Source organism: Sphingomonas parva (ex Maeng et al. 2020) (assembly GCF_004564275.1).
In the GTDB taxonomy this organism is placed as follows: domain Bacteria; phylum Pseudomonadota; class Alphaproteobacteria; order Sphingomonadales; family Sphingomonadaceae; genus Allosphingosinicella; species Allosphingosinicella parva.
The window spans coordinates 1-56,739 of the sequence record NZ_SPDV01000002.1 but is presented as its reverse complement, the minus strand read 5'-3'; the positions used below and the strand labels follow the sequence as shown (position 1 = coordinate 56,739).

The window sequence follows — 56,739 nt, the reverse complement described above, 5'->3', positions numbered from 1 at the left end:
CGTCTCAATAGGTGTCGAACAAGGCGGCAAGCTGCTCGACCATGGTCCCGCCGAGCTGCTCCGCGTCCATGATGGTGACCGCGCGCTGATAATAACGCGTCACATCGTGGCCGATGCCAATCGCGATCAGCTCCACCGGCGACCGCTCCTCGATCCAGCCTATCATCTGCCGCAGATGCCGTTCCAGATAGGTGCCGGTGTTCACCGAAAGCGTCGAATCGTCGACCGGCGCTCCGTCCGAGATCACCATCAGGATCTTGCGCTCCTCGGGCCGCCCGATCAGCCGGTTGTGCGCCCAGAGCAGGGCCTCGCCGTCGATATTCTCCTTGAGCAGCCCCTCGCGCATCATCAGGCCGAGGTTCCTGCGCGCCCGTCGCCAGGGCTCGTCCGCTTGCTTGTAGACGATGTGCCGGAGGTCGTTGAGTCGGCCCGGCGACGCCGGACGGCCGGCGGCGAGCCACTGCTCGCGCGCCTGCCCACCCTTCCAGGCGCGGGTGGTGAACCCCAGGATCTCCACCTTCACGCCGCAGCGCTCCAGTGTCCGCGCCATGATGTCCGCGGAGATCGCGGCAATGGAGATCGGCCGGCCGCGCATCGAGCCGCTGTTGTCGATCAGCAGGGTGACGACGGTGTCCCGGAAATCCGTGTCCCGCTCGATCTTGTAGGAAAGGGAGTGGGCGGGATTGACGATGACCCGCGCCAGCCGCGCCGCATCGAGCAGGCCCTCTTCCTGATCGAAATCCCAGCTTCGCGACTGCTGCGCCATGAGGCGGCGCTGCAGGCGGTTGGCGAGTTTCGTGACCGCTCCCTGGAGATGGGTGAGCTGCTGATCGAGATAGGCGCGAAGCCGCGTCAGCTCCGCCTCGTCGCAAAGCTCTCCCGCCTCGACCACCTCGTCATATTTGGTGGTGAACACCCGATAATCGAACTGCGGCGGGAGATCGGACAACGGACGGTTCGGGCGGACCGGCAGCATGCCCTCCTCGCCCTCGTCCCCGAGCCCCTCCTCCCCCTCGGCCATCTCCTCCTCGCGGAAGTCGCTCTCGCTCTCCTCGCTTTCGGATTCGCCCTGCTCGATGCGGATATCGGCCTCGCCTTCGCCGCCGCCGGATTCGTCCTCATTCTCCTCGTCGGACTCCTCGCCCTCGTCCGGCTGCTCGCCCTCGCTCTCGGCCTCGCCTTCGGGGTCCTTCTCGGCCTCGACGTCCTTCTCGACCAGCTCGAGGTCCTGCAGAACGCGCGTCGCAAGAGCGGCGAACGCCGCTTGATCGTCGAGCACGAGGGGCAGCGCGTCGAGATCGGCCCCCGCCTTCTCCTCGATCCAGCCGGAAACGAGCTCGAGCCCCGCCCGCGCGGCCTCCGGCGCCTCCTCCCCGGTCAGGCGCTGGCGGACGATGAGCCCCAGCGCCGTGCCGAGCGGCACTTCGGCGCGATTGCGTGCCCGAGTAATCGGATCGGTTCGCATCCGCATCTCGGCCATCGAGGAAAGGTTCGCGCGGATTCCTTCCATGCCGCGCGCTCCGAGCGCTTCGACCCGTGCCTGCTCCGCCGCGTCGAACACCGCGCGCGCAACATCGTCGGGAGGCGCCCGGCGTGCGTGGAGGGCAGAATCGTGGTGGCGAAGCTTCAGCGCCGCGGAGTCGGCATAGCCGCGCGCCTCGGCAACCTCCCGCGCCGGGAGCGTTCGGCCCGGCATCGGCACCTTGACCGCCTTGCCCGACGCCCCGGGCTGGTCCGCGCTGTATCCGAGCTCGAGCTCCGGCTCCCGCGCGATCGCCCGGGCGGCGCCGGTCAGCGCCTGGCGGAAGGCTTCGAGAGGGTTTTCATCCTGTCGCAATCAGGCCGCCCCGACGACGCTCTCCGGCAGGTCCTTCCCGAAGACGCGCTGATAATATTCGGCGATCATCGGCCGCTCGGCCTCGTCGCACTTGTTGAGGAAGGTGACGCGGAAGGCGAACCCGATGTCGTTGAAGATCAGCGCGTTTTGCGCCCAGCTGATCACCGAGCGCGGGCTCATCACGGTGGAGATGTCCCCGTTCATGAAGCCGCTGCGGGTGAGCTCCGCAACCTTGATCATCCGCTCCACCTCCTGGCGGCCGCCCTCGTGATCGTATTCGCCCGATTTGGCGAGCACGATGCGGGCCTCGATCTCGGCCGGGAGGTAGTTCAGGGTCACGACGATGTTCCAGCGGTCCATCTGGCCCTGATTGATCTGCTGGGTGCCGTGATAGAGGCCCGTCGTGTCGCCGAGGCCGACCGTGTTGGTGGTGGCGAACAGACGGAAATAGGGGTGGGGGCGGATCACGCGGTTCTGATCGAGCAGCGTCAGCTTGCCCTCGGTCTCGAGGACGCGCTGAATGACGAACATCACGTCCGGGCGTCCGGCATCATATTCGTCGAACACGAGCGCGGTCGGCGTCTGCAGCGCCCAGGGCAGCAGCCCTTCACGGAATTCCGTGACCTGCTGGCCCTCCCGCAGCACGATGGCGTCACGGCCGATAAGATCGATGCGACTGATGTGCGCGTCGAGGTTGATCCGGATCAGCGGCCAGTTGAGACGCGCCGCCACCTGCTCGATGTGGGTCGACTTGCCGGTCCCGTGATAACCCTGGACCATCACGCGGCGATTCTTGCCGAAGCCGGCGCAAATCGCCAGCGTCGTGTCCGCGTCGAAGACATAGGCCGGATCGAGATCGGGCACGCGCTCGTCGGCTTCGGAGAAGGCGGGCACCTCCATGTCGCTGTCGACGCCGAAGACGTCGCGCACCTTCACCATCTTGTCGGGCGCGTCCATCACCGTGGCGCCGCGGCTGGCGGGGTTCGAATTGGCGAGGTCGGCCATAGTCTCTCTTCCGAATGGGATCAGGCGAAGGCGGGGCGGGATTTGAGCTGCGTATAGGCCTCGATCACGGCCTGCAACGCTTTCTCATGGCTGCGGTCTCCACCGTTGCGATCGGGGTGATAGCGGCGCACGAGCTCGGCGTAGCGCTCACGCAGCGCGCGGCGGTCGACGTCGACGCCGAGGCCGAGAATCTTCAGCGACTTGCGGTCCTGGGCGCTCAGCTCGCGGCCGTCGGCGCGAGGTTTCTCCGATCCTGGAGCACGCTGGAAGCGAGCCCCGATAGCGTCGAGCGGGTCGGAGAAATCGGCCCATTTGGGCGGCCTGTCTCCACCGGCGGTGGCGAAGGCACGGGTCTCGCGGTCCCACCCGCCGTAGGGACGCTGCGCCGCCTCGATTTCGTCGGCATCCATGCCTTCGAAATAATTGTAGCCGGAATTGAATTCGCGGACATGGTCGAGGCAGAGCCAGCGCCAGTCGCCGGGCCCGTCGAAGCTGGAGCCACGGCCGGAGGGCGCGCGAAACTCGCCGGGCGCGTCGCACCCCGGATGGGCGCAATGCCCCTGCCCCTCCACTCGGCCGTGAAACCGGGTCTGCCGCTTGCCCGCCGTCGCCACGCAATACCTTTCGTCGTCGAAAGCCGTATATAGGCGCCATGGCAGAGCATTTAACCGGCCCCGTCGCCCAGGAAATCGCCCAACGCTTGCACGCCGCGCTCGCTCCCGAGAGCCTGCGCGTGATCGACGACAGCGAGCAGCATCGCGGTCACGCCGGACACGATTCGCGCGGGGAGAGCCACTTCACCGTCGAGATCGTCGCCGGTCGCTTTCACGGCATGAATAGGGTGGCGCGGCAGCGCGCGGTCAACGCGGCGCTCGCGGACCTTCTCAAGGACCGGATTCACGCGCTGGCAATCAAGGCGAGGGCGCCGGGCGAGTGAGCGACGCGGCTGCCGGAGCGGAGCGCGCGCGGCAGCGGCTGATCGATTGGCTGGCGGACGTCGGACCCCGCTGGGGGGTGCCCGCCGAGGCGTGTCGCGTTCATGGCTGCCTCTATCTCGACGGCCGTTTCGCCACTGCGGAGCAGCTTGGGGCGGCGACCGGGCTGGCGGCCGAAGACGTCGATCGGGCACTGGGCTGGCTGGAGGCGCACCGGCTGGCGTGGCGCGACGGGAGCAGCGGCTGGGCCACGGGCGCAGATCCCTGGGATCTGGTGGTTCGCGCGCTCGAAGTCCGCCGCGCCCGCGAACTCGGGCCAGCGCTCGAAACGATCAGGTCCGCCGCGGCAGAGGCGCCTGCCGGAACGGTCCTGGCCGCCCGGACCCGCGACCTGCTGGGGCTGGTGGAAGACATCGCCGCGATCGACGCCCAGGCGCACCGTCTCTCTCCCGCCGTCCTGAGGCGGTTGATCGGCGCCGGCGGGCGGGCGGCACGGCTGATCGACCGAGCATTCGGGAGGGCAAAGAGATGAGTGTGGCAGGGGGCGCTGCAGCCGGCGCGTTCAAGGTCAACTCCCTGACCGGTCTGGAGCAGGCCAGCCCCGTTGCAGGACGCGTGCGTTGGGATCCGCCACGGTCGCTGTGGAACGGCGGGATGCTCGCAGCCGCCCTCGTCCTTGCGCCGCTCACCTTCAGCTGGGGAGCTTTTCTGATCTTCCTTGCCACGGCGGGAGTCACGCTCTGCGCGGGCCATTCGGTCGGCTTTCACCGCAGGCTCATCCATCGCAGCTTCGAAGCGCCGAAATGGGTCGATCGGGTGCTGATGTGGCTGGGGACGGCAGTCGGTATCGGCGGACCGATCTGGACGATCCGTCTCCACGACAGCCGCGACTGGGCCCAGCGGCAGCCGGACTGCCACTGGTTCCTGCGCCACGGCAAGCCGTGGCTGATCGACGGCTTCTATTATCTGCATTTCCGGCTGGAGCTCGCCCGCCCGCCGGCATTCGCGCCGGGGCCGGTTGCCGACGATCCCTTCTACCGGTTCCTCGATCGCACCTGGATGCAGCAGCAATTGCCGATCGCGGCGCTTCTGTGGCTCGGCGGCGGGCTGCCGTGGCTGGTCTGGGGCGTGTTCGTGCGAGTTTCGGCCTGCACGACGATGCACTGGTGCATCTCCTATTTCGCGCACACCGGGGCCCCTGACGACTGGAGCGTGGACGGCGCGGTGATCCAGGCGTCGAACGTGGCGCTGCTCGCGATCCCGACGATGGGCGAAAGCTGGCACGGCAATCACCACGCCTTCCCGAGCTCGGCACGTCACGGCCTCTATCCGGGCCAGATCGATCTCGGCTATCGTTTCGTCCAGCTGCTCGAAAGGCTGGGGCTGGCGTGGGACGTGAAGCTGCCGACGAACCTACCGCCGCGGCGCGGTCTGACACCGCTGACGTCGCGCGCGCTGAGCGCCGTGTCTCCCGAGCAGGCGGAACTGACCGCGGCAAGGACCGTCGCCTGAGCCGCGACGAGGCGCTGCGATGCCTCCGGGCCGGAGAAGCGCCCGCTGCCGACGAGGCGAGCTGGACCTGCCCGGTCGGGCCGTTCGTCCTTCGCTTCCCGAACTTTCGCTGGCGGCGGTCGGCGATCGCGGCGCACGACCTGCACCATCTGATGGCCGGATATCCGATGACGATGCGCGGCGAATTCCAGATGGCCATCTGGGAGCTCGGGGCCGGCCGTTATCGGAACTGGGGCGCGACGTTGTTCTGCGCACCCCTGGTTGCATTCGGATTTTTCTGGTCGCCGAGACGAATGGTTGCGGCCTACAGAGCAGGCCGGGCGACCGAGAGCCTGTACAGCGAGCTGGAGGAGACATTCTGACGTGACCGAAGACGATCTGATTCTCCAGACGCTGCTCCCGACGACTCACGACCTTGGCGGCTTCAAGGTGCACCGCACACTGCCGCACCGGGAGAGGACGACGGTCGGCCCCTTCATCTTCTTCGACCAGATGGGCCCCGCACACCTGCCGGAAGGCGGCGGCATCGACGTGCGGCCGCACCCGCACATCAATCTCGCCACCGTCACCTATCTGTTCGCCGGCGCGATCGACCACCGCGATTCGCTCGGCACGTTCCGGACGATCGAGCCGGGCGCCGTGAACCTGATGACGGCGGGGCGCGGGATCAGCCATTCGGAGCGCTCGCCCGCGTCCCTGCGGCCGGCGGGGCCGGAGCTCAGCGGCATCCAGACCTGGCTCGCGCTGCCCAGCGCCAAGGAGGAGATCGATCCGGCTTTCGAGCATGTTCCCAGGGATGCGCTGCCGGTGGTTCAGGGCAGCGAGGGGCAGGCGCGGGTGGTGATGGGTACTCTGTGGGGCGCCACGTCCCCGGTCACCTGCCACAGCGAGACGATCTACGCCGACATCCACCTGCGCGACGGCGGCGCTATGCCGATCGATCCCGAAGCAGACGAGCGCGCCGTCTACCTCGCGGAAGGCGAAGCGATGCTGGACGGCCTTCGGCTGGAGAGAGGCACGCTCTACGTCCTTCGACCGGGGACGCGCGCCACGCTGCGCTCGGATACCGGCGCGCATGTCATGCTGTGCGGTGGCGCACCGCTCGACGGACCGCGGCACGTCTGGTGGAATTTCGTCTCGTCGCGCCGGGACCGGATCCGCCAGGCCCGTCACGACTGGAAGGAAGGCCGCTTCGATCTGCCGCCCGATGATCATGACGAGTTCATCCCGCTGCCCGAAGTGCCGAAGACGGTAAGCTATCCCTGATCAGGCAGGGGAGGAGCTGAGGATGGAAGTCCAGCGTATCGAGCTTTCGACCGGCGTCGGGTTGAACGTCGCTTTGGCCGGTCCGCGGGACGCACCGGCGATCCTCCTCCTCCACGGCTTTCCCGAATCGCATCGAACCTGGCGCAACCAGTTCGCCGAACTCTCGCAGGATCATTTCGTGGTCGTGCCAGACCAGCGGGGATTCGCCGGGTCCGACCGGCCCGAGGGAGTCGAGAGCTACCAGACGGACAAGATCGTCGCCGACGCGCTGGCGCTGATGGATGCGCTCGAGGTCAAACATTTCACGCTCGCCGGCCACGATTGGGGCGGGGCGATCGCCTGGACGGCGGCCCTGCTTCACCCCCTCCGCGTGAAGCGCCTCGTCATCGTCAACGCGCCGCACCCCTACGTCTTCCAAAGCAGTCTGATCGAGGACGAAGCCCAGCGCGAGGCCTCGCAATACATCCGCTTCTTCCGGAGCCCGACCGCCGAGGCGGCGATTACAGCAATGGGGTTCGAAACCTTCCTCGAGCGCGTGCTGCTCAGCCATTCCGATCCGACCAAGCTCCCGGTGGAGGAGCGGCAGGCCTATCTCGACGAGTGGAAGCAGCCAGGCGCGCTCACCGCGATGCTCAACTGGTATCGCGCCTCGACTCTGGAGGTACCCGCCTCGGGCGAACAGGCCTCGCTGCCGCTGTGGACCCGCGCCCCGTTCCCGAAGCTGCGCATGCCGACGCTCGTGGTCTGGGGCCTGAAGGACCCGGCCCTGCTGCCGATCCAGCTCGAAGGGCTCGACTCGGTGGTGAAGGACCTTAGGATCGTCACCTCGCCGAGCGCCGGCCACTTCATCACCTGGGAAGAGCCGGGCACCGTCACCGCCGCGATCCGCGACTTCCTGGCGGACACCCGCGACTAGGCCAACCTTTCCGCTTGGCCGCACCCCCGTGCTGCCGCTATGGGCCGCGTCCCATGGCAAAGACCTCCGCTCGCTCCAAGTCCCGCTCCGCCGCCCGGCTCGCCGCCGTCCAGGCGCTCTACCAGCACGAGATGGAGCAGACCCCGATTCCGACCTTGCTCCACGAATTTCACCATCACCGCCTCGGCGCGACGATCGAGGGTGTGGAATATGAGGATGCGGAGATCGACTTCTTCGACGATCTCGTCGCGGGCGTGCACGCGCGCTCAGGCGAGCTGGACGATCTCGTCGCCTCCAAGCTGGCGAGCGGCTGGTCGCTGCACCGGCTTGATCGTCCGATGCGGCAGATCCTTCGCGCCGGCGCCTACGAGCTGGTGGCGCGGATCGACGTGCCCACCGGCACGATCATCTCCGAATATGTCGATGTGGCGAAGGCCTTTTACGACAAGAAGGAAGCGGCATTCGTCAACGGTCTGCTCGACGCCGTGGCCAAGGCGGTAAGGTCGTAAACGGCGGCCGTTCCCATCGCCGGCGCCGCAGCGGTATAGCCCGCTGGTGAGTTCCGAGACGGCCTTCATCTCCGCCCTTCGCCGGCTGGCCACCGATCCTGCTGCGCGAGGCCTTGCCGACGACGCCGCAGTGCTCGAGCTCGGCGGCACGAGGCTGGTCCTGACGCACGACATGGTCGTCGAGGGCGTGCACTTCCTGGCGGACGATCCGCCGGGCGACGTCGCCTGGAAGCTGCTGGCCGTGAACCTCTCGGACCTCGCCGCCAAGGGCGCGCGACCGTTGGGAGCCTTGATGGGCTACAGCCTGCGCGGCGACGCCGGCTGGGATCGTGCGTTCCTCGCAGGCCTCGAAGAGGCGCTCGCGGCCTTCTCCCTGCCGCTGCTCGGCGGCGACACCGTCTCGGTGCCCGCAACAGCGCCACGCGCTCTGGGTCTCACCGCGATCGGCACTTCGGCGGGGCGGGTGCCGAGCCGCTCGGGCGCCAAGGCAGGGCAGACGCTCTGGGTCAGCGGTACGATCGGCGATGCGGGCGCCGGCCTCAGGATCCTGAGGGACGGCCAGCCCGGAGCAGAGGCGCTGGTACGGCGCTACCGCCGCCCGTCGCCCCGTCTGTCCGCCGGCGGCCGGCTGGCGCCGCTGGTCGGCGCGATGATGGACGTGTCCGACGGCCTGCTGATCGATGCGGGCCGCATGGCCGACGCAAGCGGCGTGGCCATTCTGATCGATCTCGCCCGCATGCCGCTTTCGTCTGAGCTGGTCGAATATGGCGGGTCTGGCCGTGCGGCGCGCCTGGTGGCGGCGACAGCCGGGGACGATTACGAGCTTCTGTTCTCTGCGCCCTTTGCTGCAGCGCAAGAAATCTTCGCACTTGCAAAAGAATTAGGTCTTTCCTTGCTACCGATCGGACGTGTCGAGGACGGGTCGGGCCTCAGTCTGCGCGACGGCGAGGACTTGGTACCACGTCCCGAGAGCCTTGGCTGGGAGCATCGCTGAGGCGGGCCGGACTCGATCAACTCGCGCGTGCCAAGTCGATGCGATCAGTTCAGTTGCATTCTGACTGTTCCAGCCCCTAGAACCTTGCCACGCCCGGGCGGGAACGCCTCCGGGGGCACGGCCCGACCCGGCGCAATAAGGGGAAGGAAGCCAATGACAGTCGTGTTGATTGCCATAATTTGCGGCATCGCCGCTGTGGTCTACGGCATCGTCACCAGTCGCCAGGTGCTCGTCCAGTCGGCGGGCAACGAGCGGATGGTCCAGATCGCCGGCGCGATCCAGGAAGGCGCCAAGGCCTATCTCGGCCGGCAGTACACCACCATCGCCATCGTCGGCGTCATCGTCGCCATCCTCGTTGGCGTGCTCCTCGGGCCGGTTGAAGCCGCGGGCTTCGTCCTCGGCGCCGTCCTCTCGGGCGCCGCCGGCTATATCGGCATGAACATCTCGGTACGCGCTAACGTCCGCACCGCCGAGGCGTCACGGCTGTCTCTGCAGCGGGGGCTCACCACTGCCTTCCGCTCCGGCGCGGTCACCGGCATGCTCGTTGCCGGCCTCGCACTCCTCGCCATATCCGGCTTCTTCTACTTCCTCGTCGAGGTTCAGGGCGAGGCGCCCAATGCGCGCGTCGTCGTCGATTCGCTCGTCTCCCTCGCCTTCGGCGCCTCGCTGATCTCGATCTTCGCGCGGCTCGGCGGCGGCATCTTCACCAAGGCCGCCGACGTCGGCGCCGATCTGGTCGGCAAGGTCGAGGCGGGAATTCCCGAGGACGACCCCCGCAACCCCGCCGTGATCGCCGACAATGTCGGCGACAATGTCGGCGACTGTGCCGGCATGGCCGCCGATCTGTTCGAAACCTATGTCGTCACCGTCGGCGCGACCATGGTGCTGATCGCCCTCCTCGTCTCCGGCAGCACCGAGCAGCTCACCCAGCTGATGAGCCTGCCGCTGATCATCGGCGGCGTCTGCATCCTCACCTCGATCATCGGCACCTACATGGTGCGCCTGGGCGGCAAGCAGTCGATCATGGGGGCCCTCTACAAGGGCTTCTGGACCACCGCTCTGCTCTCGATACCGGCGCTGTTCTACGTCACCTGGCGCACGCTCGAGGGCAATATGAATACGCCGCTCGGCAGCGCCCGCGAGGCGGCCGGGCCCGAGGTCGATCCCGGCGTCGCGGCCGACGCCCTCGCCGGCGGCTTCACCGGCATGGACCTGTTCTACTGCATGCTCGTCGGATTGGGCGTCACCGCCCTGCTCGTCTGGATCACCGAATATTATACCGGCACCAACTACCGGCCGGTCCGCTCGATCGCGAAGGCCTCCGTCACTGGTCACGGAACCAACGTGATCCAGGGCCTGGCGATCAGCCTCGAATCCACCGCCCTGCCGACGCTGGTGATCTGCGTCGGCATGATCGTCTCCTACCAGCTTGCCGGCCTGATCGGCATCGCCTTCGCCGCCACCTCGATGCTGGCACTCGCCGGCATGGTGGTCGCGCTCGACGCGTACGGGCCAGTCACCGACAATGCCGGCGGCATTGCCGAGATGGCGGGGCTCGAGGACGAGGTCCGCGGCCGCACCGACGCGCTGGACGCGGTCGGCAACACCACCAAGGCGGTCACCAAGGGCTATGCGATCGGCTCGGCCGGTCTCGCCGCCCTGGTGCTGTTCGGCGCCTATACGACCGACCTCAGGGAGTTCGCGGGCGAGCTCGGCATCGGCGCCGGCGGCGTCGATTTCTCGCTGTCCAATCCCTATGTCGTCGTCGGTCTGCTGCTCGGCGCGCTGCTCCCCTATCTGTTCGGGGCGATGGGGATGACCGCGGTCGGCCGCGCCGCCGGCGAGGTGGTGCTCGACGTCCGTGAGCAATTCCGTAGCAACAGCGGCATCATGGAGGGCACCAGCCGCCCGAACTATGCCCGCACCGTCGATCTCGTCACCAAGGCGGCGATCCGCGAGATGATCGTGCCGTCGCTGCTGCCGGTGCTGGCGCCGATCGCGGTGTTCTTCGGCATTTCGCTGATCGCCGGACGCGAGCAGGGCTTCGCCGCCCTCGGCGCCCTGCTGCTCGGGGTGATCGTCTCGGGCCTGTTCGTCGCCATTTCCATGACTTCGGGCGGCGGCGCCTGGGACAATGCCAAGAAGTTCATTGAAGACGGCAATCACGGCGGGAAGGGCTCCGAGGCCCACAAGGCCGCGGTGACCGGCGACACTGTCGGCGATCCGTACAAGGACACGGCCGGCCCGGCGGTGAACCCGATGATCAAGATCACCAACATCGTCGCTCTGCTGCTGCTTGCCGCGCTGGCCGGCGGCACCGGCGGCTGATCGCGATCACTTTCTTTTATGAATGGGGGTCCGTCCGGGAGACCGGGCGGGCCCTTTTCTTTGGCGAAGTGGCGGTGCAACCACCCACGCCGCTCCCGCCGGCCTGCGCCAGCTTCCCTTTTTCGGATCTAGCCGCTATGGGCAGCGCGGTTTTCAAGGATTGAGGCAGGTTTTGGCCAAGGAAGAACTTCTCGAAATGCGGGGGCAGGTGGTGGAGCTGCTGCCCAACGCCATGTTCCGCGTCCGGCTCGAGAACAATCACGAAATCCTCGGTCATACCGCGGGCAAGATGCGCAAGAACCGCATCCGCGTCCTCGTCGGCGACGAAGTCCTGGTCGAGCTGACCCCGTACGATTTGACCAAGGGTCGGATCACCTATCGCTTCAAGTAAGCCGGGCCCGGTGCGGCTCGTCCTTGCTTCGTCCAGCCCCCGGCGGCTCGAGCTGCTCGGACGGATCGGCGTGGTTCCCGATGCCGTGATTCCCGCCGATATCGACGAGACGCCGCGCCCGGGTGAGCGTCCTCCCATCTATGCTGCGCGCGTTGCGGCGGAGAAAGCGGCGGCGGTGCCCGCAGCCGGTGCGCTGGTTCTCGCCGCCGATACCGTCGTCGCTGCGGGCCGCCGCATCCTCCCGAAGACCGACGACGAGACGGAGGCGCGACGAACTCTCGAGCTCCTCTCCGGCCGACGCCACCGCGTCCTGTCCGCCATCACCCTGATCGACGCGGAAGGCAGGGCACACCATCGGCTCTCGACCAGCATCGTCACCTTCAAGCGCTTCGGCGCCGACGAGCTCGACTCCTATCTCGCCAGCGGGGAGTGGCGCGGCAAAGCTGGCGCCTATGCTATTCAGGGACGCGCCGAGGCGTTGATCCGCACCATCTCCGGCAGCTTTTCCGGCATCATGGGACTGCCCTTGTACGAGACGCGGACCCTGTTGCGCGCCGCCGGATACGACCTTGGCTGAGTGGATCTACGAGGAGGGCATCGGTGAGAACCGGGCGATCCTCGTCGAAGACGGCCGCATCGTCGAAGCGGCGATCGAGCTTCCCGGGGGATCAAGGCTGGGCGCGGTGCTGCCGGCGCGACTGGCCGAAATCCATGTGCCGGGCCGCCGTGGCCTTGCGCGATTCGAGGGCGGCGAGGCGCTGATCGAGCCGCTGCCCGCACATCTCACCCAAGGGCAGGCGATCCGGATCGAGATCACACGCGAGCCGATCCCGGAACGAGGCCGTCCGAAGCTTGCCCGCGCCCGCACGACCGAGGCGCCGCCGCGCGACGCCCCCCCGCTGGCGGAACGCGTCGGCGCGGCGGCGGCGCCGCCGCCGGGCCATGATCCCTTCGAAGAAGCGGGCTGGTCGGAGCTTCTCGAGGAAGCTCTGTCGGGGGAAATTGCTTTCCGGGGCGGCGCGCTGCGGATGAGTCTCACGCCGGCGATGACCTTGTTCGACGTCGACGGCGCCCTGCCACCGGCCGCACTCGCCGCCGCCGGAGCAGAGGCGGCCGGTCGGACGATCCGGCGAATGGACATCGGAGGATCGATCGGCATCGATCTTCCCACACTGACCGGGAAGGCCGAGCGGCAGGCGGCCGCGGCCGCGCTCGACGCCGTTCTGCCCCAGCCCTTCGAACGAACCGGGGTGAACGGCTTCGGATTTCTCCAGATCGTGCGTCGTCGCAGCCGCGCCTCGCTTGCCGAGATCGTTCAGGCGGATCCCGTCGGTGCAGCAGCGCGCGCCCTGCTCCGCCAGGCGGAGCGCAGCAGCGGCGCGGGCGGCCGCACGATCACCGCCGCGCCGCCGATTATCGCGCGGATCGAGGCCAATCCTTCATGGCTCGACACCCTCTCCCGCAGGATCGGAATGGCCGTATCCTTGCAGGCCGATCCAGGCCTCGCCATATCGGCGGGCCATGTCCACAGCCGCCATGCCTAGGAAGCGCGCGGGCTGCCCGCTTTGCGGAAAGCCGCCGACGCAGACCCACACGCCCTTTTGCAGCCAAGGGTGCCGCGATCGCGATCTCCTCAACTGGCTGGGAGATTCCTACCGCGTCCCGGGACCACCGGCGGACGAATTTCCGCCAGACGGGCTGGACAGCGAGCGATAACCCCTTCTATAGGCCCGCTCGTCCGCACTCGCGGTGACGCCCAGGTAGCTCAGTTGGTAGAGCACGTGACTGAAAATCACGGTGTCGGTGGTTCGATCCCGCCCCTGGGCACCATCCCTTCGTCCTGAACGATCGCGTGCCGCATCGTGCCGGCACCTGGCACCAAGGCGCATGGTTCAGCGCCATGGCGCCCAGCCAAGCGGCTTATATTCGTGCCGAGAGGCCATCGCCCGCGGAAGCAGGACGCTGCTCTTTCGTTCAGGCGATGACGAAGATGATGGCCCCGAGCGAGCCGAACAGCGCGATGACAGCGCCGAGGAAGCGCCAGTCGGTACGGCGGACACGCTCCGCCATATGGTGACGGGTCGTGTAGGACAGTCCCATCGATTTCAGGAAATTATCGATCCACATCCGCAGTCGGGCCTCTGATACCACGCGAAACCAAGGCCGGCCCTGCTCGGGACCAGCGGACGTGCCTCTGCGGACTGATGTGCGGAACGTCAAGCCCGCCTGCGCACCGGCCTTTCGACCGTAAGAACCGGATCGGACCGTCCGGTGCGACACTCCTGTTCGGGAACTCGATCGAGCTACGTGCATCTATCACCGGCACCCGTTAGTCGGGTGCGAGGTCCTTGAACGTTTGCGGCGTATCCCGCCACCTACCGGACGAGGCGCTCGGCGGTTCGAGAGAACCAGGTTCGCAGTCTCGGGAGCATGACCACGCGTACAGCCTGCATCAACGCGATCGGCACTGCCGTCCCGGGCCATGACGTCCACCACGCCTTCATCGATTGGGCGGAAACGCAGATCGCCGATCCGCGTCAGCGCGCCCTGTTCCGTCGCATGGCGGAGAGGTCAGGCATCGGCCACAGATGGTCGGTGCTACCGCAGACCGGGGGCGGGGGCTCGCCCGTCTCGGCCGGCGGTTTCTATCATGCCGGACAGCCGGGCACGGCCGCCCGGATGGCGATCTATGCCGAGCAGGCGCCGCGGCTGGCTTTGCAGGCCATTCGGGCGCTGGGCGCGCTCGCCGGCATCACACATCTCGTCGTGGCCAGCTGTACCGGCTTCGTTGCGCCCGGCATCGACCAGATCATCGCGGCGGAGCTTGGCCTTCCAGGCGACATCGAGCGGACGCTGGTCGGCTTCATGGGCTGCTATGCCGCGATCTCGGCCTTGCGCGTCGCCTATCATATCGCGCGGTCGGAACCGCAAGCGCGGGTCCTCGTGGTAACGGTCGAGCTCTCCAGCCTCCATCTGCAGTTCGAGAGCCGTGTGGAGCCGCTGCTCGCGATGCTGCAGTTCGGCGACGGCGCAGCCGCAATGATCGTCAGCGGCGAAGGGCCGGGGCTCGCGCTCGAGCGTCCGTTCGCCGCGACCTTGCCCGAATCGGCTGGGTTGATCCGCTGGACGATCGGCGACACCGGTTTCGCCATGGAGCTGTCTGGCGAAGTGCCCGGCCGGATCGCCGGGGCGCTGCAGGACCCGGGCGTCCGATCGGCCATGCTGGACGGCGTCGACGTAGGCGAGATCGATGCCTGGGCGGTGCACGCCGGCGGCCGCTCGGTGCTCGACGCCGTCGAGCACGGACTCGGCCTTGCGTCCGAGGCGCTCGCCGAGTCCCGCGCGGTGCTCGCCGAGTTCGGCAACATGTCATCCTCGACGCTGCCGTTCGTCCTCGCCAGGCTGCTGGCGCAGCCGGAGCGGCGGCGCGGCGTCGCCCTGGCCTTCGGACCGGGCCTCGCGGCGGAGGGCTTCCACTTCCGGCGGACCCTGTGAGGAGGCTGCAGGCCCGCGTCCGCGCCGATGAGCAGATGGATGACCCTGCCCTTCCGCCGGCCGTCTACGATGCCGTCCTCTCCGATCTCGGCCGCGTGAACGTCTGGACGCTCGCCGCACGTCCTACCCTGTCGTTCGTCAGGCAGGCGACGGCGAGGCTCGATCGGTTCAGCCTCCTCGATGTGGGCTTCGGAGACGGCGGCATGCTCCGACGCATCGCACATTGGGCCAGGCGCGCTCGCAAGACCGCCGATCTGGTCGGGGTCGATCTCAATCCCAAAAGCGAAGCCGTCGCTCGTGCGGCCACACCGCCGGGCAGCGGAATTGTGTGGCGGACCGGCGACTATCGCGACCAGGGGCAGTTCGACCTCGTCGTCTCGAGTCTCGTCGCCCATCATATGGAAGACGAGGAGCTTCGCACCTTCCTCGCGTGGATGGAGGCGAACACGGCACGTGGCTGGCTGGTCAACGACCTCCACCGCCACCCTTTTTCCTATTTCGGCTACCCCTTCCTCGCCCGGCTGCTCCGGGTGCACCGCATCGTCCGTGAGGATGGCCAGCTTTCGATCGCCAGGGCCTTTCGCCCCCACGAGTGGCGCCCGCTGCTCGCGGCCGCGGGTGTCTCCGAGGCTCGCGTGGTCCGCCGTTTTCCGTTTCGACTATGCGTCGAGCGGCTGCGCTGATCGTCGGCGGCGGGCCGGCGGGTGCCGCCGCCGCGATCCGCCTTGGCCAAGGCGGTGCGCGGCCGCTGCTGTTCGAACGAAACGCTGCGCCTCGCGACGTGGTGTGCGGCGGCTTCCTGGGATGGGATTCGCTCGCAGCGCTGCACCGTCTCGGCATCGATCCGGGCGCGCTCGGCGCCCGCCCGATCAAGAGGCTGCGCCTGGTCTCCAGTCGCCGCACGGTCGAGGCGGCGCTGCCTTACCGCGCCGCGGGCCTCTCACGGCGCACGCTGGACGAGGCCCTGCTCGATGCGGCGGCACGCGCCGGCGCGGAGATCGTCCGGGGACGCACCGTGCGCGCGGCGGACAGCCTTCGCATCCGGTTGGACGACGGCGAGGAGATCGTGGCCGATGCGCTGCTGCTGGCAACCGGTAAGCACGAGATGCGCGGCGCCGAACGCGATGCGGCGATCGCCGAGGCGCCGATCGGCCTGCGCGCCGCGCTCGCTCCGGGGCGCGATCTGGCCCGCGATCTCGACGGCTGGATCGAGCTCCACCTGTTCGACGGCGGCTATGCCGGCCTGCTCATCCAGGACGATGGGCAGGTCAATCTCTGCCTCTCCGCATCGCGGGCGCGGCTGAAGGCGGCCGGCGGCGCGGAACCGCTCGTCCGGGCGCTCGCGGCGGAGCTGCCGGCGCTCGCCGCACGGCTGGAAGCCGGCGAGGTCGGACCGTGGAGCGCAGTGGCGGGGGTCCCCTACGGCTGGCGGGCCCGCAGGACCGGGCGCGACGTCTATCGGCTGGGAGACCAGGCGGCGGTGATCGCTTCTCTCGCCGGCGACGGCATTGCGATCGCGCTCGAGAGCGGGCGGAGCGCGGCGGAAGCGCTGCTCGCGGGCCGCGCGGCGCCGGAGTGGCAATCGGACTTTGCCCGTCGAAGCCGCCGCCCGATCGTGATCGCCGAGGCGCTGCGCCGGATAGCGGAAAGGCCCGTCCGGGAAGCGGCCCTGCTCTTATTGCGAGCCTTGCCTGGCCTCGCAGCACGCGGCGCCGGCCTCACCCGCATCGGCGGCTGAGACGTCCCCGAGCGGCTCCGCCTCCCGGGCCTGTGCGGAAAACAGCGAAGGAAGATATCGGGCGATGACGAGGATCACGCTCGGAAGCAGCAGCGTGTTCCAGAGATCGCGCAGCGACTCGGCCCGCTGGTCGCCGCGATTGGGCCAGACCTCGTAGCGATAGTCGTAGATCTCGTTGGCGAGAGTCACGGCCAGCACGGCCAGCCAGGGCCAGGGGCTGGAGAGGCGCTTGCGCAGCAGCAGCGCCACGGCGATCTGCAGGAGCACGCCGGCGTGAACATGGAGCGCGTCCATGTCGAGATGCGTCGTGGCGGAGAGCCACTCCTTGGTAAGATGCCAGTCCACCCGATTCTCAATATTGCTTGCGGTAGCGGGCGTTCAGGCTGGAGTTGCCCTGCGAGCCCGCCTGGAACAGGACGGAGAGCGCGCGGGAGAGCGCGACCTCGATCTGCGTGGCGGTATAGCCGCGGGCGTCGGTGATCAACTCGAGATAGATGTCGTTCGAGATGTAGAAACCGGCGGCCACGGCCGTGCCGCGGCCGGTGGTCTCGTCGGCACCGAGCACGCGCAGGCGGTCCAGGCCGGTGGCCGACCGAAGCTTGCCCAGCGGGTTCAATCCGCCACCGCCGCCGCGCAGGCTGTTGAGCGACGAGGCGAGCTGCACCGCCTGCAGGGCCGATATCTCGCTGATCGAGCCGCCAAACAGGATCCGCGAAAGCAATTCGTCCTGCGGCAGGGCCGGCGTCGAGGTGAAAGCAATCTGCGGATTGTTGGCGCTTCCGCTGACGTTGATATTGACGGTCACATCCTCGACGTCCGCGGTGGCGACCAGATCGATGCGCGGGTTGGGGGGTCGCGCGCCGGTGAAGGCGATATGGCCGCGGGTGAGATCGAAGCGCCGCCCGCTGAAGCTGAAGGTACCGCGGATCACATCCGCCTCTCCGACGATCGTCGGCGTGGCCGTCGTGCCCTGGATCCTGAGATCGGCGGACCATTCGGACTCCAGGCCCATGCCGGAGATGAACAGCTGGTTGTCGGCCCGGACACGCAGATCCAGCTTCCAGTTGCTCGGCGTGCCGGAGGCCTGCTCCTCCGCGCCGGGCACCGGCAGCGGCTCGCCCTTGCGGCGAACGCCCTGCAGTTCGACGACCTGCGCCGCGCCCTGGCGGATGATCTGGTAGCGGACATTCGGGATGTTGAGATCGCCCGCGATCAACGCGCCGTTGGCCCGGCTGTTGGTGATCGCCAGATTGCCGCTCACCGTCGCGCCGATATTGTCGCTACGGGCGAGCTGCGCATCCTGGAGGTTCACGCGTACGTCCATCGGGAAGCCCGAATTGGCGGCGAAGCCGATCCGGCCCTGGCCCTCGATCGTGCCCTCTCCGGCCCGTCCGGATATGCGGTCGATCTGCAGGTCGGAATTGGTGAACCGGCCCTGGACGGCGAGGTTGGTGATCCGGGTGCCATAGGTCTCGTCGGTGAAGATGAGGTTGTTGGCGCGGATGACGCCATTCAGCTGCGGCGCCTGCACCCGTCCACTGAAATCGGCCGCGATGCCGATCGGACCGGAAAGCTGCTGGCTCGTCATGCCGCTGAACGACCAGAGGACGTCAGCCGGGCCATTGTAGCGAATACCACCCTGGAGGGGTGCGGCGAGCAGGCGCTCCATCCAGCCGCCCGCGCCGGGACCCACCGGCTGCAGGCGAACCTGAGCCCTGCCGACGACGTTGCCGCCGCGGCGTATCACGGCAGCAGCCGTGCCCCCCTCAGGCCGGAGGGCGCCGGCAAGCGCCAGATCGACGGGCGGCGACCGCGTCGCCACGCCGGAGCGGGTGAACCCCGTGACGTTGAGCCGTGCGTCGGCACGCGGAAAGGCCGAACCGGCCGGCTGGGCGAAATCGATGCTGCCGGAAGCGCGGCCGCCGACGCCGAGGGCCGGAGAGAAAGCGTTGAGGATCGAGAGATCGAAATCGTTCAACCGCGACTGGATTACGGTCCCGGCGGCGCCGGTGCGGCCGGCGAGCAGGACGTTCCCCTGCGGCAGGACGATCTGGGCGGGCGACAGCTGCCAGCCACCGGCGACCGGGCGGATCTCGGCCGGCCGGGCGAGGCGGAACGGGATGTTGTTCACCTGTCCCTGGGCAGCCGCGCGGATCACGTCAGGGGCGAGCGCCACGTTCGCGGCAACGCGGAACGGAACGCCGCTCGAGCCTTCGGCGAACACTTGGGCAGTGCCCCGTCCGCCGCGGTAATCGGCGCGCACCCGGCCGCGGGCGAGATGGAAATTGTCGCTGCGCACGCCGGCGAATTGGGCATCGCCGACCACATGGGGCGCATCCGGATAGAGGATCACGCTGGCGTTCACGATCGCCCGCTGGATCAGGATCGGCGTATCGCCGGGGATCCGCGCTCCGTTTGCCGTCGCATCCACATCGGCGCGCTGGTAGCGCCCGGCGGCGGCGAGGCGGATGGTGCCGCTCATCCCCTCACCGGTCATCGCCAGGGTGCCGACGAACGGTCCTGCGGCGCTCTGCGTCACGCGGCCGGTGAAGGTCATGCCGGCGAAAAGCAGACGATGGACGTCCAGCGTCATCGTCCGCCCCTGGACGATCGTCACGTCGGCGGTGAACGGCCCGTATTGCGACTGACCGGCGGCGTTGACCCGATAGCCGTTCCCGGTGGCGCGAATGCTGGCGGTGACGTCGCGCGGACCGATGCCGAAGCCCGGATTGGCTGCCCGGAGCTGGACCTGCGGCCGGTCCACCGTTCCGGTCACGACGACAGCCAGCGGTCCGTAATCGCGAGACACGCCGGCGACGCGGAAGTCGATGCTGCCGTTCGGGCGCCAGCTGCCGTTGCCGGACGTCACTCTCAATCCCGGCGAGTTGAGCCTTATGTCGTTCAGCACGATCGCGCCGGCCGGATCCATCCGGACCCGAGCGGACGCGGTGGCGTTGCCACCCAGGAAATCGCGCGCCGTGGCGTTGTCGATCCGCTTCGTCCGCACCGCCACGCGGCCGTCGAGGCCGAAGCCGCCTGCGGAGGTCGTGACATTCATGTTGGTGGTGATGTCGAGCAGGCCGACGCCGTCGAGCTGGTAATTGTTCAGCGTTCCCTGGATCCCAGCGCGGTAAAGGCCGCGCGCCATGTCGGCGGCGAGCACGATCGTCGCGTTCAGCCGGTCGGAGCGGACGCGAAGATCGTCGGAGACCAGGCGCGTGCCGCTGACGAAGACGGTGCCGTCGACGGCGACATTGGTAAGGAGGCCGCCGACCGACGGATCGAGCCCGCTGACGCGGCGGGCACGGGCGGAGACGGGAATGCGGATCCGATCTGCGTCGACCTTGGCGCGGCCGCGCGCGGTGAAGCCCTCGAGGACGGTGCCGTTGAAGCCGAGCGCATCCGCCTTCACGTCATATGCGGCGAACGGCGTGGCGAACGCACCGTTGAGAACGGCGGCGACCTCGAACCCGCGGGCCGTGAGGTTCGGCGCAATGGCACCGGGCTGAAGCAGGCGGCCGGCGACCTTGAGGTTCTGGAATCGGCTTTGGCCTAGGTCGACCAGGCCCTCGGCGGCGAGCGCGATCGCCGAGGAGTTGAGCCGCAGCCGCATGTCTGCGCGGCGCTCGGCGAAGGTGGTCACCAGGCCGAGTTGGACCGAGGAGAAGAGCCGCCGGGCAGGACCTTCCGGAAGCAACGTGCCGGGCTGAATGGGACCGTTGAAGCTGAAGGTGCCGTTCTTCGCACCGATCGCGACGTTGGCGAATGGCTTGCCGCCCAACATAGCGCGGGCGCGACCCTGCCAATTCGTCCAATTGCCGGCGCCGGTGACGAGCACGCCGAGCGGCTGGCGGACACCCGTCAGCCCGGCGACAAAACCATTGGCCGGTGCCTCGATGCGCAGGCCGATGCCCAAACGATTCTGCTCCGGCACGGCATCGAGCCGGAGAACGAGCTTGTCGCCGCCGGGGAGGTTCGGCGCGGCAAGGGCGCCGGCATCGAGCGCCACCTGCGCGCGCCCGTCGGCGATCTTGGCGCGGCCGCTGAGCCCGAGAAGGTGTCGATAGCCGGTGACGGCGGGATCGACATGGATCCTTCCCACCGAAAATCGGCCGATGTCGATGTCGATGTCGGGAAGCAGGGGCGCATTGGGATCGCCTGGGCGCAGCTCGGGCAGACGGTAGAGCCTCGCCTCGGGAATGGTGAGGCCGCGGATGTCGATCTGGTTGCGGAAGTAGGCGAGCGGCCGCCAGTCCAGCGTCGCCTCGGGCGCAACGAAGAACAGGCCCTTGGGGTCGCGCAGCTTGATGTCGTGGAGCTTGAGCTCGCCGAACAGTGAGCCTTCGATCCGGCCCACATCGATGTCGAGCCCCGACGCCATCTCGAGATTGTTGATCTGGCGGACGACGTAGCGATGGCCGAGCTCTGAGTTCAGCCAAAGGAAGAAGGCGCCGAACAGGGCGACAAGACCGAGGATGCCGATGCCGGTCCACTTGGCGACGGCGCGGCCCCGCCGACGGCGTGCGGGTGCGGCGGCCGGAGCGGGATCCTCAGGGGTGTCGATCGGGCCCTGATCCGCCATCAGAAGGCCTGCCCGATCGAGACGTAGACTGCGACCTTCGACTCACCCTCGCGGCGGCCCAGCGGGATCGCCACGTCGGCGCGGATCGGCCCGAAATTGGTGTACAGGCGGCCGCCGATACCGACGCCGAAGCGGAGATCGGAGAGCTTGGGATACTGGCTGGTATAGACCTGACCAGCGTCGATGAACGGGACGATTCCGTAATTGCCGAATCGATAGCGCGCCTCGAGCGCGAATTCGACGACACTGCGGCCGCCGGTCGGCACCAGGATCGTAGGATCGTCCTTCTCGTCCGGATCGGTGGGATCGAACTTGGGATTCGGAAGCACCTCCTTCGGGCCGAGCTCCTGATAGCCGAAGCCGCGAACGGAGCCGCCGCCGCCGGCATAGATTCTGCGCGACGGCGCCAACTCGTTCAACTCTGCTCCGTAGATCGAGCCGACACGGGCGCGTCCGGCGATCGTCAGGCTGTCGGTAGCCGGGAAATAGGCGCTGCCGTCGAGGAAATTGCGGACATAGGGTTGTCCAGGGTCGCGCAGCGATGTTTCGGGATTGATCCGGCCAAGAAGACGGAACCCGCGGGTCGGGTCCAGCAGGCTGTTCGAAGCATCGTAGCCGAGCTGACCGGTGACGCCGGCAAGGAAGAAGGCGTCGCCGATCGACAGCTCCGGCTCGCCGATCCGGCTCTCGTTGGTGGCGATGATCTCGGCGCCATAGGCCCAGGTCCACTTCTTCTGCCAGATCGGCGTGGATTCGCGCGAGATCAGGCCATGGAGCCGGGCGGTGTAGCCGCGGAAGGCGGCATAGTCGCGCCGCCCTGCCTCGGCCTGGACAAGGACGGTGCGGTCGCGCTTGCCCGCGTTGGCGCGCCGGAACTGCAAGCGCACCGTCTGCTCCTGCGTCCCGGCAATCGCCGTCGCCCGGATGGCGCCTTCCGGCGGAAAGAAGTTGCGATGCTCCCACGTGCCTTCGGCGCGGAAGCCTTCGCCGGTGCTGTAGCCCACGCTCCCGGCGAGGGAGCGGGCCGGTCCGGCGTCCTGACGGACAAGGATGTTCACATATTCGGTGCCGTCAGGCGCGGTCTCTCCGGTTCGGACCGGCTCTGCCGACACTGTGGAGAACAGGTTGGTGGCGATCATCGCCTCGCGCAGATCGTCCACCTTGCGCTGATCGAACAGTTCGCCGCGCCTGAACCGGGCGAGCACGCCGACATGCTCGGCATCGAAGGCGAGGTCGCCTTCGGTGGTGAAGCCGGCGAAGCTCGATCGGGGTCCGGGCTCGACCGGCAAAGTGTAGTCTCCGAGCCTGGTGGCGGGATCGAGCAGGATGTCGCGCAGGCCGACCTCGGCGAAAGGATAGCCCTGCTGCGGCAGACGCAGGCGAACGTTCGCCTCGGCAGCTTCGACGTCGATGGCCACGATCGGCTGCCCGCTTTTCAGAGGCAGCGCCTCGCGAGCAATGCCGGGCGGCTGCGTTTCGGGTCCCGTGATCGCGATCTGCCCGAAACTGTAGCGCTGGCCCGGAACGGCGGTGAGCACGACGCGCAGCCGGCCGGGCTCCGGAAGCTGCTCGATCGTCGATACGGCCGTCGCATCATAATAGCCTTCCGAGCGCAGCAGCCGCACTGCGAGCAGCTCGTCCTCGTCGGCGCGCTGTTGAACCTGCGAGCCGTTGGTGGCCTCTCCGTCGGCATCCTCCAACGCGGACAGGTCGCGGAAATTGCCTTCCAGCCCGACCTGGTCGAGACCTTCAATCTCGAGCGTATAACGGACCGGCTCCACCGGCCCCGGAGCATCCTCCTCGCTCTCGGTTCCGGCCGGCGGCGTCTGAACATCGAAGGTGGCGAGTGGACTGAGAGGCTCGGTGAGGGCGGGGTCGGAGATCGGCGCGTCCGGAATGATCTCGCCTTGCGCCGTCACCGGCGGCGCGTCCTTCACATCGAAATCCTCGAGCGGCTCGAGCGGCTGACCCAGGGCAGGATCGAGCGGCGGGAGTGCCTCCTCGAACTGGCTGTCGGGGACGATGGCCTCCTCCGACGCGGCAGGCGGCGACTGCGATGCGGAGGGTGCTGGCATCTGCGCGCCCGCAGGCGACGCGACAGTCATCGCGCCGGCAGCGGCAGTAGACAAAAGGACGCTCGTCTTCCTCAAAAAGCATCGCTCCCGTAACGACATTCATTACGCCGGAAAGTGATGGAATTGGAAGACCTTGGCAATGCGACGGGATGCGAAAAAATACCGCCGGAATGACGGAACAAAAGGGTGTTCCGGGCTTTTTAGCCGGTTCGCTGCCGCCCCGCTGGGCTCAGCGATCCTGGTCGAAGAGCAGGTCGGTATCCGGCGCGATTTCCACCGTGCGGTTGCTCAACGTGCGTCCGTCATCAGCTCGGACCAGAACCTGCTGCTCCCGCGGCGTTTTTCCGGTGGCGCAGGCGGCCGCAAAGGCAAGCGCCTGAGTGAGCTGATTCTGCCCAGCCGATCCGAGCTGCAGCCAGATGTCCTGCTGGAGCGTGGCATTGCCCTCACGGTCATATTCGAAGCTGCCGGATTTGCTCAGCGTCTCCAGAGACTTCGTGGCCTCGGTGCAGATCGAGGCGGGTAGGGGCTGATTGATCGACCCATCGGCAGGAACTTCCGGCGCGGGGTCGCAGCCGGCGAGCAAGACAAATCCAGATATGATTGCGGCGCGTCCAACCAGCCTCAATTCCACGTCAGTCTCCCACTCGGCCTCTGCCCGCTCCCGAAGGAGTCGCGCCTTCCTAGAGCCTGATCACGCCGCGCGGAAGCGCCTCCGGAACCACCCAGCCACGCCGCAGGCTGACAGCAGCATTGCCTCCCCCTCCGGCTTGGGCCAGTGAGGGCGGATGGCGAACCCGCCTTCCGATGCCTTGCTGTCCGACCTCCAGACGCTTCTTGGCCCGCGCGGGTTCAGCCGCGATCCGGCCGATCTCGAGCCGTGGCTCACCGACTGGCGGGGCCGCTACCGCGGTGTGGCGCGGGCACTCCTGTCTCCGTCCACGGTCGCCGAAGTGCAGGCGATCGTCGGCCGGTGCGCGGACAGCGGCGTCGGACTCGTTCCACAGGGCGGCAACACCTCGATGGTCGGCGGTGCGACTCCGCCAGCCGGCGGGGAGGCTTTGCTCCTCTCGCTTCGCCGGATGAGCTCGATCCGCAGCGTGTCCGAGAGCGACAACATGCTGGTCGCCGAAGCCGGCGTGGTGTTGAGCCGGGTTCACGAGGCCGCCCAGGGCATCGGGCGGCGCTTCCCGCTTTCGCTTGCCGCCAAGGGTTCGGCGACCGTGGGCGGGCTGGTCTCGACCAATGCCGGCGGAACGCAGGTGCTCCGCTTCGGGCCGATGCGCTCGCTCGTCCTCGGGCTCGAAGCCGTGCTCCCGGACGGCAGCCTCTACGAAGAGCTCTCGGCGTTGCGGAAAGACAATCGCGGCTACGACCTCCGGCAGTTGCTGGTCGGGGCGGAAGGGACGCTCGGGATCGTCACCGCGGCCAGCCTGCGGCTGGTCGCCAGCCCCGGCTCGTCGGCCGTCGCATGGGCCGGCCTCGAGTCCCCCGAGGCTGCCCTCACCCTGCTGCGCCGGCTGGAGGCGCGAACCGGCGATGCGGTAGAGAGCTTCGAGCTGGTGCCGGCGAACGCGCTCGACCTCGTGCTGCGGCGGATCGCAGGAACGCGCGCCCCGCTCGCTGCGCCCCATGCCTGGAACGTCCTGATCGAGGCGGTGGCGCCGCATGGGGCGGCACCCGCCGCGGAAACGCTTCAGGACGCGCTGGTCGAGGCTGTGGAGCAGGGCCTGGTGCTGGATGCCGCCATCGCGACCTCGCAGGCGCAGGCCGAGGCACTCTGGCGACTGCGCGAGAGCGTGTCCGAAGCCGAGCGGCTCGACGGGCCGGCGCTCAAGCACGACATTTCCGTTCCGGTCTCCGCGATGCCGCGCTTCATCGAGGAGGCGCGGACCGCGGTCGAACGCCGGTTTCCGGGCGCCAGGGTCATCGCCTTCGGTCACCTTGGCGACGGCAACGTGCACTTCAACGTCCAGGCACCCTCCGGAGCGGCGGCGGATCGATGGCTGGAGGAGGAAGGATCGGCCGCTTCGTCGATGGTCTACGATATGGTGATCGCCGCCAGTGGCTCGATCTCCGCAGAGCACGGCATCGGACAGATGAAGCGGGAGGTCTTTCTGCGCACCTCGCCGCCAGCCCGCCTCGATGCGCAGCGGGCGATCAAGCAGGCGCTCGATCCACTCGGGATCATGAACCCGGGCAAGCTGTTCGACTGAGCAACGACGCCGACTCTCGTTCAGCCAGCGGCAATCCGGCGCGCAGCAAATTGACATCGCGGGCAAATGACGTCACCAGCGCTCCACACGACGCCGGACCAGAACTCGGCTCGGGAGGCGGCGCGGCTGGGGGCCGGCGGGCACGCCGCAGTTAGAACAGCATCAGCAAGGACATGGGAGGCGGATTTGTCGCCCATCGGACCGAGGAGTTTATCGTGGGTATTTTCGACAGGCTGAGGGGCGGCCTGGCAGGCCGCAACACGAGCCGCGGGAAGGAAGGCGCACGCGCTTATGCGGTCGGCGACATCCATGGCAGGCTCGATTTGCTCGAGAAGGTCCTCCGACTCATCGAGACGGACATCGCCTCGCGGCCCGCGGCGCGCAACTTCATCGTCTTTCTGGGCGACCTCATCGATCGCGGCCCGGATTCGGCGGGGGTCGTCGAACGGCTTCGTACCTACCGACCCGACTTCGCCCGCCCGGTGTTTCTGTCCGGCAATCATGAGGAAATCCTGCTCCGCATCCTGGACGGCGACGCCGACATCCTGCCGAGCTGGCTGAAATTCGGCGGCGCCGAGTGTGCGGAAAGCTATGGAGTGAATGCTGACGCTCTCCGCCGCATGGATGAGAAAGCGGCGATCGAGATGATCCGCAGCAAGGTGCCCCGGGAGCATCGGGATTTCCTGGAAAGCTTCGGGGACACCTTCCGCTTCGGCGACTATCTTTTCGTCCACGCCGGCATTCGGCCGGGGGTGGGTCTGGAGGAGCAGGATCGGCACGATCTGCGCTGGATTCGCGACCCGTTCCTGAGCGATGCCAAGGAACACGGGTTCATCGTCGTTCATGGCCACACCATCGTGGACGAGGTGGAGGAACGGCCGAACAGGATCGCGATCGACACCGGTGCCTACCACAGCGGGGTTCTGACGGCTCTCGCGATCGAAGGATCGAAGCGCTGGTATCTTGCGACCGAAACGAGGGGAGCGAAGGTCGGGGCCTGAGTCGGTTGCGGGGAAGCTGGACTGAGCTTGAGACCTTTCCCGCATCCTACTGATTCAACAGTCCAATTCCGCTGCCGTGGGTTCAATGAACAGCAATATGGGTTGACCCAAGAGCCGCATACGTTAGTTTGAGGGAACAAATTTTGCAGAATTTAGGATCGCCCGTGTCGATGACTGCCGACGCACAGAAGGCGGGCGTGCAGCCTGCGCCTGCTCGCGGCCCTCGCTGCCTGCGCAGGATCGCGCGGGGGCACCATCCCTTATCACCCGTCGGCCGAGCAATTTGGCGAACCTGACTCGCCTGCTTTGTCGGTGCTCGAGAGCGACTACCGGATCGCCCCGCTCGACAAGTTGAAGGTGAGCGTGTTCCAGGTTCCGGACCTTTCCGGCGACTATGAGGTGGACCTCCTCGGCAATCTATCGATGCCGCTGATCGGCAGCGTTCGCGCTGTCGATCTCACGACGGAGCAGCTCGACCGTAAGCTCACGGAGCTGCTGGGCGCGAAATATCTCCAGTCTCCCGACATCAACGTCGGCGTGGTTTCCTCCACGACGCGGCAGGTGACCGTCGACGGCGCGGTGCGCAACCCCGGCATGTTCCCTGTGAACGGCAAAATGACACTGATCCAGGCGATTGCGCTGGCAAAGGGCACGGACGAATTTTCAAACCCGCGCCGCGTCGCCGTATTTCGTCAGATCGGTGGCCAGCGAATGGCCGCAGCCTTCGACCTGACCGACATCCGTCGCGGCAAGATCGAGGATCCTCGCATCTACAGCGGCGACATCGTTGTCGTGGACGGCTCCCGCGTGAAGCAGGTGCAGCGCGAGGTTTTGCAATCGCTTCCGATCCTCGGCCTCTTCAACCCGCTAAACTTCTGAGCGCTTCGCCTAGAGCGTTCCGGCAGACTCGCTGAAAGGCAGCCACGCTACCCATGAGCAACAACAACATCGAGCCCGCCGGCGCGCAGCCGATCTGGCCGCTCGCACCGAACACCGGGAGTGACCTCGCCCTGCCGCAGCAATGGGGGCAGCAGAGTTACAACACCGGCACCATGCCCGACATCAATCTCGCCACGTTGTGGCGAATCCTGTCGGAATGGCGGTGGCTCATCCTTGGTGCGGTTGCCGTGGGCATCGCCTGCGCCGTTGTGTTCACGTTCCTGACTACGCCGCTGTATCGCTCGACCGCGACGCTCGAGATCAACCCGCCCACCGTCGAAATTCTCGACGAGCGGAAGACGGGCACGCCGCGCGTCAGCAACGACCGCGACTACATGGCCACGCAGGTCGGCCTGCTCGCCAGCCGCAGCCTCGCGCAACGGGTCGCTCAGGAACTCAACCTCCCGGGCAACAACGAGTTCGTCCCGGTTCAGGCCGATCGTAATACGCGTCTGAAGATCGCGACCGGGAAGCTGATGGGCGGTCTCGAGGTAAACCCGGTTCCAAACAGCCGCATCGTCAAGATTGCTTTCGTTTCCGAATCGCCGGCGCTGGCGGCACAGATCACGAACAGCTTCGCGGACAACTACATCAATTCGAATCTCGAGCGCCGCTACGAGGCCTCTTCCTACGCCCGTCAGTTCCTCGAGCGTCAGATTGCCAAGGTGAAGGGCGAGCTCGAAAACGGCGAGCGTCGGCTCGTCGCCTATGCCCAGGCGGAGGGGCTGATCACCACGGCTACAACCGGTGGTCAGGACGGTGGCACGCCGGGCGACACCAGCTCACTGCAGGGCGCGTCTCTGATCGCGCTCAACGATGCCTTGGCCCAGGCGCAGACCCGCCGGATCGCGGCCGAGCAGCGTTACCGCCAGTCAGCCCGCCTCAACGCGGCGGCCGTCATCGACAGCACTGCGGCGCTTCGCAGCCCGCGCGCCGGCCTGCAGGCCGAATATCAGGAAAAGCTCTCCTCCTTTAAGCCCGACTATCCCGACATGGTTCGGCTGCGCAGCCGCATCGAGGCTCTGGGCGAGGAAATCGCTCAGGAGCGGAACGCGGTCGCCGGCGGCAAGACCAGCACGTTGCTCGCCGAATACCAGGCTGCGATGGCCGAGGAGCAGAAGCTGCAGGGGCAGGTCCAGCGGCTGAAGAACAGCGTGCTCACTGAGCGCGGCGAACGCATCCAGTACAATATCATCCAGCGCGAGGTGGACACGAACCGTTCACTCTATGACGCATTGCTGCAACGCTACAAGGAGATCGGTGTCGCCGGCGGGATCGGCACGAACACCGTGTCGGTGGTTGACCGCGCTGAGCCGCCGGGAGGCCCCTACAGCCCCAACCTGCTGCTGAACCTCGCCGCAGGCCTAATCCTCGGCCTTGTCATCGGATTTGGTACGGCGCTGGCGCTCGAATTCCTGAACGACACGGTTAAGACGCCCGACGACGTGCGTGAGAAACTGCGCCTGCCTTCCCTCGGAGTCATTCCGAAGAAGAAGGGGCAGGGCGCGATCGCGGAGGAACTGCAGGATCAGTCGTCGCCGATCTCAGAGGCGTATTCGTCGCTGCGCACGTCGCTCCAGTTCACCACCGAGAGCGGCGCTCCCAAGACGTTGCTGATCACGAGCACGCGCGCCGCCGAAGGCAAGTCGAGCACCACGCTGGCGCTTGCCCAAGGCTTCGCGCGCCTCGGGAACTCGGTGCTGTTGATCGACAGCGATCTGCGGACGCCGGCCTTTGTGACCAGCACCGAGCCGAGCGAGGGGCTCTCCAAGCTGCTCACCAACGGTGATCCGGTGACCGGACATGTCGTGAAGACGCAGTTCGAGGGGCTTTCGCTGCTGCCGTGCGGACCGCTGCCGCCGAACCCGGCCGAGTTGCTCGCCTCCGCCCGGATGAAGGCCATCATCGCGGAAGCCGCCAGCACCTACGACATGGTCATCGTCGATGGCCCGCCGGTTCTCGGGCTCGCCGATGCGCCGCTGCTCGCTGCCACCTGCCGAGCCACCCTGCTCGTGATCGAGAGCGGCAAAACGCGGACCGGCGCTGCGGTCGACGCGCTGAACCGTCTCCGTGCCTCGGGCGGTAATCTCGCCGGCGCGGTGCTGACGAAGTATCGTCACCGCGCTCACGGCTATGGTTACGGCTATGGCTACGAGCCCTACCGTTACGGCGGGGTCGGCAGCCGGGAGCGCGAGATCAGGCTGATTGCCCAGCGTGAGAGCTGATCACGAACGTCATCGGGGGCCGCGCCGGCCGCGCTGGCTGGCTGTCCTCGTGCTCGCCCCCGTCGGCGCTCTGGCTGGCTGGCATGCGGTAAAGACCGCGACGGTCGCCAGTTTTGCGAGCCGCGCCCCCGCCAAGGCGGCGGTGCTGGCGCCGAACGATCCGCAGGTGCGGATCGGCGCCGCGATGAACGAGTTCCGCGCACGCAACGGTGATGTCAGAGCAGCGACCCGCGTGCGCGCGATCGAAGCGCTCGATCGAGACGCGCTCGCGGAGGAGCCTTTCCTGCTCGCCGCGGTGGACGCGCTGGTACAACGCGACCAGGCACGTGCCCATCGACTGCTGCTCGAGGCGCGCCGCCGCAATCCCCGATCCCGTCTCACCCGACTGGTGCTGCTCGATCGCTACATGCAGACCGGCCGCACGCGCGAGGCGGCGCAGGAGATGGCGGCTCTGGCGAAACTCGTCACCCGGACCACCGACGTTCTCGTGCCGGAGCTCACCCGAATGGCTGGGGACCCCCGCAGCCTCCCCGCGCTGAGGGACGTGCTGGCGACAAACCCGGCGCTTCGCGATGCGGTGCTCGCGCGGCTTGCCACCACGAGCACCTCTCCCGACGTGATCGTCAGCCTGGCGGGTAACGCCGCGACGGCAACCAGTGCTTCGGGATGGCAAACGGCCCTGCTCACGCGGCTGGTCGAGAAGGGCGACCTCGGGCGAGCGTATCGGCTTTGGCAGAGCTTCGGCGGGCAAGCGACCGGGACCGGGGCCAAGAGCATCTATGATGGTGCCTTCCAGGGTCGACCGGGCTTGCCTCCGTTCAACTGGCGCTTCGCCGCCAATGCCAACGGCGTGGGCGAGCGCGTAAGCGGAGGCGGCCTCCAGGCAACGTTCTACGGGCGGGCCGATGCCGAGCTCGCGCACCAATTGCTGCTGCTCGCTCCTGGACGGTACCGAATCGAACTCACTGCCGAAGGAGACGCGAGCGGCGAGGGAAGCCGTCTGGTTTGGCGACTGAGCTGCCACCCCAAAGGCCCGGTGCTGCTCGACCTGCCCCTCACCAAGATCAACTTCACTCCCCGCAAGTTGGGCGGCGAGTTCACCGTGCCGGCAGGCGGGTGCCCGGCCCAGGCGCTAACGCTCCTCGGCGTGGCGGCGGAATTCCCCACGGAGCAGAGCGTTACCATTCGCGACATGAAGATCGGGAAGTCAGGATCGTGAAGCACACATTGCGGCTCGGCCTGGTTCCGGCCTATCTCACTCTCTGCCTGCTTCTCGGCGGCGCAAGCGGTGGCGGCTTCTGGGCCAACCTCGCCCTCCAGCTCCTCGCCCTTCCTATCCTGATCTGGGGCATCGTCGCCAGACGCAGCACGCCGATGACTTCGGCCGCGCGGAGCCTGATCGTGCTTCTGTCCGTCGCGACTGCCGTTGTCCTCATCCAGCTCGTGCCGCTGCCTCCCTCCCTCTGGACAATTCTTCCAGGGCGTGAGCCGATCGCGAAGGGTTTCGAGCTGCTGGGCCGCCCGTTGCCGTGGATGCCGCTATCGCTGGCGCCGTCGAAGACGGTCGCGTCCGCACTATGGATGCTACCCGCCGTCGCAGTGCTGCTCGGCATCTTGCGGATCGGCGGATTCAAACCCTCATGGCTGGCCGCTTCGCTCCTCGTGGTCACAGCCGCCAGCGTGGGCCTCGGCGCGCTGCAGCTTTCCGCCGGAGCAGGTTCTCCGCTCTATTTCTATCGCATCACCAACGCCGACGCGGCCGTGGGTTTCTTCGCCAACACCAACAACATGGCCGAGCTCCTGGTTGTCGCCATTCCGTTCCTCGGAGCCGTGTACCTCTCCGCATCAAAGCGCGGAAGCTCGGTTCAGCGCACGTCGGGACTGCTCACGGTCCTGCTGGGCGCCCTTGCGGTCCTGCTGGTTGGTATTCTCGTCAATCGCTCGTTGGCCGGGCTTGGCCTGATGATCCCAACGATTGCGGCGACGGCCCTCATGCTGGTATTTCGTCGCCGTCAGGCGCCCTCGTGGAGCGGCCTGCTCGTCGTAGCCCTCCTCGTGGGATCGGTTGCGCTTGTGCTCGGCTCGGGCTTCGGAAACAATCTGACCACCAGCGAAGCACGGCAGTCCACCACCTCGCGCTACACGTCTTTCAACACCACGATCGAGGCCGCGGGCGACTATCTACCGGTCGGCTCCGGCCTCGGGACCTTTCCCCAAATCTACCCGATGTACGAGGATCCGCAGCAGGTCGATCGCTGGTACATGAACCACGCGCATAACGACTATCTCGAGCTCTGGCTCGAGTTCGGGGTTCCCGGGGCGGCGCTGATTCTCGCCTTCTTGATGTGGTGGCTCTGGCGCGTGGTGCGAGTCTGGCGCGCTACGGATCCAGACCCATTCGCGCGGGCGGCCACCATCGGCAGCGCGGTCATTCTCGCCCACAGCTTCGTCGAGTTCCCATTGCGCACCGCTGCGATCAGCGCCGTTTTCGCGGTGTGCCTAGCACTGATGGCCGAGGCGCGGCCTAGGGCGCGTGGCCAGCAGACATCGCAAGGCTCGGCGCCGCGCGCGAGGCATATCAGCGCAGACTGAGGCTTCGCGCCCGGAGACGCGACGCGCCAATTCGCCCTTCAACTGTTCACCGCCGCGGAGATGGCGGCGCGGTACAGTTGGACGACCTTACGCTCATCGAACTCTACCTCGGCCTTCGCGCGAGCGGCCTTGCCCAGGCGGGCGCGCTCCGCGGCGGACAGGCCGGCCATCTTCCTCATGGCGGCGGCCAGGGAGGCCGCGTCTTCAGGCGCGCAGAGAAAGCCGTTCACGCCGTCATCGACCACGTGCCGGCACCCGGGGACGTCGGTCGCGATGAGCGGCTTTCCCATGGCAGCGGCCTCGAGCAGGCTGCGCGGCATGCCTTCGCGGTAGGAGGGAAGCACGACGCTCTCCGCCGCCGCCAGAAACGGCCGCACGTCGTCCGCATGCTCCAGATAATCGATCACTCCCTCCTCCTGCCAGGCGGTCACCTCGGCGCGGGAGACGGCGGTGCGGTTCTCGGCGTCGAGGAAGCCGAGCAGCTGGAAGCGCCAATCGGGCAATTCTCCGCGCAGGGTGCGGGCGGCTTCGACGAATTCGACAACGCCCTTGTCCCTGAGCAGCCGAGCGACGAGCAGGAACGAAGGGCGGCCGCGAGCGGCAGGGACCTGAGGGGAAAATCGCGCGAGATCGACTCCCGAACCGGGCAGCAGCATCGCCTTGCCCGGGGAGACGATCCTCTCCTCAAGGAAGAGGCTGAGGTCCTCCTCGTTCTGGAAGAAAACCGTCGACGAGCGCCGAAAGGCAAGGCGGTAGAGGGCGGACACGACGCTGGTCAGCCATGTCTTGCGAATGAACGCGGTGCCGAGACCGGAGACGTTGTTGATGACGCGGATGCCGAGCGACTGCGCGGCAAGCGATCCGTAGACGTTCGGCTTGGCGGTGAAGCCGAGAAACACGTCCGGCCGCAGCCGCTTCAGCTCCGCTCGATACCTCGCGAGCAGCGCGAGATCGCGTGTCGGCGAGATGCCCTTCTTGTCCATCGCGATGGGATGATATTCGACCCCCATCTCGGCCAGGCGGTGGGCATAAGCATCGGGAGGCGCCAGGGCCAGGAGGCGGTAGCCATCGTCGAGCAGCCCGCGGATGAGGGCGCCGCGGAAGTTCACGATGTTCCACGCGGCGTTGATCGAGATCAGCACGGTCTTCTGAGTCATGGGCGCCTTTGAACAGCTTGGAGCAGCAGACGCAATGCAGGGGCTGTGGACGCGGCGAGTCGGTCGTCCTATACGCCCGGGATCATCTTCCCAGTTCATGCGCGCGGAGCGACCTTGCTTCCCTACTGGCTTCTGTTCTCGATCTTCGCTGCCGGTTCAATCGAGTACCGCCGTCGCTCCCTTACCGCGGCGGGAGGCCCGACGCCGCTCCTCATAGTCGCCGGCCTCTTCACCGCGCTGATGGTCGGGCTGCGTTATGAGGTGGGGGGCGACTGGTTCAACTACGAGGATATCTACCTCAACGTCAGCTACAAGAGGTTCTCCGAAGCGCTGATCGACTCCGATCCGGCTTTCAGTGTGCTCAACTGGGTCAGCCACTGGCTCGGCTTCGACATATGGTTCGTAAACCTTACCTGCGCCGCATTGTTCGTCTGGGGCTTGGTGAGGTTCGCCCGCCGCCAGAGCAATCCCTGGCTTTCGATCCTGATCGCGGTTCCCTACCTGATCATCGTAGTCGGAATGGGCTACACGCGGCAGGCGGTGGCTATCGGTTTCATTCTCGCCGGCCTGTCCGTGGTCGATCGGGCCTCGCTGCTCCGTTTCTCTTTCTACATCATCGCGGCGGCGACATTCCACAAATCCGCCATCGTCGTTCTGCCGATCGTCGGCCTCGCCGCAACGCGACAGAGGATCGTCATCGTGCCGATGCTCGCCGCCACGGCTGCCCTTGTTTATTATCTGTTCGTCTCGGCGTCGGTGGACGCCCTGATGCAAAACTACGTTGAGGCGGAGCTCTCCTCCCAGGGAGCGGCCATCCGTGTCGGCATGAACCTGCCGCCGGCGCTCGTCTATCTGCTGCTCCAGCGCCGCTTCGGGTTGGACGATCAGCAGCGGAAGCTCTGGCGCAACTTCTCGATCGCATCGATCGGCGCTCTCGTCATCCTCATGTTCACGGATGCCACCACCGCCGTGGACCGACTCTCCCTCTACCTCATCCCGCTGCAGATGTTTGTTCTCTCGCGCCTGCCGGACGTGCTCGGCGGAAACGGCCGCCGGAACAGCCAGGTCGCGGTCGGGATCATAGGCTATTCCGCGCTGATCCAATACGTTTGGCTGAACTTCGCCGCGCATTCGGAATATTGGCTGCCTTACCAGGTTTATCCGATCGGCGGCGCCGTCTGACGGGCTCGCGCAGGCCGGGTTGTGCCTGGCTTGCCCTCGCCAAGCGCTGCCCGTATCACCCACGCCACCAGGCTGCGGTGCTCACTCGAAGGACCTCCCTTGAACGATGCCGCTCTCGCGCCCCGCGAATGCGAAGATACTCCGAACGCGGATCCGGTCGGACCAACGCCGGTGAAAGTCTTGGCGCTGACACGTTACGGATCCCTGGCGGCGAGCACGCGGCAGCGATTGTTGCAATATCTTCCGTATCTCGAACAATCGGGATTCGAGGTGCGCTACCAGGCCCTCCTAGGCCAGGATTACGTTGCAAACCTTGCCACCGGCAGGGGCTACTCGCGAAGCGCCATCGCGCGCGCCTACTTCGAACGGATGGCTTTGCTCGCCCGCGCCCCAGACGCAGACCTCATCTGGATCTACGCCGAGGCCTTTCCCTATCTGCCTGCGTCTTTCGAGCGCCTCGCGTTTCGAAGCGGTAAGCCGGTGGTCGTCGATTTCGACGATGCCTTCTTCCACAATTACGATTCCAGCCCCCGACCTCTGGTTCGTGCCCTGCTGGCCGGCAAGCTTCAGCCATTGCTCGCCGGCGCCGCGGCGGCCTGTTGCGGGAATGAATATCTGGAGCGCTATGCGAAGCGCTTCTGCCGCCGCACGATGCTCCTCCCCACGGTGGTGGACACCCAGCTCTACCGGCCGGGGAGCAACGGCCGCGGCGGTGACGAAGTGGTCGTCGGCTGGATCGGCTCGCCATCCACCTGGTCTTACATGCGACCGCTGCTGTCCGTCCTGCAATCGCTGCGCGCGGAGCTTCCGGTTCGGTTCCGGGTGGTCGGCGCCGGCACCCAGGCCAAAGCCGATGCGTTTCCGGGCCTCGACTTCGTCACCTGGAGCGAGGCGACTGAAGTCGCCGACGTCCAGGCCATGGACATCGGCATCATGCCTCTTCCCGACGAGGAATGGGCGCGCGGCAAGAGCGGCTACAAGCTGATCCAGTACATGGCCTGCGGCCTCCCCGTCGTCGCCTCCCCCGTCGGCGTGAACAGCACGATCGTCACCGACGGAACAGACGGCTTCCTGGTCACGGACCCTGATGCGTGGCGCTCAGCGCTGAAGCGGCTGATCGTCGACGCAGCGCTGCGCCGCCAGTTCGGCCGAGCCGCCCGGGCTCGTATCGAAGCGGATTATTCCCTGCAGGTGCACGCCCCTCGGCTCGTCGGGCTGCTTCAATCGCTCGCTCAACCCGCTGAAGCGGCAAGGTCCCGATAGACGCGGTCGTAACGCGCGATGCCGAGCTCGACGTCGAACCACGGCAATGCGCGCTCCCGGTGCATTTCCGGTGTCATGGACAGGCCGTCGATGCGCTCCAGCGCCTCCCGATAGGCTTCGTCGTCGAACCGGTCGATAGCGACGCCGGAGCCGGTCTCCTCGACGATCTCGGCGACATCCCCGACACCGGAATTTGTGACGACCGGCAGCCCGAGCGCGAGCATCTCGCCCATCTTGGTCGGGGAGCTCGCCAGTTTCGAGAAGACGGGCTTGATGAAGAACAGGCCGAAGTCGGCCGCGCACATGAACTGCGGCACCTCCTCGCGCGAAGCCGGACGGATGAGCAGCCGATCGGTCCCGATCCCGCGCGTGCGAGCCGCCTGCAGGATCGGTTCCGGCGCATCGTGCGTGACAAACAGGAACCGCGCGTTCGCGTCGCGCTCCAGACACACCCGGAAGAAGTCGAGCATCTCGTCCAGCATGTACCAGGACCCGAGCGAGCCGAGATAGGCAACCACGCGTGCCTCCTGGGGAAGCCCCAGCATGCGACGGGCCGCCTGACGCCCGTCGCGGGTGGTGAGCGGGAAATGATCGAAATCGACGCAGCAGGGGATGACGGTGATGGCGTCCTGCGGCGCCGGGATCTGCAGCTCGGCCCGGGTGAGAAGCTGCCGCTTGCCGGCGTGGGTGAGACTGATGATGTGATCGGCGCCGCGCAGCAGCCGCCTCTCGACCGACTTGAAGTAGCCGTAGACGGCGCGGAATACCGGGTTGATCTGCGGCCAGCTGTGCCCCTCGACGCGTTCGTCGGGCCAGAACCCCCGCATGTCGAACAGGAACCTGACACCCTGGCGGTGCTTCAGATGGAGCCCTGCCATCGCCGGGATGTAGCTGCGGCAATGAACGACGTCGAAGCGATGGCGACGGTGAAGACGCTCGGCCGCGCGCCTCAGCATGGCCATGTCGTAGACCGACGAGAGGATCGGCGGGCTCTTGTGGTAGCGGATCGGGTGCCAGCCGATGCCAGCCGCCTCGCATAGCGCGCGGATCCGGGCACCGTCCGAGGCCTCGCGTGCCTGCTTTTCGCAGCTGAGAACGTGAATGCGGTGGCCGAGCTTCGTCAGGCCTGCGAGATAGGGCAGGACTTGCGAACGACCGAGGGGATCGGTGAGCCCATCGTAGGTGATGTAGAGAACCGAAAGGCCGGGCTCATGCTCGGAAGGCACTGAAATCTTAAGTCTCCCCACACGCGGACTCCGGCGGCTCATGCACCGCCCCCCCGATCGGTGCAAGCAGTCCGCCATGGATTGGTAAAATCCCCGGTCGCCCGCTAGACAGCCGCCCGCCGGTACGAACTTCCCTGTTTGCGAGGACGAGCTCGACGCATGAATGACGATCGTTTCACCGTTCGCAGCGGAACCTCCGAAGCCTTCCGGGAGACTGCCCGATCGCGGCGGGTGGCGCTGCTGCTGCCGGACATGGGCGGTGGCGGAGCAGAGCGCGTGGCCCTTACCCTCGCCGAGTATTTCGTCGCGGCAGGGCACGAGGTGGATCTCGTTCTGATGCGCGCCGAAGGCGCGTTGCTGGCAGCGCTGCCGGCGGGGATCCACCTTGTGGATCTCGGCACCTCCCGCATCCGGAGCGCCATTCCCGCCTTCGCTCGCTATCTGAAGGAGCGTCAGCCGCAGGCGGTGCAGGTGTCAATGTGGCCGCTCACCATCGCCGCGATCGTCGCGCGCGCTCTCGCCGGCAGCAGCACCCGGATCGTGACCAGCGACCACACGATCCTGTCCAAGCAATATCCGCGCTCAAGGCCGCTGATCCACGCTTTCCTGAAATGGAGCGTGCGGCTGCTCTATCCGCGCGCCGAGGCGCGCGTGATGGTGGCGAACGAGGCGGCCGACGATCTCGCCCGGCTCAGCGGACTCGACCGGAGCGCGATCGAGGTGATCTACAATCCGGTGGCGGGTCCTCCCGCCAACCTGCAGCCCCGCCCCGACATCGATCGTCTCTGGGGCGATGCGGAGACCCGGATCATCACCGTCGGCTCGCTCAAGGGCGAGAAGAACCACCCCCTGCTCGTGCGCGCCTTTGCACGCGCCTTTCGAGGACCCCGGGCGAGGCTGATGATCGTCGGCGAGGGACCGCTGCGCGAGCAGCTCGAGCAGACGATCGAGGCGGAAGACGTTCGCGAACAGGTGGTCCTTCCAGGCTTCACCTCCGACCCGTGGCCGTTCTACGCCTCGGCGGATCTGTTCGTCATGTCGTCGGACTTCGAGGGCTATCCGCTGGTGCTGGTGGAAGCGCTGCGATCGGGCCTTCGGATCGTGAGCACCGACTGCAGGAGCGGCCCTCGCGAGATCCTGGATGGAGGTCGCTTCGGTACCCTGGTGCCAGTCGGCGATGAGGCGGCGCTGGCCGACGCGATGCGGGCGAGGCTGGCCGAGCCCATCGACCGCGCCGCCTTGCAGGCGCAGGCGGAGGCGTTGTCCGGCCGCCAGACGTGCGAGCGCTACCTGCGGCTGATGCTGGACGCCGTGCCGGCCTGACGAGCGCCGGCGCACCTATGCGAAGGGTCAGTTCTGTGCGAGCAGCCTCGCGACGACCTGCGCCGTCGCGTCGCGCCAGTGCGGTGGCCGATACCCGAAGGTCTCGATGAAGCGGCTGGTGTCGAGCCGCGAATTGCGCGGGCGCCGTGCCGGCGTCGGCCATTGCGCGCTCCTCACGCCCGTGACCTGCGCCGTCGGGCCACCATGAGCGGCGCTCGTCGCGAAGATCTGCCGCGCGAAATCGGCCCAGCTGCACGAGCCGCCGCCGACCAGGTGGTAGGTTCGGCCGAGGCCGTGGCGGGGATCGCGCTGCCAACGCGCGATCATCGAGAGAATCCCATCCGCCAAGTCGAGCGCCGAGGAGGGACAGCCGATCTGATCATCGACGACCGTCAGGGTTTCGCGTGTTTGCGCGACGGAGAGCATCGTGCGCACGAAGTTCTTGCCGAACGGGCTGAACACCCACGATGTCCGCACGATGATGTGCTCCTCGAGAGCCTCGCGCACCGCCGCCTCGCCCTCGGCCTTGGTGCGGCCGTAGATATTGATCGGAGCGATCGCCGCATCCTCGCTGTACGGCTCGGCGGCTTCCCCGTCGAAGACATAGTCCGTTGAAATCTGGATCATGCGCGCTCCGGCGGCGCGCGCTGCGCGGCCGAGATAGCCGGCCGCCTCTGCGTTCACCTTGCGCGCCGTGTCGATATCGCTCTCGGCTTGATCGACCGCCGTATAAGCCGCGGCGTTGAGGACGACGTCAGGCCGCGCGCCGGCAATGGCGCGCTCGAGGCTGGTCGGATCTTCGAGGTCCAGCTCGGGGCGTCCCACGAATACCAGCTCGATGCCTGGGAAGTACGACGCACGCTCGGCCAGGCTGAGCGCGAGCTGCCCGGCACGCCCGGTAACGAGGATCTTCACGCTCAGGCCGCGCCGAGGCGCTCGCCGGCGTAGCGCTGCTCGCGGATCGGCCGCCACCACCATTCATTCGCGAGATACCAGTCAACCGTCTTGGCGAGACCGCTGTCGAACGTCTCGGCCGGACGCCAGCCAAGCTCCCGCTCGATCTTGCTGGCGTCGATCGCATAGCGCCGGTCGTGACCAGGCCTGTCCGTGACGAAGCGGATCAGTTCCCGCCTCGGGCCGGAGGGAAGCGGGGCGCGTGCGTCGAGCAGATCACATATGGTTTCCACCACGGAGAGATTGGTCCGCTCCTCGCGCCCGCCGATGTTGTAGCTCTCGCCGACCTCGCCGCGGGTGAGAACGAGCTCGAGGGCGCGCGCATGGTCTTCGACGAAGAGCCAGTCCCGCACGTTTGCACCCGCGCCGTAGACGGGGAGGCTCTTGCCCTCGAGCCCGTTCAGGATGACGAGAGGGATGAGCTTCTCGGGAAAGTGATACGGGCCGTAATTGTTCGAGCAGTTGGAGAGCACAACTGGCAGGCCGTAAGTATGGTGCCAGGCGCGAACCAGATGGTCCGAAGCGGCCTTCGAAGCCGAATAAGGAGAGGACGGGGCATAAGGCGTCTCCTCGGTGAAAAGCCCCCCGTCGAAGGGAAGATCACCGAACACCTCGTCGGTCGAGATGTGGTGGAAGCGGAAGCGCTTGCGGCGCTCGTCGCCCAAACCGCTCCAATATTTGAGGGCCGCGTCGAGCAGCTGGAACGTTCCCACCACGTTCGTCTCGATGAACGCGGCAGGTCCATCGATGGAGCGATCCACATGGCTCTCCGCCGCGAGATGCATGATGCCGGTTACCTTCTCCGCCTCCAGCAGGCCGAGGACGAGGTCCCGATCGCCGATGTCGCCCTGCACGAAGCGATAGTTCGGGTCACTTTCGATCTCGCGCAGCGAGTCCAGGTTGCCGGCGTAGGTCAGTCGATCGAGATTGATGACTCGATAGGCGCCGGTCTTGACCAGATGGCGACAGACCGCGGAGCCGATGAAGCCGGCGCCGCCGGTGACGAGTATGGTATCAATCATGCTCACGCTCATAGACGAATCCCGTTTCTACGTAAGCCAGCCGCGGAGCGCTGGCGTCCTTCTGCGACAGCAGCACATCGGCCTCCACGTCCGGCCACTCGACGCCGATCGCCGGATCGTCGTAACGGATCGCCCGGTCGTGCGCCGGAGCATAGGGTGCCGACACCTTGTAGAGGACCTCGCAATTAGGCTCGAGCGTCATGAAGCCGTGGGCGAAGCCCTTCGGCACCAGGATCTGGTTCCACTTTTCGGCCGAGATCACCAAACCCACCCAGCGGCCGAACGTCGGCGACCCCTGCCGGATATCGACCGCCACATCGAAGATCGAGCCGCGAGTGACGCGGACGAGCTTGTCCTGCGCACACGGAGGTGTCTGGAAGTGCAGACCCCTGATCACCCCGGCAGTCGCCGAGAAGCTGTGATTGTCCTGCACCCAGTCGATCGAGATACCCTCGCTCTCCAAGGCGTCGGCCCTCCAGACCTCCGAAAAGAAGCCGCGCTCGTCGGACCTTCGCACCGGCAGGATCTCGACGACGTCGGGCAGCTCGAGCGGCCGCATGATCATCGCGCGCCCTCCGCCAGCATCCTCAGGTAGGCGGCATAGCCGGTCTTGCCGAGCTCCGCGGCCCGCGCCAGGAGCCGGTCCGCGCTGACGTAGCCGGCGTTGAACCCAATTTCCTCGGGACAGGCAATCTTGATGCCCTGCCGGTGCTCGATCGTCCGCACGAAGGACGAAGCTTCGTGCAGACTCTCGTGCGTTCCCGTGTCGAGCCAGGCGTAGCCACGGCCAAGACGGCAGACGCTGAGATCGCCGCGCTCGAGATAGGCCTTGTTGACGTCGGTTATCTCGAGCTCGCCGCGCGCCGATGGAGCGATCGAGCCGGCGATGTCGACGACGTCGGAATCGTAGAAATAGAGGCCGGTGACCGCCCAATTCGATTTCGGGTTGGCCGGCTTCTCCTCGATCGAAAGGACCCGACCCGTCCGCGGATCGAATTCGGCGACGCCGTAACGCTCGGGATCGTCGACATGGTAAGCGAAGATCGTCGCGCCCTTGGGCTTGGCCGCGGCATCGGCCGCCATCTGCGCGAGACCACTGCCGTAGAAGATATTGTCACCGAGCACCAAAGCGGCGGAGTCACCGCCGATGAAGTCGCGCCCGATGAGGAAGGCCTCGGCCAGACCATTGGGACTGGGCTGCTCGGCATAGGCCAGATTGATGCCGAAGGCTTCGCCGTCGCCGAGCAGCGTTTGGAAGAGCGGCAGGTCGCGCGGCGTCGAGATGATCAGTATATCTTTGATGCCCGCCAGCATCAGCACGGACAGTGGATAATAGATCATCGGCTTGTCGAAGACAGGCAGAAGCTGCTTGGAAACCGCAATGGTCGCCGGGTAGAGCCGAGTACCACTACCCCCCGCGAGAATGATGCCCTTCATTCAGGTCCCTATTCGATGCGCGAGCGTGAATCGGTACGCGCTGGCGGCGCGTTAACAGCTGCCGCTAGAGGCAGCAACCGGCGACCCTACCTTTCGGCGCGTACGACGTCGCGCAGGGCGCTCTTCCACCCGTAGAAATAGCGATAGCGGCCTTCTAAGAGCATCCGCGCGATCTGCGGAACGCGGCGAAGCAGCGGCGATCGGGTCAGGGCGATGCGCCGCTCGAGGCTCTCCCGTTCGTGCTCGACCCGCTTCATGGCCCGGTCGATGCCGATGCCCTGCTCCGCCAGGAGGTCCTGCCGCTCCTGAAGCCAATGCGTATAGAAGCCCAGCAGCCGGGCGCGTTCGGCCCAGGCCCCGGACGGAACCGTCCTGGCGCGGGTTCCGACGAGATCAAGGGTTCCGATCTTCCGCGGCTCGCTGAGCAGCCACGTCGTCGCATTCCCGCCGTGCCGCCTGAACAACTGCAGAGGGCGCGGGACCATTTCACGTACGTCCAGCAGGATCGCCATCTCGTTGATCCAGCGGTCGTAGGAGAGAAGGGTCGGTTGGACCAAGTCTCCGGCGCCGTCCGGAATAGGGAAGAGCAGGTCGCGCCACTCCTTGCGAAGCGCCGTGCAGCACCCTTCGATGAGGCCGTCGCTGGTCATGCCCATGCGGTGCAGGTTGCCCAGCTTCGTGATGCCTGTGTCGACCATCTCGCGATCGGTGATGATCTGGTCGTTAACAACCACGCGGGCCCTCGGATGAGCCTCGAATGCGGCGACGACCGTGGCGAGCTTTTCGGGAAGCCACACGTCGTCCTGATCGCTGATGAAGATCAGGCTTCCGTTGCACAGGGTGAGGGCGCGTTCAAAATTGCGCGTGTAGCCGAGCCGCTCCGGATTGGGCTGGAAGCGGATCGCGAACGGCGCATCCTTCGCGAAGCGCGCAACGACGTCTCCGGTGCCGTCGGAGGAACCGTCGTCGCAGATCACCACCTCGTCCGGCAGAAGAGTCTGCTGCGCAAAGCTCTCCAGCTGAGCCTCGATGAAGGAGGCTCCCTGGTAGGAAGCCATGGCTATCGAGATAGAAGGTCTATCTGGCACCGAAAACACCTCGATCACTCGCGCCCACGCGCTTGTTCTTGCATCATCCCTGAGCCTCGGAAACGTCGCTCGCGCAGTCCTGCGATGCCGCCCCGCGCCTGCGGGCGCGGCGATCCGCGATCAGGTGCCCGGCGGCGTTCTTCGCCTCCCACAGGCTCGGTACCCGAAGGATGAAGCACAAGGCGAGATAGGAGACGCCGCCCGCCGCAGTGAGGGCGACGAGCTGGACCGCCGGCGGTCCCGGGACGTGCTGGCGAAGCAGCAGGACGACCAGGGCCATTCCAAGGCTTGCCCCCCAGATGCCGGCAAGATCGCGCAGCTGCGCGAAGCCGCCGTAGCCGATGTTCCGCGCAGTCGGCATCGTGTTCACGAAATAGGCGGCGACCGCGACGGCGAGCTGGCTGTACGCGAGCCCGAAGATGCCGAACAGGCTGCCACCGACCACGAAGCCGGTGCCGATCACCTTCTTGTAGATCTCGATGCGGAAATAGGTGTCTGCCCGGCCCTGCGCGAGCAGCAGCTTGAGGTTCAAGACGTGCATCGGCAACAGGATTCCCACGAACGCAAGGATAGCGAGAATCGGTGCCGCCGGCGCCCATTTCTCGCCGAAAAGGACCTCTATGACGAGGCTCGATAGGAGCGCGAGGCCGACCATCGCCGGCACGTTGATGAGCATCGCCAAGCCGGCCGCCATTCTCAATCCCCGCCTGAGGGCCTCGGGATCGTCCGCCTTGGCCGAGAAGATCGGGAACGCGAGACCGGACACAACGCTCGACAGGATGCCGCTGGGCAGGTTCTGAGTGCCCGCGGCGCGGCTGTAGAGGCCAAGGTCGCGCGCGCCGTAGAGCTTGCCGATCAGGAGCGAGAAACCCTGGCTGTAGACCAGCTCAAGAGTATTGGAGAAGCCGAGCCACGCACCAAAGCCGAGCAGACCGCGCACCGCTGAGGGCCTAAAGAAGGCGATCGGGCGCCATGGGCTGATGAACCAGATGAGGGCGCTGTTGATCGCCGCCATGAGGCAACTCTGCAGCGCGAGGGCCCAGACGCCTGCGCCCTGCGCGGCCGCGGCCACGCCGACGATGCCGGAGAGGAGGGACGCGGGAATGCCCGCGATCATCAATCGGTCGAACCGCAATTCGCGGGTCAGCAGGGCGGTCTGGACCGCTCCGATACCGGTGAGCGCGATCTGGAGAGCGGCCACCCACAGCAGCGGCTGCAGCAGCGGGTAGCCGTAGAAATCGGCGATCCAGGGAGAGGCCAGCCCGAGCAGCAGGCCGAAGGCGACGCTGCCGATCAGGTTCCACCAGAAAATCGCACTCTCCTCCTGGAGCGTCGTGTCCTGCCGCTGGATCAGCGCGGCGGAGATGCCACCTTGAACGAGATAGATCGAGAAGCTGGAGAAGAAGAGCACCAGCGCCATCAGGCCGAAATCGGCCGGGGTGAGAATGCGCGCCAGGACGATCGAGACGACGAAGCCCACGCCTTGGCGCAGGATCACGTCCGCGGCGCTCCACGCACCGGCGGCAGCGGCTCTCCGTCTCAGCACTTTCCGAACCTTTCCCGCGAGCGCCCCCGGGAGCGCGTCGCGCCCCCCCGCACCCGATAGACATCTTCACGGCGCCCTATCGGACAACGGGCGAAGCGTCCACCTCCCGCATGCGGCGGCAAGTGGCTCTCGCAAGGCGCATTCCTTGCTGACAAGCTCAAATGAAGCTCCTAGAGGAATGGCGATGTTGCCGCCCGTTCAGCCTCGGTGTTCCCATTGATATCGCCTGCGTCCGGCGCAGCAGGCGCGACCCAGCGCCTGCCGACGATCTCGGTTGTGACGGCAACCTACAATGCTCGCGCCTTCATCGACAGACTTCATGGCTCACTCAGTGAACAGACCCTGCATGACTTCGAGTGGGTTGTCGTCGACGATTTCTCCACCGACGATACTGTCGACTACCTGAAGACCCTCCCATCGCCCGGAACGGGGGGCATGCGCCTCTACCGGCTACCGGGCAATTCGGGAGGCGGCCTCGCCGTCGCCACTGGCGTTGCCAAAGCGACCGGCGAAGCGGTCGTCATCATCGACCATGACGATGAGCTATTTCCGGACGCGCTCCGCAGCGTCGCCGAGAACTGGCATCTGATCCGCAAGGACGCCTCTTTGGCCGGGCTGTTCTTCCGGATCGTCGACCCCGCCTCCGACAGCATGATCGGCGCCCCGCTGGCGCCGGGAACCAGATTCAGCCTCAGCTGGATGTCGAACTGCCGCGCGGACATTCACGACGGCAGCTTCGCCCTCAAGGCGGAGGATGCGAAGCGACACTTCGCGCCCGAGGTCATGGAGAACGTCTGCCTGTTCGGGGCTCCTCTGACCGAGATGTCGCAGGACAAGACCTTTCTCGTCGCCGATGCGGGGCCGCTGCGCTTCTACCATCGCGACAATCCCAGTTCGCAGACCAACTCGGTGAAGGTCTCCCGCAAAGTTGTCTATTCCTATGCGCGGCTGCTCGACCTGGCGGATCGGTGGTACTTGCGCCAGCCGATGCGATGGCTGCGCCATACCCTGGCTCTGATCCGGTTCTCGATGTTCGTCCATCGCAACCCGTTCCACCATCTGCGTCACATGAAGCGGTCCCTGCCGAAGCTCCTCTCGCTGCTGCTGACCCCCGCCGGCGTCGCTTCGTCCCTGCTCGGCCGGAAGCCGCGGCTGGTTGACTTTCCCGTGCTTCCGATCCCCTCTCTCCGCAGCCTGCCCGACCTCCGGAGTTCGCCAGCGACGGTGACGGCTGGGGTGGACACCCGGGACGAAGCGCACCTCCCGTGACTCGCGCGCTTCTCGTGATGCGCAGCCTCGCTTCCTCGCACACGCTTGCGGCGGGCCTTCCCGTCGCGACCAGCTCAGAACAGGACGGGCCACGCCGGCCCACTCGAAGGTAGGATCCTTGACCAGCGAACCCCGCAAGACCGTCGTAATCATCTCCGACAATGCCGAGCTGGCGAGTTTCGCGCTCCAGCAGCATAAGGAGCAAGCGCTCACCGACATCTGCGAGTTCCGCTTGCGCTACTCCTCGGTGAACCGCTCGCCCGGCGGCCTGATCTCGCTGGGCGGCACGCCGATCAACATGCGCGATCCGGCACAGGTTGAAGAGGTGATCGATACGGCCGACCTGGTCTTCAGCCTCCACTGCAAGCGCATCTTTCCCGAGCGGCTCGTCGAAGCCGTCACCTGCATAAACTTCCACCCGGGCTACAATCCCTACAATCGGGGCTGGTACCCGCAGGTGTTCAGCATCCTCAACGGCGCTCCGCTGGGTGCGACCATCCACCTGATGAACCGTGAGATCGACGCTGGGCCGATCATTGCTAGGGAGCGTGTCAAGCTCGAGCAGGGCGACACATCGTACACGGCTTACCGCAAGGTTATCGACCTCGAGAAGGAGCTCATCCGCCGCTTCCTCAAGCCCATCGTTCAGGGAGCCTATTTGTCGAGCGAGCCTGAGATCGAGGGAAATTACAATTCGATCTCCGACTTCCGGGAGCTTTGCGCCCTTGACCTCGACCAGAGGGGCACACTCCGCGAGCACCTGGCGCTGCTTCGCGCCCTGACGCACCCGCCGTTCAAGAACGCCTATTATGACGACGATGCCGGCAACCGCATCTTTGTCGCGCTCGACGTCGAGGTGCGCCCCGGCCTCAAGGCGGCTCCGAAGGAGTGCTAGAGGCCCGCAGAGGCGGCGCCTCGATCCCACGAAGGTAGCGCGTCAGGCATCGGCCGACCCGAAATGCCGGCGACATTTCGCGACGAAGTCATGAACGTAGTCGTCCTCGAGCTCACGCGTGCGCCGGATGCGTTCGAGCAGGTCCGGTCGCGTCCTGATCGCCCAGCCGACCTGGTCCTCGCCATAGGCGAGACCGTAGCGGCGCTCGGGGTCGGGGACCCATTGTTGAGCAGTCACCTCCTCGTCAGGCACGACGATCGGAACACATCCGCACAGCGCCGCATAGGTGCTGTAGAACGTGTACATGTCGTACGAGTAGAGAGCGGTGCACTTGTTGAACACGGCGGCGCGTTCCTCGTGCGACATCTCGTCGACGCAAACCGCGTCCGAAGGGTGCCGATCGATCTTCAGCGACGGCCGAAGCGCCCCCTTCCGGACGACATAGCATGTTCCCTCACGGGGCCCGAAGTTTGTCTGTCGGTACGCCGGGTTCAGATAGGTAAGCTGAAGGTGGTGGTCCGGATGCGGGTTGATCGCCGGATCGTTGAAGCCGGGCTCGTAGAAGAAATAGATCTCGCCTGGGCCGTAATCGACGCGACCTCCGGTGTGGAAGCCGGGCCGATGGAGGAACCACCGCGCCACCCTGGCGCTTCCGAGCGGGTTGCCGGCGACCATTTCCGGGTAAACGACCGTTGCGCCCGCCAGGTCGCGATAGCGCGCGATCCTTCTCGGGAACGGACCGGTGGAGAAATGCTTCTCGTCTCGGCGAGCCAGGTAGCCGAGGTGACGTCGCAGCGTGGGCCACTGCCAGCAGCGGCGGGTGGGAGGTTTCGACATCGGCCACAATGCGGCCGGGTAGCCGAGCTCGTTCAGGCGGGCGCAGAGGGTGTGGAGGACGATCCGCCCGCCGACATTCTCGTCGAAGGACGGCGCGAAGATGATGAACTCGGGCTTACGCATATCGTCTCTCATCGTTCTGCTGGACCCACGTACACTTCTGCGCTGAGTGAAGCGAAGCACGATCCCTCGGCTGCGGGATCCGTTCCCCTCCACCTCAGCTCGAGTGGATGCAGCGCGGGCTCAGCGGCTGGAGCCGACCGCGCAGCCTGTCCCATCGGACCTCCCGCGGCCGAAGAGCAACCAGCCCGCGCCAGGAACGCTCTTCGCCCCCCGGCGGCGCGCGTGCGACGAACCAGAGGGCGCTGCCTAGCGGGAAGAGGCGAATCCGTCCAGCAGCCGCGGGCGGCCGCTTCGGAACCCGTTCCGCGAGGCGATCGGCTGCCCCATCATCCCTCTGGACCTTCAGACGCCGCACTCTTAATGGAGCGGGGCGGGACGCCGGCGCGCCGGCCTACAGGATCAAATTCGTGCGAGACAGAGTGCTCCAACGCCATGTGACCGACGCCGAGCGGTCTCGGACGCACGCTGCGGCACGGCCGGTCGGCGACTGGCGACCCGCCAGGACGCCGCAATGACCGGATCAGGCCTTCGCGACGATCCAGTGCCCCGATCTCCAACCACCCGCGCCTGATTAATCCGAAATCCAGGTCTTCTGATGCATGCCGGAGAGACTGATGCAATCGAACATGCTTGCCTACTTTGAGAATGGCGCCGCACGCCACCATCCGGATAAGATTGCGATCGTCGACGGCTTGACGCGGATCACCTTCTCCGAGCTGGAGCGCCGGGCAAAGCATTTCGCTTCGGTGCTCGTCTCCCGGGCAGACGTGCTCAACCAGCCGATCGCAGTGTACCTGCCCAAATCGGCGGACGTGGTCGTCGCAGATCTGGCCGTCGTCTATAGCGGCAACCTCTATTCCAACCTCGACGTGAAGTCCCCACCGCAGCGGCTGAAGAACATCCTCTTGAACATCGGTCCGCGGCTGGTGATCACCTCCCGCGACCGCGCGGCAGACGTCCTCGCAGCGGGCATCGCGCAGGATCAGATCGTGCTCGTCGAGGAATCGCATGAGCAACCCGGCGCCACTGACTTTCAATGGCTGACCGAACGTCGAGACCGGATCATCGACACCGATCCTCTCTGCATCATCAATACCTCGGGCTCCACCGGCACCCCGAAGGGCGTGGTGCTGAGCCATCGCGGCACGATCGACTTCATGGACTGGGTGTTCGAGACGTTCGATTTTGACGAAAGCTACACGATCGGCAGCCTGTCGCCGTTCTACTTCGACATTTACACTCTGGAGTTGAACGTCTGCCTCGCCAAGGGTGCGACGCTGGTGATCGTGCCCGACGAGCTGCCGATCTTCCCGGCGAAGTTGATGATGTTCTTGGCCGAGGCACAGATCGACTTCCTGTTCTGGGTTCCATCGATCATGGTGAACATCGCGAATATGGGGCTGCTGGACAAGATCGCGCTGCCCGCCCTTCGCAGGGTATTCTTTGCCGGCGAGGTATTCCCCACGCGACATCTCAACATGTGGCGCCGCGCGCTGCCGCAGGCGCAGTTCGTCAACCTTTACGGCCCGATCGAAATCCATGTCGACTGCACCTACTACATCGTTGAAGGCGAAATCCCCGACGATCAGCCGCTTCCGATCGGTTACCCTTGTCGCAACAGCGATATCCTGATCCTCAACGAGGCCAATCAGCCTTGCGCAGTGGACGAGCAGGGCGAGCTCTGCGTCCGCGGCAGCTCGCTTGCTCACGGCTATTGGAACGATCCGGAGAAGACGGCGCGGGCGTTCGTGCAGAATCCGCTCAACACGCGCTACCCGGAATTGATCTACCGCACTGGCGACCTGGCCCTTCGCCGCGCCAACGGCCAGATCTTCCTTGCCGGTCGCAAGGACTTCCAGATCAAGCACATGGGCTATCGCATCGAGCTCCCCGAGATCGAACACCAGGTCCTGGGAATTCCCGGCATTGCGAATGCCTGCGTCGTCTACGACCATTCGCGGAAGGCGATCACCCTCTTCTACCAGCCATCCGGGGCCGACGTCCCGATTTCGACGATCCGCCAGGCGCTTTCCGAGATCTTCCCGAAGTACATGCTGCCCACCGCCTTCCACTCGATGGAACAGCTGCCGATGAACCCCAACGGGAAGATCGATCGCAACGGTCTGGTGCAAAGCCTCGCGGCCGACCAGTGACACGAGACGGGGGGCTGCAAGCGGTGTCGCCTCGTTTTGCGAGGCCACGGCCGGAGCGCCGGGCTGAACGATGATCTTCGTCGGTGGCGGATCCCTGCTCTCGCAATCGGTAGCGTTCGCGCGCGCGGCCGGCTTGAGCGTCAACGCGGTATGCTGCCCGCCGGGGGACCCGGCGATCCCGAAGCTCCGGCGCCTGGAGGTGCCGCTGCTCGAGTCGGGCAACCCCAGCGAGGACCTGCCATCCGTCCTGCAGGACTTCGAGGAGGACAAGGTCTTCTCCATCAACAACAAGTTTATCTTGAGCGACGCGCTCCTCTCGCTTGGCAACGAGTTCTTCAATATCCACAACGGCCTCGTCCAGAGATACCGCGGGATCGCGGAGGTCTGCATCTTCGCGGCGATCTGCAACGGAGAGCCGTCCTATGGCGTGACCCTCCACCGACTGCTGCCGAATCAGAAGGTCGACGCGGGCCCCGTCGTGGCGCAGTCGGCTTTCGAAATCGAAGGCGGAGACTTCGCCTCGGTGATGGGCCTTTCCCTCCGCACTTTTCGTGAGGTCTTTGAGAACAACCTCCTGAAGATCGCGTCCGGCGAGCACGAGGCGCGCTATGTCGACCTCTCGGGAGCGGCCTATTCCTACAGGGATGTCACCAAGATCCGCGCATCCGCCGAGCCCGTCAGGCTCGCGAGGGCAAGCCACTTGGGCGTCTACAGGGCCTTCTTTCCCGAGCTCGCCCGCTTGATCGAGAGCCCGCTCGACGGATAGGCGCACGGGCATGGCCACTGGTCTCGCGAACGACGCGGCGCCGTGATTGACGGCCGCGGACGGGCTGCTTGACCGGATCATGATTTTGCACAAGGAACGGAATTCATGAGCAAAGTACCCGCGATCCTCGCCCAGGTCCGGCCTGAGGTAGATTTCACCGGCGCCGCCGACTTTTTCGAGGAAGGCCTGCTCGATTCCTTCGATCTCGTCACGCTCGTGTCCGAGCTCGACAAGGCCTATGGCATCTCGATCGACGGGATGGAAATCGTTCCCGACAACTTCAATTCGATCGCGGCGATCGAGACGCTGCTGCGGCGAAACGGGGTGACGCCGTGAAACTCTCCTACAGTGGCAAGGCGATCACCGGGATGCTGACGGTGGTGCCTGCCCATGAGCGCAAGTTCGTCGACGAGATGGCGAACTTCAATTTCTCGCCGAAGCGCTCGATCAAGCTTGCCGAGGTGATGGGTTACGATCGCCACAGGATCGTCGCCGGCGCGGTGACCTCGTCGGATCTGGCGGTTGCCGGTCTCGAGCACCTGTTCGCGGGCGGCAAACTTCAGCGCGAAGAGATCGATGCGCTCGTCGTCGTCACGCAGACTCCCGACCACCTGATGCCCGGCACGTCCAAGGTCGTGCACGGGCGGCTGGGGCTCCATCACGACGTCTTCTGCATCGATCTGAACCAGGGCTGCGCCGGGTTCATCATTGGCATCATGCAGGCGTTCATGCTTCTCGATCAGCCCACGATCCGGAAGGTGGTCCTGGTCAACGTCGACGTGATGAGCCGCAAGGTCTCCCCACGGGATCGCAACAGCTATCCGCTCATCGGCGACGCCGCGTCCGTCACTATCCTGGAATGCGACGCCGGGGCGCCTGCGATCGAGGCGCGGCTGAAGATGGACGGTGCTCGCCGAGAGGCCTTGATGATCCCCGCCGGGGGCCTCCGCCGCCCTTCTGACGCGACTACGGCCGAAATGGTCGAGGACGAGGAAGGGAATTTCCGTGCGCTCGACAATCTGAAGATGGACGGCTCGGCCGTGTTCAACTTCGTCCTTACCGAGGTCCCGGAGCTGATCCGCGGGCTGCTCGCCGAGACGAATACGGACGTCGCCGATATCGACTCGTTTCTCTTCCACCAGCCGAACCGATTCATGTTGCAGAAGCTCGCCGACAAGCTCGGCGTGCCCTACGACAGGATGCCGAGCAACGTCGTTGAACATTTCGGTAATTCGAGCGGTGTCACGATCCCCGTCGCCACAACGTCGAACCTGTCGGCCCGGCTGGTCGAGGAAAGGTTGCGCGTTTGCTTGGCCGGTTTCGGTGCGGGCCTCACCTGGGGCGCGATGCTGCTGGAGCTTGGGCCGCTGAATTTCTGCGAAATGATCGAATATCAAGAGGATAATCAGAATGGATGAGTTCCTGGCCGAGATGGCCGAGATTTTGGAAGAAGACACCGTCAATCCGCGCGACGAACTCACCAGCTTCGAGAGCTGGGATTCGCTCGCCACGCTCTCGGTCGTCGCGATGGCGGACGACAAGTTCGGCGTGAACATGTCCGCGCAGGAGCTTCAGCGCGCGGTCACGGTCGAAGACCTGTACCAGCTGATCACGGCCAAGAAAGCAGCGTAAGCCCGGTGAACACCCCGTTGAATCCGCTCGATCTCAGCGGGCGCCATTTTCTCGTGACCGGCGCCAGCTCTGGTATCGGCCGGAGCACGGCGATTCTCCTGCACCGCCTCGGAGCCCGCCTGTCGATCGTGGATCTCGACGAGGCCGGGCTTTCGGCCGTGCAGGCGGAGCTGCGCGGAGGCGGGCAGGTCGAGCCGCACCGGACTGACCTCTCGGACATTCCGGCGATCGAGCCGCTCGTCGGCCGTTGCGTGGCGGCCAACGGACCGCTGCACGGCGTCGTGCACTGCGCCGGCATCCAGGCGATCGTGCCGGTACGGACGCTGCAGGTTGAAGGATGGCGTAAGATCTTCGCGGTAAATACCGAGGCCGCGCTGATGCTCGGGAAGACGATGTCGAGCCGGAAGGTGTATGCTGGAGAGCACGGTTCGATCGTGTTCATCTCGAGCGTGATGGGCATGGCCGGATCCATCGGAGCAATCGCTTATTCGATGAGCAAGGCCGCGCTGGACGGCATGGCGCGTTCCCTGTCCCTGGAACTGGCGCCACGCGGCATACGCGTCAACTGCATCGCCCCCGGCTTCGTTCAAACGCCATTGTTGGAGCGGACGGGAAAGCTCTGGGACGAAGGGCAGAGGAAGGCGGTCGAGGACCTGCACCCGCTGGGCTTCGGAAAGCCGGAAGACATCGCGAATGCCGTCGCCTTCCTGGCAGCGGACACCGGACGATGGATCACCGGCTCCGTGATGGTGGTCGACGGCGGCTATCTCGCTCGCTAGTATTCTGGAGATCAGCATGTCCGATCAAGCAGCGTCCGTGCCCTTCGTCCTCATCACCGGCGCGTCGTCGGGGATCGGCCGAGAGATGGCCGTCGCGTTGTCGACCGAATATCCCTTGATCCTGGGCGGCCGCGATGCCGATCGTCTTGAGCTGACGCGGCAGGCTTGCCATGCGCCCGAGCGGCACCTCTGCTGGGCACGCGACCTGGCCGACATCGGCACGCTCGGCGGTGCGCTGTCCGGCTTTCTTCAGGAGCACGGCGCCTCCGTCTCCGGCTTCGTCCATTGCGCCGCGATGTTGAAGGTGCTGCCATTGCGCAGCATCGGCATCACCCACGCCCAGGACGTGATGAACACCAACGTGCTCGCCGCGTTGGAAATCGCGCGCGTGCTGACGCGCAAGAACGTCAATCGCAAGGCGCTGAACGGGATCGTCTTCATCTCGAGCATTGCCAGCCAGTTCGGCGCGAAGGGTTTCACCGCTTATTGTGCGAGCAAGGCTGGCCTCGACGGCCTGATGAAGGCGCTGGCGGTCGAGCTCGCGCCCGAGGTGCGGGTGAATTCGGTTCTGCCGGGCAGCGTCCGCACGCCGATGACCCAGGCGATGTACGACGATGCCGAGCTCGCCGAGCGGCTGACGCGTGACTATCCCCTCGGTGTCGGCTTCCCGTCCGACATCAACGCGGCGGTCGCGTGGCTGCTGTCCGACCAGGCGCGTTGGATTACGGGCCATCAGCTGGTCGTGGACGGCGGCCGATCGGCCAACATTTCCGCATGAGCCCCTTCGTCATCATCGGCGCGGGCGGGCTCGGCAGGGAGCTTCTCGGCTGGATAGCGGGCTCAGGACCGGCGGCGCGCGAGCGTTTCAAGGTTGAAGCGTTCATCTCGGAAGCGGACGATGCGGGCGGCACGTGTCACGGCCTTCCGGTGATTCGTCCCGAGGCGTGGCAGGGTCCGCCGCCTCGCTTCATCATCGCATTTGCAGATCCCGCGGAAAAGAAGCGCGTCGCGCTGGCTCTCGCCGCGCGCGGCTGGCAGGCGGAAACCTACATCCATGAATCCGCGGCGGTCGGGCTGGGCGCGCGGATCGGCGCCGGCACGTCGATCTTTCCGTTCTGTCGGATCTCCTCCGATTGCGAGATCGGCGAGCACGTGCTCGTCAACGGCGGGTCGGGAGTCGGCCACGACTCCGTCGTCGGAAGTTACTCCTCGTTGCTCGGGGCGGTCAGCGTCAACGGCAACGTCACGGTAGGAGAAGGCGTGCTCTTCGGGGCCGGGAGCACGATCTATCCCGGCAAGAAGATCGGCAGCTGGGCAACGATCGGACTGGGCAGTGTCGCCCTTCGAAACGTTCCCGAGCGCGCGACGATGTTCGGCAATCCCGCGCGCCGAATCGGCTGAGGAGCGCCGCCGTCTAGGTTGCGGGCGGCGATCTATCGCGCAGCCTTGATCGTTTCGATGATCCGGCGCTGGTCACCTTCGGAAAGCTCCGGATAAATCGGCAGACAGAGGACGCGCTGAGCCGCTCTCGTTGCCACCGGCAGCCGCTCCTCCTGAGCGGACGGCAGGCCGCGGTACATAGGGAGCGTCGAGAGGAGTGGATAGAAATAGCGCCGTGAGTTGACGCCCTGCTGCTTCAGCGCTTCGTAGAGCGCGTCGCGGCTTGCGCCGAACTCCGGGCCGACTAGAATCGGAAAATAGGAAAAGTTTGGTTCCGTGTCCGCGGGGATCGGGAGGCAATCGAGGCCGTCCAGCTCTCCGAGCTCGGCACGGTAAAGCGCGTCCACACGACGGCGCTCGGAACGGACGTGCTCGAAATGCTCGAGCTGGAGAAGGCCCAGCGCGGCGTTGAACTCGCTCATCTTCGCATTCGTGCCGACGGCGGGGATCGTCACCTCGTCGGCGATGCCGAAGTTGCGGAAACGATCGACGGCGACGTTCGCGTCGCCATCGCGAACCACCACGGCGCCCCCTTCGAACGTGTTGAACGCCTTCGTCGCGTGGAAGCTCAGAGTCGAGAAGTCTCCATAGGAGAGGAGGCTGCGGGCCCGATAGCGAACACCGAACGCATGGGCGGCATCGTAGATGACCTTGAGGCCGTGACGCGTGGCAATCGCCTGGATTGCCTCGACATCACATGGATTGCCGTAGCAGTGGACCGCAACAATCGCCGAGGTGCGCGGCGTGATCGCGGCCTCGATCAGATCGGGATCGATGTTGAGGTCGCCCGGCCGCACATCGACGAAGACGGGTTCCAACTGGCCCATTTTCACGGAATGCGTGGTCGCGACGAACGAATAAGGCGTGGTGATGATTTCCCCGCTCAAGGCGGCGGCGTCGATCGCGACCGACAGCGCCAGCATGCCGTTCGTCATCAAGGCGACGTGCTCAGCCTCGAAATACTCGCAGAGCCGAGCTTCGAGCTGCGCGTGGAACGGCCCCTTGTTGGTGAGGACACGACTGTCCCAGATCTGCTCCAGGAGCGGCAGGAATTCGGCGAGGGGCGGCAGATATGGGCGCGTGACGTAAATAGTGTCCGACAAGCTATGCTCCGAAATCTACGGCTATAGGCGCGCCGATCCCAGCTCTCGCCCGCTTCTCAACCCGCCCTCGCCCTCCTAGCGTCCTCGCCAGCTTTCGCAACCCTGCGCGGCGGGCGCTCACGGGGGTTCTCGCGACAAGATTTTGCGCTAGGAAGCGAGAAACGTCTGCAAGGATACCAGAAGCGACATGTGCGGCATAGCTGGTCTTATCTCTCATGAACGCGCCGATCCCGCGCATGTTCAGAAGATGATCGATCCGATCGCGCATCGCGGGCCGGATGACCGGGGCGTCTGGACCGACGCGGAGGCCGGCATCGGGCTCGGACATCGGCGGTTGTCGATCATCGATCTCTCGCCTCTCGGCCATCAGCCGATGGAATCGGCCGACGGGCGCTACGTCCTCACCTACAATGGCGAGATCTACAACCATGCCGATCTGCGCGTCGAGCTGGAGGCGTCCGGCGGCAGCGCCGGGGGCAACGGCATTGCCTGGCGCGGGCATTCGGACACCGAGACGCTGGTCGAGTGCATCGCCGCCTGGGGTCTCGAGGCGACGCTCAAGAAGTGCGTCGGCATGTTCTCGCTCGGCCTGTGGGACCGCAAGCAGCGTACGCTCCAGCTCGCCCGCGACCGGTTCGGCGAGAAGCCGCTCTATTACGGCTGGGTCGGCAAGGATTTCGTCTTCGCTTCGGAGCTCAAGTCGGTGCGCGAGCATCCCGGCTTCGAAGGCACGATCGACCGTCGCGCGCTGGGGCTGTTCGCCGCCAGAACCTATGTCCCGGCGCCCTTCTCCATCTACCGGCACATCTTCAAGCTGGAGCCGGGCTGCATTCTCACCGTCGATCGGGACGGTGCGGCGGCGCCGCTGGCCGAGGCGCCGGCAGAGGGCAAGCCCTCGCGCGGAATCCGCCTGGAGCGCTACTGGTCCTATCGCGATGTCATGCGGCGCGGTTTCGCGGACCCGATCACCGACGAGGCCGAGGCGCTC

General features: G+C 66.3%; 54 protein-coding genes and 1 tRNA gene. 37 read left to right on the top strand and 18 right to left on the bottom strand.

Annotated elements, in window-relative coordinates:
* Positions 1–4: 4 nt before the first annotated feature.
* From cobT to E2493_RS01385, 3 genes are read right to left on the bottom strand one after another with little or no spacing between them, the layout of a single operon-like run.
* Complete coding sequence (cobT, locus tag E2493_RS01395; protein WP_135082977.1) at positions 5–1,837, bottom strand: cobaltochelatase subunit CobT; 1,833 nt, start codon at positions 1,835–1,837, stop codon at positions 5–7.
* Entirely contained in the window at positions 1,838–2,842 is a 1,005-nt protein-coding gene (gene cobS, locus E2493_RS01390) for a cobaltochelatase subunit CobS (RefSeq protein WP_135082975.1), read from the bottom strand.
* Between the two features lie 20 nt (positions 2,843–2,862).
* Entirely contained in the window at positions 2,863–3,456 is a 594-nt protein-coding gene (locus E2493_RS01385; protein WP_135082973.1) for a J domain-containing protein, read from the bottom strand.
* 38 nt (positions 3,457–3,494) lie between these two features.
* Here E2493_RS01385 and E2493_RS01380 point away from each other — a divergent pair, with 38 nt between their 5' ends.
* From E2493_RS01380 to E2493_RS01315, 14 genes are all read left to right on the top strand, one after another.
* The gene (locus tag E2493_RS01380) at positions 3,495–3,779 is read left to right on the top strand and encodes a BolA family protein (protein WP_135082971.1); all 285 of its coding nucleotides are present in this window, start codon (positions 3,495–3,497) and stop codon (positions 3,777–3,779) included.
* Positions 3,776–4,309, top strand: coding sequence for a hypothetical protein (locus E2493_RS01375; RefSeq protein ID WP_135082969.1), 534 nt, complete (start codon positions 3,776–3,778; stop codon positions 4,307–4,309). Before E2493_RS01380 ends, E2493_RS01375 begins: the two co-directional genes overlap by 4 nt.
* Before the next feature lie 122 nt (positions 4,310–4,431).
* On the top strand, positions 4,432–5,289 hold the full coding sequence (locus E2493_RS01370) for an acyl-CoA desaturase (protein ID WP_225421071.1): 858 nt from the start codon (positions 4,432–4,434) through the stop codon (positions 5,287–5,289).
* 152 nt (positions 5,290–5,441) lie between these two features.
* Positions 5,442–5,651 (top strand): hypothetical protein, encoded by a 210-nt coding sequence (locus E2493_RS01365; RefSeq protein WP_135082966.1) that lies wholly within the window; start codon positions 5,442–5,444, stop codon positions 5,649–5,651.
* Position 5,652: 1 nt separating this feature from the next.
* Positions 5,653–6,555 (top strand): pirin family protein, encoded by a 903-nt coding sequence (locus E2493_RS01360; protein WP_135082964.1) that lies wholly within the window; start codon positions 5,653–5,655, stop codon positions 6,553–6,555.
* Positions 6,556–6,577: 22 nt separating this feature from the next.
* Entirely contained in the window at positions 6,578–7,471 is an 894-nt protein-coding gene (locus E2493_RS01355; RefSeq protein WP_135082962.1) for an alpha/beta hydrolase, read from the top strand.
* 53 nt (positions 7,472–7,524) lie between these two features.
* Positions 7,525–7,980 carry a transcription antitermination factor NusB gene (gene nusB, locus E2493_RS01350; RefSeq protein ID WP_135082960.1) on the top strand — a complete coding sequence of 152 codons (456 nt, stop codon included), beginning with the start codon at positions 7,525–7,527 and terminating at the stop codon, positions 7,978–7,980.
* 46 nt (positions 7,981–8,026) lie between these two features.
* Complete coding sequence (thiL, locus tag E2493_RS01345) at positions 8,027–8,974, top strand: thiamine-phosphate kinase (protein ID WP_135082958.1); 948 nt, start codon at positions 8,027–8,029, stop codon at positions 8,972–8,974.
* A 153-nt stretch (positions 8,975–9,127) separates the two neighbouring features.
* Positions 9,128–11,302 (top strand): sodium-translocating pyrophosphatase, encoded by a 2,175-nt coding sequence (locus E2493_RS01340; RefSeq protein ID WP_135082956.1) that lies wholly within the window; start codon positions 9,128–9,130, stop codon positions 11,300–11,302.
* A gap of 172 nt (positions 11,303–11,474) precedes the next feature.
* Positions 11,475–11,693, top strand: coding sequence for a translation initiation factor IF-1 (infA, locus tag E2493_RS01335; RefSeq protein ID WP_106511916.1), 219 nt, complete (start codon positions 11,475–11,477; stop codon positions 11,691–11,693).
* A 10-nt stretch (positions 11,694–11,703) separates the two neighbouring features.
* Positions 11,704–12,270 carry a Maf family protein gene (locus E2493_RS01330; RefSeq protein ID WP_135082954.1) on the top strand — a complete coding sequence of 189 codons (567 nt, stop codon included), beginning with the start codon at positions 11,704–11,706 and terminating at the stop codon, positions 12,268–12,270.
* Positions 12,263–13,237, top strand: coding sequence for a ribonuclease (locus E2493_RS01325; protein ID WP_135082952.1), 975 nt, complete (start codon positions 12,263–12,265; stop codon positions 13,235–13,237). The genes E2493_RS01330 and E2493_RS01325 overlap by 8 nt, the downstream gene beginning before the upstream one ends.
* Positions 13,230–13,409 (top strand): DNA gyrase inhibitor YacG, encoded by a 180-nt coding sequence (locus E2493_RS01320; protein ID WP_135083348.1) that lies wholly within the window; start codon positions 13,230–13,232, stop codon positions 13,407–13,409. The genes E2493_RS01325 and E2493_RS01320 overlap by 8 nt, the downstream gene beginning before the upstream one ends.
* A gap of 38 nt (positions 13,410–13,447) precedes the next feature.
* Positions 13,448–13,523 (top strand) — tRNA-Phe (locus E2493_RS01315).
* 144 nt (positions 13,524–13,667) lie between these two features.
* Here E2493_RS01315 and E2493_RS20985 read toward each other — a convergent pair.
* Entirely contained in the window at positions 13,668–13,820 is a 153-nt protein-coding gene (locus E2493_RS20985; RefSeq protein WP_167737331.1) for a hypothetical protein, read from the bottom strand.
* Positions 13,821–14,123: 303 nt separating this feature from the next.
* Here E2493_RS20985 and E2493_RS01310 point away from each other — a divergent pair, with 303 nt between their 5' ends.
* Genes E2493_RS01310 through E2493_RS01300 form a run of 3 tightly spaced genes read left to right on the top strand, consistent with a single transcriptional unit; the run spans position 14,124 to position 16,926 of the window.
* Positions 14,124–15,188 carry a type III polyketide synthase gene (locus E2493_RS01310; protein ID WP_135082950.1) on the top strand — a complete coding sequence of 355 codons (1,065 nt, stop codon included), beginning with the start codon at positions 14,124–14,126 and terminating at the stop codon, positions 15,186–15,188.
* Positions 15,185–15,871, top strand: a complete 687-nt coding sequence (locus E2493_RS01305) for a methyltransferase domain-containing protein (RefSeq protein WP_404828283.1) — start codon at positions 15,185–15,187, stop codon at positions 15,869–15,871. Before E2493_RS01310 ends, E2493_RS01305 begins: the two co-directional genes overlap by 4 nt.
* Complete coding sequence (locus tag E2493_RS01300) at positions 15,850–16,926, top strand: NAD(P)/FAD-dependent oxidoreductase (RefSeq protein WP_135082948.1); 1,077 nt, start codon at positions 15,850–15,852, stop codon at positions 16,924–16,926. Before E2493_RS01305 ends, E2493_RS01300 begins: the two co-directional genes overlap by 22 nt.
* Here the strand turns inward: E2493_RS01300 and E2493_RS01295 are convergent.
* The 4 genes from E2493_RS01295 to E2493_RS01280 all read right to left on the bottom strand — a co-directional run bounded on the left by E2493_RS01295 (position 16,864) and on the right by E2493_RS01280 (position 24,217).
* Positions 16,864–17,271, bottom strand: coding sequence for a hypothetical protein (locus tag E2493_RS01295; RefSeq protein ID WP_135082946.1), 408 nt, complete (start codon positions 17,269–17,271; stop codon positions 16,864–16,866). The two genes, E2493_RS01300 and E2493_RS01295, sit on opposite strands and share 63 nt — an antisense overlap.
* 7 nt (positions 17,272–17,278) lie before the next feature.
* Positions 17,279–21,508: a translocation/assembly module TamB domain-containing protein gene (locus E2493_RS01290; protein WP_135082944.1), complete on the bottom strand. Its 4,230-nt coding sequence runs from the start codon at positions 21,506–21,508 to the stop codon at positions 17,279–17,281.
* Complete coding sequence (locus E2493_RS01285; protein ID WP_225421070.1) at positions 21,508–23,583, bottom strand: autotransporter assembly complex protein TamA; 2,076 nt, start codon at positions 23,581–23,583, stop codon at positions 21,508–21,510. The genes E2493_RS01290 and E2493_RS01285 overlap by 1 nt, the downstream gene beginning before the upstream one ends.
* A 229-nt stretch (positions 23,584–23,812) precedes the next feature.
* Positions 23,813–24,217: a hypothetical protein gene (locus E2493_RS01280; protein WP_135082940.1), complete on the bottom strand. Its 405-nt coding sequence runs from the start codon at positions 24,215–24,217 to the stop codon at positions 23,813–23,815.
* 154 nt (positions 24,218–24,371) lie between these two features.
* Here E2493_RS01280 and E2493_RS01275 point away from each other — a divergent pair, with 154 nt between their 5' ends.
* The 6 genes from E2493_RS01275 to E2493_RS01250 all read left to right on the top strand — a co-directional run bounded on the left by E2493_RS01275 (position 24,372) and on the right by E2493_RS01250 (position 32,556).
* Positions 24,372–25,799, top strand: coding sequence for an FAD-binding oxidoreductase (locus tag E2493_RS01275; protein WP_135082938.1), 1,428 nt, complete (start codon positions 24,372–24,374; stop codon positions 25,797–25,799).
* 173 nt (positions 25,800–25,972) lie between these two features.
* Positions 25,973–26,800 (top strand): metallophosphoesterase family protein, encoded by an 828-nt coding sequence (locus E2493_RS01270; RefSeq protein ID WP_135082936.1) that lies wholly within the window; start codon positions 25,973–25,975, stop codon positions 26,798–26,800.
* 312 nt (positions 26,801–27,112) lie between these two features.
* The gene (locus E2493_RS01265) at positions 27,113–27,679 is read left to right on the top strand and encodes a polysaccharide biosynthesis/export family protein (protein ID WP_135082934.1); all 567 of its coding nucleotides are present in this window, start codon (positions 27,113–27,115) and stop codon (positions 27,677–27,679) included.
* A gap of 53 nt (positions 27,680–27,732) precedes the next feature.
* Positions 27,733–29,964 (top strand): GumC family protein, encoded by a 2,232-nt coding sequence (locus E2493_RS01260; RefSeq protein ID WP_135082932.1) that lies wholly within the window; start codon positions 27,733–27,735, stop codon positions 29,962–29,964.
* A 49-nt stretch (positions 29,965–30,013) separates the two neighbouring features.
* Positions 30,014–31,183 (top strand): tetratricopeptide repeat protein, encoded by a 1,170-nt coding sequence (locus E2493_RS01255; protein WP_135082931.1) that lies wholly within the window; start codon positions 30,014–30,016, stop codon positions 31,181–31,183.
* Positions 31,180–32,556, top strand: a complete 1,377-nt coding sequence (locus E2493_RS01250) for an O-antigen ligase family protein (protein ID WP_135082929.1) — start codon at positions 31,180–31,182, stop codon at positions 32,554–32,556. The genes E2493_RS01255 and E2493_RS01250 overlap by 4 nt, the downstream gene beginning before the upstream one ends.
* A gap of 38 nt (positions 32,557–32,594) precedes the next feature.
* Here E2493_RS01250 and E2493_RS01245 read toward each other — a convergent pair whose 3' ends face one another.
* Entirely contained in the window at positions 32,595–33,713 is a 1,119-nt protein-coding gene (locus E2493_RS01245; protein WP_135082927.1) for a glycosyltransferase family 4 protein, read from the bottom strand.
* Positions 33,714–33,758: 45 nt separating this feature from the next.
* On the opposite strand from E2493_RS01245, the gene E2493_RS01240 reads away from it, so the two are divergent.
* Together E2493_RS01240 and E2493_RS01235 are read left to right on the top strand one after the other, a co-directional pair.
* On the top strand, positions 33,759–34,895 hold the full coding sequence (locus tag E2493_RS01240) for an EpsG family protein (protein ID WP_225421069.1): 1,137 nt from the start codon (positions 33,759–33,761) through the stop codon (positions 34,893–34,895).
* A gap of 231 nt (positions 34,896–35,126) precedes the next feature.
* Positions 35,127–36,158, top strand: a complete 1,032-nt coding sequence (locus tag E2493_RS01235) for a glycosyltransferase family 4 protein (RefSeq protein WP_135082923.1) — start codon at positions 35,127–35,129, stop codon at positions 36,156–36,158.
* Here E2493_RS01235 and E2493_RS01230 read toward each other — a convergent pair.
* Positions 36,128–37,702 (bottom strand): glycosyltransferase family 4 protein, encoded by a 1,575-nt coding sequence (locus E2493_RS01230; RefSeq protein ID WP_225421068.1) that lies wholly within the window; start codon positions 37,700–37,702, stop codon positions 36,128–36,130. The genes E2493_RS01235 and E2493_RS01230 overlap by 31 nt on opposite strands.
* Here E2493_RS01230 and E2493_RS01225 point away from each other — a divergent pair.
* Positions 37,661–38,707, top strand: coding sequence for a glycosyltransferase (locus E2493_RS01225; protein WP_263854050.1), 1,047 nt, complete (start codon positions 37,661–37,663; stop codon positions 38,705–38,707). The genes E2493_RS01230 and E2493_RS01225 overlap by 42 nt on opposite strands.
* 27 nt (positions 38,708–38,734) lie before the next feature.
* Here the strand turns inward: E2493_RS01225 and rfbD are convergent, their stop codons facing one another.
* The 6 genes from rfbD to E2493_RS01195 form a co-directional block, all read right to left on the bottom strand.
* Entirely contained in the window at positions 38,735–39,622 is an 888-nt protein-coding gene (rfbD, locus tag E2493_RS01220) for a dTDP-4-dehydrorhamnose reductase (RefSeq protein ID WP_135082917.1), read from the bottom strand.
* A 2-nt stretch (positions 39,623–39,624) separates the two neighbouring features.
* Positions 39,625–40,683, bottom strand: a complete 1,059-nt coding sequence (gene rfbB / locus E2493_RS01215; RefSeq protein ID WP_135082915.1) for a dTDP-glucose 4,6-dehydratase — start codon at positions 40,681–40,683, stop codon at positions 39,625–39,627.
* Positions 40,676–41,248: a dTDP-4-dehydrorhamnose 3,5-epimerase gene (rfbC, locus tag E2493_RS01210; RefSeq protein WP_135082913.1), complete on the bottom strand. Its 573-nt coding sequence runs from the start codon at positions 41,246–41,248 to the stop codon at positions 40,676–40,678. Before rfbC ends, rfbB begins: the two co-directional genes overlap by 8 nt.
* Entirely contained in the window at positions 41,245–42,120 is an 876-nt protein-coding gene (gene rfbA, locus E2493_RS01205; RefSeq protein ID WP_135082911.1) for a glucose-1-phosphate thymidylyltransferase RfbA, read from the bottom strand. The genes rfbC and rfbA overlap by 4 nt, the downstream gene beginning before the upstream one ends.
* Before the next feature lie 86 nt (positions 42,121–42,206).
* Positions 42,207–43,226: a glycosyltransferase gene (locus E2493_RS01200; RefSeq protein WP_135082909.1), complete on the bottom strand. Its 1,020-nt coding sequence runs from the start codon at positions 43,224–43,226 to the stop codon at positions 42,207–42,209.
* Positions 43,227–43,251: 25 nt separating this feature from the next.
* The gene (locus E2493_RS01195) at positions 43,252–44,706 is read right to left on the bottom strand and encodes a lipopolysaccharide biosynthesis protein (RefSeq protein WP_225421067.1); all 1,455 of its coding nucleotides are present in this window, start codon (positions 44,704–44,706) and stop codon (positions 43,252–43,254) included.
* Between the two features lie 324 nt (positions 44,707–45,030).
* Here E2493_RS01195 and E2493_RS01190 point away from each other — a divergent pair, with 324 nt between their 5' ends.
* Positions 45,031–46,023: a glycosyltransferase family 2 protein gene (locus E2493_RS01190; RefSeq protein ID WP_167737327.1), complete on the top strand. Its 993-nt coding sequence runs from the start codon at positions 45,031–45,033 to the stop codon at positions 46,021–46,023.
* A gap of 118 nt (positions 46,024–46,141) precedes the next feature.
* Positions 46,142–46,918: a dTDP-4-amino-4,6-dideoxyglucose formyltransferase gene (locus E2493_RS01185; protein WP_135082903.1), complete on the top strand. Its 777-nt coding sequence runs from the start codon at positions 46,142–46,144 to the stop codon at positions 46,916–46,918.
* A 42-nt stretch (positions 46,919–46,960) separates the two neighbouring features.
* Here the strand turns inward: E2493_RS01185 and E2493_RS01180 are convergent, their stop codons facing one another.
* Positions 46,961–47,878 (bottom strand): hypothetical protein, encoded by a 918-nt coding sequence (locus E2493_RS01180; protein WP_135082901.1) that lies wholly within the window; start codon positions 47,876–47,878, stop codon positions 46,961–46,963.
* A 614-nt stretch (positions 47,879–48,492) separates the two neighbouring features.
* Between E2493_RS01180 and E2493_RS01175 the strand changes: the two genes are divergently transcribed.
* From E2493_RS01175 to E2493_RS01140, 8 genes are all read left to right on the top strand, one after another.
* A complete protein-coding gene (locus tag E2493_RS01175) occupies positions 48,493–50,031 on the top strand; it encodes an amino acid adenylation domain-containing protein (RefSeq protein ID WP_135082899.1) in 1,539 nt (512 codons plus the stop codon).
* 70 nt (positions 50,032–50,101) lie between these two features.
* Positions 50,102–50,797, top strand: coding sequence for a formyltransferase family protein (locus E2493_RS01170; protein WP_135082897.1), 696 nt, complete (start codon positions 50,102–50,104; stop codon positions 50,795–50,797).
* Between the two features lie 105 nt (positions 50,798–50,902).
* Positions 50,903–51,133: an acyl carrier protein gene (locus E2493_RS01165; protein ID WP_135082895.1), complete on the top strand. Its 231-nt coding sequence runs from the start codon at positions 50,903–50,905 to the stop codon at positions 51,131–51,133.
* Between the two features lie 32 nt (positions 51,134–51,165).
* Positions 51,166–52,215: a 3-oxoacyl-ACP synthase III family protein gene (locus E2493_RS01160; RefSeq protein WP_225421066.1), complete on the top strand. Its 1,050-nt coding sequence runs from the start codon at positions 51,166–51,168 to the stop codon at positions 52,213–52,215.
* A complete protein-coding gene (locus E2493_RS01155; RefSeq protein ID WP_135082891.1) occupies positions 52,208–52,429 on the top strand; it encodes an acyl carrier protein in 222 nt (73 codons plus the stop codon). The genes E2493_RS01160 and E2493_RS01155 overlap by 8 nt, the downstream gene beginning before the upstream one ends.
* Positions 52,430–52,434: 5 nt before the next feature.
* Positions 52,435–53,208, top strand: a complete 774-nt coding sequence (locus E2493_RS01150; RefSeq protein ID WP_135082889.1) for an SDR family NAD(P)-dependent oxidoreductase — start codon at positions 52,435–52,437, stop codon at positions 53,206–53,208.
* Positions 53,209–53,224: 16 nt separating this feature from the next.
* Positions 53,225–53,986, top strand: coding sequence for an SDR family NAD(P)-dependent oxidoreductase (locus E2493_RS01145; protein ID WP_135082887.1), 762 nt, complete (start codon positions 53,225–53,227; stop codon positions 53,984–53,986).
* Entirely contained in the window at positions 53,983–54,609 is a 627-nt protein-coding gene (locus E2493_RS01140; protein ID WP_135082885.1) for a NeuD/PglB/VioB family sugar acetyltransferase, read from the top strand. The genes E2493_RS01145 and E2493_RS01140 overlap by 4 nt, the downstream gene beginning before the upstream one ends.
* A gap of 32 nt (positions 54,610–54,641) precedes the next feature.
* Here E2493_RS01140 and E2493_RS01135 read toward each other — a convergent pair whose 3' ends face one another.
* The gene (locus E2493_RS01135) at positions 54,642–55,751 is read right to left on the bottom strand and encodes a DegT/DnrJ/EryC1/StrS family aminotransferase (RefSeq protein ID WP_191992947.1); all 1,110 of its coding nucleotides are present in this window, start codon (positions 55,749–55,751) and stop codon (positions 54,642–54,644) included.
* A gap of 247 nt (positions 55,752–55,998) precedes the next feature.
* Between E2493_RS01135 and E2493_RS01130 the strand changes: the two genes are divergently transcribed.
* The coding region (locus E2493_RS01130) for an asparagine synthetase B family protein (protein WP_404828282.1) at positions 55,999–56,739 on the top strand (741 nt) is incomplete at its 3' end.

What these genes read in the sequence shown, in the direction of transcription:
- cobS (WP_135082975.1), bottom strand. Translation starts at nt 2,842, where the DNA reads ATGGCCGACCTCGCCAATTCGAACCCCGCCAGCCGCGGCGCCACGGTG.
- E2493_RS01380 (WP_135082971.1), top strand. Translation starts at nt 3,495, where the DNA reads ATGGCAGAGCATTTAACCGGCCCCGTCGCCCAGGAAATCGCCCAACGC.
- E2493_RS01370 (WP_225421071.1), top strand. Translation starts at nt 4,432, where the DNA reads ATGCTCGCAGCCGCCCTCGTCCTTGCGCCGCTCACCTTCAGCTGGGGA.
- E2493_RS01365 (WP_135082966.1), top strand. Translation starts at nt 5,442, where the DNA reads ATGGCCGGATATCCGATGACGATGCGCGGCGAATTCCAGATGGCCATC.
- E2493_RS01355 (WP_135082962.1), top strand. Translation starts at nt 6,578, where the DNA reads ATGGAAGTCCAGCGTATCGAGCTTTCGACCGGCGTCGGGTTGAACGTC.
- nusB (WP_135082960.1), top strand. Translation starts at nt 7,525, where the DNA reads ATGGCAAAGACCTCCGCTCGCTCCAAGTCCCGCTCCGCCGCCCGGCTC.
- E2493_RS01340 (WP_135082956.1), top strand. Translation starts at nt 9,128, where the DNA reads ATGACAGTCGTGTTGATTGCCATAATTTGCGGCATCGCCGCTGTGGTC.
- E2493_RS01320 (WP_135083348.1), top strand. Translation starts at nt 13,230, where the DNA reads ATGCCTAGGAAGCGCGCGGGCTGCCCGCTTTGCGGAAAGCCGCCGACG.
- E2493_RS20985 (WP_167737331.1), bottom strand. Translation starts at nt 13,820, where the DNA reads ATGTGGATCGATAATTTCCTGAAATCGATGGGACTGTCCTACACGACC.
- E2493_RS01310 (WP_135082950.1), top strand. Translation starts at nt 14,124, where the DNA reads ATGACCACGCGTACAGCCTGCATCAACGCGATCGGCACTGCCGTCCCG.
- E2493_RS01300 (WP_135082948.1), top strand. Translation starts at nt 15,850, where the DNA reads ATGCGTCGAGCGGCTGCGCTGATCGTCGGCGGCGGGCCGGCGGGTGCC.
- E2493_RS01290 (WP_135082944.1), bottom strand. Translation starts at nt 21,508, where the DNA reads ATGGCGGATCAGGGCCCGATCGACACCCCTGAGGATCCCGCTCCGGCC.
- E2493_RS01285 (WP_225421070.1), bottom strand. Translation starts at nt 23,583, where the DNA reads ATGCCAGCACCCTCCGCATCGCAGTCGCCGCCTGCCGCGTCGGAGGAG.
- E2493_RS01275 (WP_135082938.1), top strand. Translation starts at nt 24,372, where the DNA reads ATGGCGAACCCGCCTTCCGATGCCTTGCTGTCCGACCTCCAGACGCTT.
- E2493_RS01270 (WP_135082936.1), top strand. Translation starts at nt 25,973, where the DNA reads ATGGGAGGCGGATTTGTCGCCCATCGGACCGAGGAGTTTATCGTGGGT.
- E2493_RS01260 (WP_135082932.1), top strand. Translation starts at nt 27,733, where the DNA reads ATGAGCAACAACAACATCGAGCCCGCCGGCGCGCAGCCGATCTGGCCG.
- E2493_RS01245 (WP_135082927.1), bottom strand. Translation starts at nt 33,713, where the DNA reads ATGACTCAGAAGACCGTGCTGATCTCGATCAACGCCGCGTGGAACATC.
- rfbB (WP_135082915.1), bottom strand. Translation starts at nt 40,683, where the DNA reads ATGATTGATACCATACTCGTCACCGGCGGCGCCGGCTTCATCGGCTCC.
- rfbC (WP_135082913.1), bottom strand. Translation starts at nt 41,248, where the DNA reads ATGATCATGCGGCCGCTCGAGCTGCCCGACGTCGTCGAGATCCTGCCG.
- rfbA (WP_135082911.1), bottom strand. Translation starts at nt 42,120, where the DNA reads ATGAAGGGCATCATTCTCGCGGGGGGTAGTGGTACTCGGCTCTACCCG.
- E2493_RS01180 (WP_135082901.1), bottom strand. Translation starts at nt 47,878, where the DNA reads ATGCGTAAGCCCGAGTTCATCATCTTCGCGCCGTCCTTCGACGAGAAT.
- E2493_RS01175 (WP_135082899.1), top strand. Translation starts at nt 48,493, where the DNA reads ATGCAATCGAACATGCTTGCCTACTTTGAGAATGGCGCCGCACGCCAC.
- E2493_RS01170 (WP_135082897.1), top strand. Translation starts at nt 50,102, where the DNA reads ATGATCTTCGTCGGTGGCGGATCCCTGCTCTCGCAATCGGTAGCGTTC.
- E2493_RS01165 (WP_135082895.1), top strand. Translation starts at nt 50,903, where the DNA reads ATGAGCAAAGTACCCGCGATCCTCGCCCAGGTCCGGCCTGAGGTAGAT.
- E2493_RS01160 (WP_225421066.1), top strand. Translation starts at nt 51,166, where the DNA reads ATGCTGACGGTGGTGCCTGCCCATGAGCGCAAGTTCGTCGACGAGATG.
- E2493_RS01155 (WP_135082891.1), top strand. Translation starts at nt 52,208, where the DNA reads ATGGATGAGTTCCTGGCCGAGATGGCCGAGATTTTGGAAGAAGACACC.
- E2493_RS01145 (WP_135082887.1), top strand. Translation starts at nt 53,225, where the DNA reads ATGTCCGATCAAGCAGCGTCCGTGCCCTTCGTCCTCATCACCGGCGCG.
- E2493_RS01140 (WP_135082885.1), top strand. Translation starts at nt 53,983, where the DNA reads ATGAGCCCCTTCGTCATCATCGGCGCGGGCGGGCTCGGCAGGGAGCTT.